Consider the following 57,671-nt stretch of genomic DNA (forward strand, 5'->3'; position numbering starts at 1 on the left):
ACTGATGCGCCCCGACCGCGGCACCGTCGAGATCCTCGGCCACGACATCGTGGCCCACCCCGAGCGGGCCGCCCGCCTCCTGGCCTACCTCGGACAGGAGTCCAGCGCGCTGGACGAGCTGACCGTCTCGCTCGCCGCCGAGACCACCGGCCGGCTGCGCGGCCTGGACGTGCGCTCGGCCCGGGCCGAGCGCGACGCCGTCCTGGACGAACTCGGCCTCGCGCCGATCGCCGGCCGCCCGCTGAAGAAGCTCTCCGGCGGCCAGCGCCGGCTGGCCTGCTTCGCCGCCGCGCTGGTCGGCGAGCGCCCGCTGCTCGTGCTCGACGAGCCCACCACCGGCATGGACCCCGTGGCGCGGCGCGCGGTGTGGTCCGCCGTGGACCGGCGGCGTGCCGAGCACGGCACCACCGTCCTGCTGGTCACCCACAACGTCATCGAGGCCGAGACCGTCCTCGACCGGGTCGCCGTCCTCGACCGGGGGCGGGTCATCGCCTGCGACACCCCGGCCGGGCTCAAGGAGCGGGTCTCCGGCGAGGTGCGGGTCGAGCTGGTGTGGCGCGAGCGCGCGCCCCTGGACGTGCCGGAGGTCGCCGCGCTCCAGGAGCGGGCCGCCCGGTCCGGGCGGCGCTGGACGCTGCGGCTCGCGCCGGAGGAGGCCCGCGCCGTCGTCGCCACGGTCACGGGCGGAGCCGCCTTCGCCGCCCTGGACGACTTCACCCTCACCACGCCCAGCCTGGAGGACGTGTACCTGGCGCTGGGCGGCGCCGCCCGGCAGGGGCTGGTGAAGGCGTGAGCGGCGCCCGGACCACGTCGTGGACAGGGCCTGGGGCAGACAGTGGAGCGAAGGAGCAGTTCGACGTGAGTGTCGTACCCGCCGACGTGCTGGCCTGCGCGACGGCCGCGCAGGACACCGGCCCTACGCGGCCGGCGGCCGCCGCACTCGGGCCGCGGGCACGGCTGTGGCCGTCCCTGGCGGCCGTGTACCGGGCCCAGCTGTCCCGGGCGCGGGTGGCGCGCATTCCGCTGCTGTTCGTGGCGACCTTCCAGTCCGTCGGCATCATGATCATGATGCGGGGCGTGGTCAGCGGCGGCGGCGAGGCCGAGTCCGTGGTGGCCGGCGCGTCGATCGTCGTCGTCGCCTACGTCGCCCTCAACCTGCTCGCGCAGTACTTCGGCCAGCTGCGGTCCAGCGGCGGGCTCGACCACTACGCGACGCTGCCCGTGCCGCCCGCGGCCGTGGTGCTGGGCGCGGCGGCGGCGTACGCCTCCTTCACGGTGCCCGGCACCCTCGTGACCGCGGTCTTCGGCTGTGTGCTGTTCGGGCTGCCGCTGGGCAACCTGTGGGTGCTCGTGGCGGTGATCCCGCTCGCGGGCGCGGCCCTCTCCGGCCTGGGCGCCGCCTGCGGGCTGCTCGCCCCCCGGCCGGAACTCGCCACGCTGCTGGGTCAGCTGGGCATGTCGGCCGCGCTGCTCCTCGGCGTGCTGCCGCCCGAGCGGATGCCGGAGATCATCCGTCTCGCGCGCGATCTGCTGCCCTCGACCTACGGCGTGGAGGCCTACGCCCGCAGCTTCGCGGGCCGTCCCGACTGGGCGTGGGTGGGGATCGACATGGCGGTCTGCGCCGGGGTCGGGGTGGTCTCGCTGGCCGTGGCCACCTGGGCCTACCGCCGGGCGGCCGTCCGGTGACGCGGCCGGTTCAGTCACCTGGCACGATGACAGGGTGACCGCTCCGTTGACTCCCCCTACGCCGCCGAACCGGCGGCCCTCCCAGCCGTCCGAGCCCTCCCAGGCGTCCGGGGCCGCCCGGCCCGCCGGGTCCACGCAGCCCCCGGCGCAGCCGCCCGCCGGGAGCGCGCCGGGACAGCCCTGGCAGGCATCCGCCGGCGGCGGGACGGAGGGTTCGGTGTACGGACAGGACGGCCCCGGGATGAGGAGAGAACTCCGGGAGGCCGCCGTGGTCACGGTGGCGGTGGCGCTCGGCGGGGTCCTGCTGGGGCTGCTGTGGCTGTGGCTGGCGCCGCGGGTGCCCCTGGTCGGGAACGTCACCGGGAACAGCTGGGTCGTCTACCTCAAGGACACCGAGGGCGAGCAGGCGATCGGCGTCGACGGAACGTTCACGCTGCTGGCCGTCGGCTTCGGGGTGCTGAGCGCGGCGGTCGTCTTCCTGCTGCGCCGGCGCGGGGGAGTGCCCCTGGTGGTGGCCCTGTGCGTGGGCGCGCTCCTCGGCTCGCTGCTGGCCTGGCGGCTCGGCGTGTGGCTCGGCCCCCAGCAGGACGTCGTCGCGCACGCCAGGTCCGTGGGCGAGGGCAGGACCTTCTCCGCCCCGCTCCGGCTGGGCGCCAAGGGTGCGCTGCTGGCGTGGCCGCTGGCCGCCCTGGTGGTCCACCTGGCCGTGACGGCCCTCTTCGGGCCCCGCGACCCGGACCCTTACACCCAGGAGTCCCACGAGGGCCCCTCACCGGCGTAACCGGAAGCCGGGGCTCACGGGCCCGGGCCGGCCCCGGAGCGCCGAAGCGCGCCGGGTGCTCGGCGGCCCTGTGCCGGGTGCTCGGCGGCCCCGTGCCGAGCGGCCGGGCTCGCGTCGGGGCCCGCCGCCCGCCGGGGCACCGCCCCGGGAGCGCACCGCTCGTCAGGGCACCGGCCCGGCGAGAGCGGGAGGCGGGGAAGCGGCCCCGGAGCGTCAGGGCCGGCCGATGGGGGCCAGTACCGCGCTGGTCAGGCGGGCCAGGTCGGCGGGGGAGAGTTCGACCTCCAGGCCTCTGCGGCCCGCCGAGACGCAGATCGTGGCGTGGGCCGTCGCCGAGGCGTCCAGGACGGTGGGGAGCTTCTTGCGCTGGCCCAGCGGGCTGATGCCGCCGCGGACGTAGCCCGTGGTGCGTTCGGCCAGGGCGGGATCCGCCATCGCCGCGCGCTTGCCGCCGACCGCCGACGCCAGGGCCTTCAGGTCGAGGGAGCCCGCCACCGGCACCACGGCCACCGTCAGGGCGCCGTCGACGTCCGCGACCAGCGTCTTGAACACCCGTTCCGGCGGGACGCCCATCGCCTCGGCCGCCTCCTCGCCGTAGGAGGGGTGGGCCGGGTCGTGCTCGTAGGAGTGGACGGCGTGGCGCACGCCCGCCGCGGTCAGGGCCACCGTGGCGGGGGTCCCCCCGGACTGCTGCTTCTTCGTCTTCTTCGCCATGCGGCCCCGGTCTCTCCCTGCCCTCGTCGTTCGCCTGCTCGCCCGTCCGCCCCGCGCCGCCTCAGTTGGAGCTCGTGGGCCCCCGGGTCAGGTCCGGGGACGGCAACGAGGGCAGGCTGCGGATGATCGCCGTCTCCGAGCGCAGCAGCCGCAGCTCGTCGCGCAGCCGCGAGGAGGTGTCCGGCGCCTGGAGCAGCCGCTGCTTCGTCGGGGTGTCCAGCACCATCGCGGCGGCCACCAGGTACGACACCACGCTCGGCTCGTCCGGCAGTTCCGCGCCGGTCAGCGACCGCTCCCGCGCGCCGGCCAGCCGTTTCTGGTACTGCCGGAAGGACCGCAGCACTCCCTGGGCCAGCGTGCCCGCCTCGTCGCCCGGTTCCTCGGGCAGCTCTTCCAGCTCCGCGGTGAGGAACGGCCCGGAGGCGTCCACGGACAGCAGCCGCACCCGGGTGGTGCCGGTCGCCAGCACCTCGAAGGTCCCGTCCGCCCGCTCCCGTATCGTCGCCGCGTCCGCCACGCAGCCCACGCCGTGGAACGCCCGGACGGGGTCGGGGCCGAAGCCGGCCGCCGGGCCGAGTTCGGGCAGCGCGGTCGGGTCGGGCAGGCCCGGAGCGGTCGGGGCCACCTCGTGGCCGTCACGGATCGCCACGACGGCGAACCGGCGCGGTTCGTCCTCGGGGGTCTTCAGCAGGGCGCGCAGCATGGCGCGGTAGCGCTCCTCGAACACGTTCAGAGGCAGCACCAGTCCCGGGAAGAGCACCGAGTTCAGGGGGAAGAGCGGGAGCCGGACGGTGGTCACGGCGCAAAAGCCTAATGGCCGCGCGTCCCGGCGCGTCGGCCGCGCCCGGTTTCGCCGGAGTCCGGGGGGTCCGGGACGGGGCCGAGCCGCACGGAGCGGACGTCGGCGCGCAGTTCCAGGAACAGCCCGAGCGGGTCGTCGGACACCCGGTCCCAGGGGTAGGAGGTGGCGTACGGGCCGATCAGCCGCAGCTGGGCCAGCGCGTCCTGGTGGCGGCCCAGCCGGACCAGGACGTACGTCAGCAGATTGCGCAGCTCCGCGTACCGGGGCGTCGCCGCCGGGCACCGGGCGGACAGCGCGATCGCCCGGTCGGCGGCGGCGTCCAGCCGGGCCCGCTCCACCCCGGCCCGCTCCACCCCGGGGCCGTCCTCGGCCAGGCAGGCGAAGGCGGCCCGCACCGGCAGGCCCTGCACGAGGGCGTCCGCGGGGGCGTCCTGGGCCGCCCGGTCGGCGAAGTCGAAGCAGGCGCGCAGCGAGTCGTGCCGGGCGCCCGGGGTGTGCGGGCCGCGCGTGCCGTGGGTGTTCCGCGCCGGGACGCGGCAGGAGCCGGCCAGGTACCGCAGGGCGGCCACGTGGCAGCCGTGGTGGTGCGGGGCGCGGCGCACCGCGGCCTCCCACAGCTCCTCGAAGTAGCGGTGTCCGGCGCGGCTGCCGCGGGCGTGGTCCAGCGCGACGCGCCAGGGCACCGGGTCCCGGTCGTCGGCGCGGGCGGCGGCCGTGATGAGGGGGCTGACCTCGCGCAGCAGTTCGGCCCTGGCCGGTGAGGGCCAGGCGCGGTCCACGGCGAGCTGGGCGGTGAGCAGCAGCACGTCCGGGTCGTCGGGGGCGGCGGCGCGCCAGGCGTCCAGCCATGCGCCGCGGGAGCGCGCGAACGCGGCCAGGCGGTGCGCGTACCGGTCGCGGTCCTCCCACTCGGCCCGTTCCCGGGTGCCGGCGAGGAGCCGTGCGGCGGGCTCCCAGTCGTCCCGGGCGGCGGCGACCAGGGCCGGGCCGAGCCGGTCGTCGGGCGCGTCGAGGAGCACCTCGTCGTCGGCGGGCAGCCCGGGCAGGGGGCGCGCGGCGGCGCCGACCGGGGTTCCGGCCATCCGGGTGGGGCGGATGAAGGGGGGCAGCAGAGCCATGGTGTCGACCATTGAAAGTCCGCAGGTCGAAGCGGCGCCAGAGGGCCGGGGCAAGCGGGAGAAAGTTGTACGGCGGCCGGTCAAGGTCGAGTAAAAAGGTGACTGTTCAACAATTGTTCGGACGCGGCACGTGTGTCCGGCGCGACCCGCCCGCCGCGCGCGACCCACCCCCCGCGCGTGATCCGTCCGCCGCGTGATCCGTCCGCCGGGCAGGCCCGGTCGTACCGCCCTGCGGGCCGGTGGTGCCGCCCTGCGGGCCCGGTGGTGCCGCCCTGCGGGTGGTCCGGTCGTACCGCCCTGCGGGCCCCGTCGCGCCGCCGCGCGGACTCCGTCGTGCCGGTTCCGCCACGCCGGTTCCGGCGTGCCGCCGGCGGGCTCAGCTGCGGCGCAGCATGCGGGTCGCGCCCGCCGCCACGGTGGTGGCCAGGGTCCAGCCCAGCAGCACCATCGCCGCCGCGACCCACTGCCAGGGACCGTCCAGCTGCCACTGGCTGGCCTGCCCGAAGTCGACGACCGGCAGCAGCAGGTCGAGGGCGTACAGGGCGGGGTTCCACTGCTGGTGGGCGCCGGGGCCGGGCTCGGGGCGGCCGGCGTGTGCGAAGGCGAGCGAACCGGCTGCCCACAGCACCGCCATCCACACCGCCGCCCGGCCCGGCCGGTACCCGTAGGCGACCGCCCCGTCCTGCACGTACCCCCACAGCTTGGCCGCGGGCGGCAGGGTCTCGCGGCGGCGGCGGTGCTTGGCGAGCAGTACCTCGCGCGCGTCCTCGTCCTCACCGGCCTCGCGCAGCACCGCGGCCAGCCGCTCGTACGGCTCCGGGTTGAACTCGGCGGTCGCCGCCGCCACCCATTCCAGCCGCTCGGCCAGCGGGAACGGGCCGCGCGGCACCAGGTTCTCGTAGACGAAGCCGCCCATGTGCAGACAGCCGGGGCCGGGCCAGCCCGCCGCCCGGTCGACGAGGGTGGCGATCCGCGCACCGGAGAGCACCACCTGGCCGCGCGGCGGACGCTCGCCGAGGAAACGCAGTTCCGGTGCCTGCACCCGGCGCAGGGTCAGCGCCTGCTCGTCGGTGAAGGCGAACCGGGCCCCTTCCAGGTCGACCGCCTCCCCGAAGCGCCCGTCGTCCAGCCGCAGCCCGCCCTGGCACTCGAAGGGCTGGATGCGCGTCCCGCGCGCGGGGGTGACCCCGCTCAGCAGCGGCGAGCCGAGGGCGGCCGGGGTCAGGTAGAGCGTGCGGCCGACGGTCAGCTGGGGCGCGTTCAGCGCGAAACGCGTGTACGGGCTGGTGACCTTCGCGCCGCGCAGGCTCAGCGAGGCGCCGATCTTGGCGCTGCGCAGGCTGATCTCGCCGTGCGCCAGCAGCAGCTCGGCCTGGAAGTCCTGGCCGACGGTCAGCCCGTCGGCGGCGATCGAGCGCCCGGTGCGGTCGTGGTGCACGTTCGCCTGGTTGAGCAGCAGGTCCGTGCCGATCCGGGCGTCGGTGAGCCGCACCCCCGCCAGGAAGCGGCACCGGGGCAGGTGCAGGTCGCCCTCGGTGTGCACCCGGGCGGCCTCCAGGCGCGGCACCGCGCAGTCCACCAGGCGCACGGTCGTGAACCGGGCCTCCGGCAGCAGCACGTCGTTCTCGAAGCGGCAGCCCTTCAGCTCCACGTACGGGACCACCGTGCCCCCGGCGAGGTCCAGGGTGCCCGTGATCCGCAGCCCGGTCAGCTTCAGGGAGGACACCCGCCCGGCGAGCGCGGGCGGCCCGTCCAGCAGCAGCCAGCAGACCACCCGCGCGCGGACGCTGCGCCCCGGCCCCCACGGGCTCGGTCCGTGCGGATCGTCCACCGCCGCGTCCCCGCTGCGCAGGTCGTACACGCTGCCGTCGCGGAAGGCCTGCCACATCCCGGCCTCGACATCGGTCAGGTCGTCCGGCAGGTCCCCGGCGCGCCTGCCGGTCCCCTCGGTCACGGTTGTCCCCTTCTTTCCCAGCTACTCGCCAGTTCTGTCGTTTTGTACAACCGGTGATGCCCGTTGTGTGACGGTCTGAACGCGGAATGTGAAGCTGATCTTCCGACTTGTGCCGGAAGGCCGGAACCGTGCGCTCCCGGGTTCTGTATCAGCCATTGATACGGGCGGACGGTGCCCGGGCGCGGTCTGAGAGAATTGGAGACGTGATCTCCCGAATCGATCTGCGCGGCGACGCCCTCCCCGAGGGCCCCGCCCTGCGTGACCTGCTGCCCCGAGCCGACTTCGACGTCACGGCCGCCCTGGAGAAGGTGCGTCCGATCTGCGAGGCCGTGCATCATCGTGGCGACGCGGCACTGATCGACTTCGCCGAGAAGTTCGACGGGGTCCGACTGGAATCGGTACGCGTTCCGGCCCGGGCGATCAAGGACGCCCTGGAGCAGCTGGACCCGGCCGTGCGCGCCGCCCTGGAGGAGTCCATCCGCCGGGCCCGTCTCGTCCACCGCGAGCAGCGCCGCACCACGCACACCACCCAGGTCGTCCCCGGCGGCTCGGTCACCGAGAAGTGGGTCCCGGTCGAGCGCGTCGGGCTCTACGCGCCCGGCGGCCGGTCGGTCTACCCGTCCTCCGTGATCATGAACGCGGTACCCGCCCAGGAGGCCGGCGTCGAGTCGATCGCGCTCGCCTCGCCCGCCCAGGCGGACTTCGGCGGTCTGCCGCACCCCACCATCCTCGCCGCCTGCGCCCTGCTCGGCGTCGACGAGGTGTACGCCGCGGGCGGCGCCACCGCCGTCGCGATGTTCGCCTACGGCACCGAGTCCTGCCCGGCCGCGAACATGGTCACCGGCCCCGGCAACATCTGGGTCGCCGCCGCCAAGCGCTACTTCACCGGCCGGATCGGCATCGACGCCGAGGCGGGCCCGACCGAGATCGCCGTCCTCGCCGACGCCACCGCCGACCCGGTGCACGTCGCCTCCGACCTGATCAGCCAGGCCGAGCACGACCCGCTGGCCGCCGCCGTCCTGGTCACCGACTCCGCCGACCTCGCGGACGCCGTGGAGAAGGAGCTGGAGCCCCAGGTCGCGGCCACCAAGCACGTCGAGGACCGCATCCGCCCGGCGCTCGCCGGCCGGCAGTCCGCGATCGTCCTGGTCGACGGCCTGGAGGAGGGCCTGAAGGTGGTCGACGCCTACGGCGCCGAGCACCTGGAGATCCAGACGGCCGACGCCGCCGCCGTCGCCGACCGCGTGCGCAACGCCGGCGCGGTCTTCATCGGCCCCTGGGCGCCCGTCTCCCTCGGCGACTACGCGGCCGGCTCCAACCACGTGCTGCCCACCGGCGGCTGCGCCTGCCACTCCTCGGGCCTGTCCGTGCAGTCCTTCCTGCGCGGCATCCACATCGTCGACTACACCCGCGACGCCCTCGCCGAGGTCGCCCACCACGTGGTGACGCTGGCGGAGGCGGAGGACCTGCCCGCGCACGGCGCGGCGGTCAAGGCCAGGTTCGGCTGGAAGGTACCCGAGAGCAAGTGAGCGACGTGCGGATCGACGATCTTCCCGTACGGGACGAGCTGCGCGGCAAGTCCCCCTACGGCGCCCCGCAGCTGGACGTCCCCGTACGGCTGAACACCAACGAGAACCCCTACCCGCTGCCGGAGCCGCTCGTCGAGCGGATCGCCGAGCGGGTGCGCGAGGCGGCCCGCGGCCTGAACCGCTACCCGGACCGGGACGCGGTCGAACTGCGCACCGAACTGGCCCGGTACCTGACCCGCACCGGCGGCCACCGGGTGGCCACCGAGAACGTCTGGGCGGCCAACGGCTCCAACGAGGTCATCCAGCAGCTGCTGCAGGCCTTCGGCGGCCCCGGCCGCACCGCGATCGGCTTCGAGCCGTCGTACTCGATGCACGCGCTCATCGCGCGCGGCACCGGGACCGGCTGGATCTCCGGTCCGCGCCGCGAGGACTTCACCATCGACCCCGCCGCCGCCCGGCGGGCGATCGCCGAGCACCGGCCCGACGTCGTCTTCGTCACCACCCCCAACAACCCCACCGGCAACGCGGTCGCGGCCGAGACGGTCGTCGCGCTGTACGAGGCGGCGCAGGCGGCGAAGCCGTCGATGGTGGTCGTCGACGAGGCGTACGTCGAGTTCAGCCACGGCAGCTCGCTGCTGCGGCTCCTGGAGGGCCGGCCGCATCTGGTCGTCTCCCGCACCATGTCCAAGGCGTTCGGCGCCGCCGGGCTGCGCCTCGGCTACCTGGCCGCGGACCCGGCCGTCGTCGACGCCCTGCAACTGGTCCGGCTGCCGTACCACCTCTCGGCGATCACCCAGGTCACCGCGCTGGCCGCGCTGGAGCACACCGACACGCTGCTGAAGTACGTCGAGCAGCTGAAGGGCGAGCGCGACCGGCTGGTCGCCGAACTGCGGGCGCTCGGCTACGAGGTCACCGAGTCGGACGCCAACTTCGTCCAGTTCGGGCGGTTCGCCGACTCGCACACCGCCTGGCGGAAGATCCTCGACCGGGGCGTCCTGGTCCGGGACAACGGCGTACCGGGACGGCTGCGGGTGACGGCCGGGACCCCGGCGGAGAACGACGCGTTCCTCGATGCGGTACGCGATCTCAAGAAGGAACAGGAGCAGAGCGGATGAACCGCGTCGGGCGCGTGGAGCGCACCACCAAGGAGACCTCCGTCCTGGTCGAGATCGACCTCGACGGCACCGGGAAGACCGACATCGCCACCGGCGTCGGCTTCTACGACCACATGCTCGACCAGCTCGGCCGGCACGGGCTGTTCGACCTGACCGTGAAGACCGACGGCGACCTGCACATCGACTCCCACCACACCATCGAGGACACCGCCCTCGCGCTCGGCGCCGCCTTCAGGCAGGCGCTCGGCGACAAGGTGGGCATCTACCGCTTCGGCAACTGCACGGTCCCGCTGGACGAGTCCCTCGCCCAGGTCACCGTCGACCTCTCCGGCCGCCCCTACCTCGTGCACACCGAGCCCGAGAACATGGCGCCGATGATCGGCGAGTACGACACCACGATGACCCGGCACATCCTGGAGTCCTTCGTCGCCCAGGCCCAGGTCGCCCTGCACGTCCACGTGCCCTACGGGCGCAACGCCCACCACATCGTGGAGTGCCAGTTCAAGGCGCTGGCCCGCGCCCTGCGCTACGCCAGTGAACGCGATCCGCGCGCGGCCGGCATCCTGCCCTCGACGAAGGGCGCTCTGTAACCGCCATGAACAGCTTCTCCACCATCCTGATCGTCCTCGGCCTCTTCCTGGGCGGCGGTGTCTACTCCTTCGTCAAGCAGAAGATGCCCACCAGCCTGATCGTGCTGCTGTCCATCGGCGCCGCGATGTGCATCTTCACCGGCGTCCTGCGGCTGGAGGTGTGGAATTGACCGGTCCCGCCGCCAAGAAGGTCGTCGTCTTCGACTACGGCTTCGGCAACGTCCGCTCCGCCGAGCGGGCGCTCGCCCGCACCGGCGCCGCCGTCGAGATCACCCGTGACTTCGACGCCGCGATGAACGCCGACGGCCTGCTCGTGCCCGGCGTCGGCGCCTTCGCCGCCTGCATGCGCGGCCTGAAGGAGGCCCGCGGCGACTGGATCATCGACCGCCGGCTGTCCGGCGGGCGCCCGGTCATGGGCATCTGCGTGGGCATGCAGATCCTCTTCGCCCGCGGCATCGAGCACGGGGTCGAGGCCGAGGGCCTGGACGAGTGGCCCGGCACGGTCGCGCCGCTGGAGGCCGACGTCGTCCCGCACATGGGCTGGAACACCGTCGAGGCACCCGCAGGCTCCGAGCTGTTCGCCGGCCTCGACGCCGGCGCCCGCTTCTACTTCGTGCACTCCTACGCCGTCCAGGACTGGCAGCTGGAGGCGCACAACCCGGCGATGCACGCCCCCAAGGTCACCTGGGCCACCCACGGCAAGCCGTTCGTGGCCGCCGTGGAGAACGGCGCCCTGTGGGCCACCCAGTTCCACCCCGAGAAGTCCGGCGACGCCGGAGCGCAGCTGCTGAACAACTGGATCGGAACCCTGTGATGGCTTCGAAGCTCGAACTCCTGCCCGCCGTCGACGTCCGCGACGGCCAGGCCGTCCGCCTCGTCCACGGCGAGTCCGGGACCGAGACCTCCTACGGCTCCCCGCTGGAGGCCGCCCTCGCCTGGCAGCGCTCCGGCGCCGAGTGGCTGCACCTGGTCGACCTCGACGCCGCCTTCGGCACCGGCGACAACCGCGAGCTGATCGCCGAGGTCGCCCGCGCCATGGACATCAAGGTCGAACTGTCCGGCGGCATCCGCGACGACGACACCCTCGCCGCCGCCCTCGCCACCGGCTGCACCCGCGTCAACCTCGGCACCGCCGCCCTGGAGGCCCCCGAGTGGGTCGCCAAGGTCATCGCCGAGCACGGGGACAAGATCGCCGTCGGCCTGGACGTGCGCGGCACCACCCTGCGCGGGCGCGGCTGGACCCGCGACGGCGGCGACCTCTACGAGACGCTGGCCCGCCTGGACAAGGAGGGCTGCGCCCGCTACGTCGTCACCGACATCGCCAAGGACGGCACCCTGCAGGGCCCCAACCTGGAGCTGCTGAAGAACGTCTGCGCGGCGACGGACCGCCCGGTGGTCGCCTCCGGCGGCGTCTCCTCGCTGGCCGACCTGCGCGCGCTCGCCTCCCTGGTGCCGCTCGGTGTCGAGGGCGCCATCGTCGGGAAGGCCCTGTACGCGAAGGCGTTCACGCTCGAAGAGGCCCTGGAGGAAGTGTCGTCATGACGTCCGATGCCGTACGGCGCGTGCAGAGCCAAGTTCCCTGGGAAGAGACGTTCGGATTCGCACGGGCCGTCGCGGCGGGGGACCGCGTCCTGGTGGCGGGCACCACCGCCTTCCGGGGCGACGTGCTCTACGGCGAGGGCGACCCGTACGAACAGGCGAAGGTGGCCTTCACCAGCGCACTGGAGGCGATCGGGGAGTTCGGGCTCGGCCCCGAGTCCGTGGTCCTCACGCGCATGTATCTCAGCCACGCCCGGGACGTGGACGACGTGGGCCGCGCCCACAAGGAGCTGTTCGGCTCGGTGCGGCCGGCGTCGACCCTGCTCGTCGTGGAGGGCTTCGTCGATCCGCGCGTCCTGGTGTCGGTGGAAGTCGAAGCATTCAGAGGAACACCGAAGGAGCCCGATTCATGACCCTGGCGGTCCGAGTGATCCCCTGCCTGGACGTGGACAACGGCCGGGTCGTCAAGGGCGTCAACTTCCAGAACCTGCGCGACGCGGGCGACCCCGTCGAGATGGCCAAGGTGTACGACGCCGAGGGCGCCGACGAGCTGACGTTCCTGGACATCACCGCGTCCTCGGGCGACCGCGAGACGACGTACGACGTGGTGCGCCGCACCGCCGAGCAGGTGTTCATCCCGCTCACGGTCGGCGGCGGCGTGCGCACCGCCGAGGACGTGGACCGGCTGCTGCGGGCGGGCGCCGACAAGGTGGGCGTCAACACGGCCGCCATCGCCCGTCCGGACCTCATCCGGGAGATCGCCGAGCGGTTCGGCCGTCAGGTGCTGGTCCTGTCGGTCGACGCGCGCCGCACCGCGGCCGGGTCCTTCGAGGTGACCACCCACGGCGGGCGCCGCGGCACCGGCATCGACGCGGTGGAGTGGGCGCACCGGGCCGCCGAACTGGGCGCGGGGGAGATCCTGCTGAACTCCATGGACGCGGACGGCACGAAGGACGGCTACGACCTGGAGATGATCGCGGCCGTCCGCAAGCACGTCACCGTCCCGGTGATCGCTTCCGGCGGTGCAGGCCGGCTCGCGGACTTCCCGCCGGCGATCGCGGCGGGCGCGGACGCGGTCCTCGCGGCCTCGGTGTTCCACTTCGGTGATCTGCGCATCGGCCAGGTCAAGGAGACGCTGCGGGAGGCCGGGCACCCGGTGCGGTGAGGACGGCCGCCCGACCGGTTCGGTCAGGGCCCCGGTCGCCTGCGGGCGGCCGGGGCTTTCTCGTGCGCGCGGACCCGGGGAAGACACCCAGACGCAACTGCGCAAGAAAAGTTGCACAAAATAAGTTGTGCAACTTTTCTTGCGCGTCTACGGTGAAGGTATGTCGGACAGGGAACGAGACCGCCGGATCAAGGACCTGGGCACGCTCAAGGCGATCGCCCACCCCCTGCGGATGAATCTGTACCGGGCGCTGACCGTCGCCCGCACCGCGACCGCCTCCCAGCTCGCCGAACAGGTCGACGAGGCCGTCTCCCTCGTCAGCTACCACCTGCGCAAGCTGGCCGAGCACGGCCTCATCGAGGAGGCCGAACCGCAGACCACCGACGGACGGGAACGCTGGTGGCAGCCCGCCAGCGACGGCGTCAGCATCCGCGACGAGGACTTCTCCGACGCGCCCGAGAAGGCCGCCGCGCACACCGCCGCCAGCCGCCTCTTCTTCGAACAGCGCGCCGACCTGTACCGGCGCTTCCTGGACGAACGCGCCCACTGGCCCGAGGTGTGGACGAAGGCGTCCGACTCCTCGGAATGGCTGCTCAAGCTCACCCCGGACGAACTGACCGAGCTGTCCCGGCGCATGTACGACCTCGTCCGCGAGTACGAGGAACGCGGGCGCGCGGCCACCGCCGCGGGCGACACGGACAACCGCGAGAACGTGGCGGTCCACACGTACGGCTTCCCGTTCCGCACCTGACGGCTCCGACCGCCTCCGGCCCGGCCCCCGGCGGCCGGTGCCCGACCTCGCGCCCGAGAGGACGTACCGCCGTGACCAGCACACTCGCGCCTGCGGCAGACCTGCGCCGCAGACCGGCCCACCGTGACCCCAACGTCCTGCGCTGGCTCGGCGGCTACGCCTCGTCCGCGGTCGGGGACAACGTCTACTACATCGCCCTGTCCTGGGCGGCCGTCCAGGCCGGCACCCCCGCGCAGGCCGGACTCGTCACCGCGGCCAGTGCGCTGCCGCGCGCCCTGCTGATGCTGGGCGGGGGAGTGGTCGCCGACCGCTACGGGCCGCGCCGGGTCGTCCTCGGCAGCACCGCCGCGCGCGGCGCCCTCGTCCTGACCGCCGCCGTCCTGCTGCTCGTGACCAGCCCCGGTCTGTGGGCGCTGGGCGCGGTCGCCGTGCTCTTCGGCGTCGTCGACGCCGTCTTCCTGCCCGCCGCGGGCGCTCTGCCCGCACGGATCGCCGCCCGCTCCCAGCTCGCCCGGGTCCAGGGCATGCGCGGCCTGGCCACCCGGCTCGCCAACGTCCTCGGCGGCCCTCTCGGCGGCCTCGGCGTCGCCGTGGGCGGCACCGCGGGGGCGTTCGGCCTGGCCGCCCTCCTGGTCGGCCTGTCCCTGCCGCTCCTGCTGACCGTCCGCGTCGGAGAGCCGGACCCCGCCGACGGGCCCGGCAGACCTGCGGTCCTGAGCGAGCTGCGGGACGGTCTGCGGCACATCCGGCAGGACCCCGTACTGCGCCCCCTCGTCCTCGCCGTCGCCCTCAGCGACCTCGGCTTCGTCGGGCCGATGAACCTCGGGCTCACCCTCCTCGCCCAGCAGCGCGACTGGGGCTCGGCGGGCATGGGCTGGGTGCTGGCCGGGTTCGGCACCGGGGCCGGAGCGGCCTCGCTCCTGCTCACCTGGCGGGGCCGGGTGCCGCACGCCGCGGCGGTGGCCGCGGCCGCCGGCCTGCTGTCCGCCGTCGCCGTCGCCGCCCTCGCCCAGGTGCCGTCCGTGCCCGCCGCGGCCGGCGTGGCGGTGCTCATCGGCGTGAGCGCAGGTCTCGCCGGAGCGCTGTGCGGGGCACTGGTCCAGGTCCGGGCCGGCGCGGCCTACATCGGCCGGGTGACCTCGGTGTCCACCCTGGTGGGCTTCGGCGTCGCGCCCCTCACCTTCCCGCTGGTCGGCGGGGCCATAGCCCTGTGGGGGACCGGGCCGGTGTTCGCGGTCTGCGGCGCGGTGAGCGCTCTGTCGGGCCTGGTCGTCCTGGGCGTCCCCGACCTGCGCCGCGCCGAACTTCCCTGACTCTCCCGGCCTCCCGCCCCGCGGAGCCCTCAGCCCGGAGCCCCGGCCCCGCGCCGCCCCCCAAGACCGGCGCCACCGCGCACCGCCCGGGGGCCGGCCAGGGGGGGAGGGACCGGGGCCGGCCCTGTTCCCGGCCGGCCCCCCGGGAGGCGGGAGGCGCCTGCCGTCCCAGTCGCGGCCGGGGGTCAGAACCCGAGCTGCTTGGTCTCCGACACCTTCGCGATGGCGTCCTGCTCGCCCTCCAGCTCCACCCGGGCCGCGCTCTGCCGGCCGAAGGCGAACAGCAGCAGCTCCGCCGGTTCACCGGTCGCCGTGACCACGGGCGTGCCGCGGTGGGCGACGGCCGTCTCGCCGTTCGGGCGGCGCAGCACCAGGCCCGTCGGGATGCCCCGGCCCAGCAGCCGGGCGGTGCGCTCCAGGCGCGACCACAGGGCCTCCTGGAAGACCGGGTCGAGTTCGCGCGGCGACCAGTCCGGCTGGGCCCGCCGCACGTCCTCCGCGTGCACGTAGAACTCGACGGTGTTGGCCGCCTCGTCGACCTGCTTGAGCTGGAAGGGTGAAAACCGCGGCGGACCGGTCCTGATCAGCTGGATCAGCTCCTCGTACGGCTTCGCCGCGTACTCCTCCAGAACCTTCTCCAGCCGGGACGCCAGCGGCTTGATCAGCGCACCCCCCGCCGCGTCCGGGCGTCGCTCGCGCACCACCACGTGCGCGGCGAGGTCGCGGGTGCGCCAGCCCTCGCAGAGGGTGGGCGCGTCCGGACCGGCGGTCTCCAAGAGGTCGGCGAGCAGGAGCCGTTCACGCTTGGCAAAGGTCGACATGGGCTCAGCCTACGACTCCGGGCCGGGTCCGCCCACTGGACGGCCGGCCCTGGCCACCGGCCGCGCGCGGCACAATGGCACCCATGACCAGCACGCCCGGCACCCCACGGCCCAGCAGCCTCGACCCGGAGATCGCCGCCCGCCTCAAGCGCGGCGCCGACGGGCTCGTCCCCGCCATCGCCCAGCAGTACGACACCGGCGAGGTGCTCATGCTCGGCTGGATGGACGAGGAGGCGCTGCACCGCACCCTGACCACCGGCCGCTGCACCTACTGGTCGCGCAGCCGCCGGGAGTACTGGGTCAAGGGCGACACCTCCGGCCACTTCCAGCGGGTCAAGTCCGTCGCGCTCGACTGCGACGCGGACACCGTGCTGGTCAAGGTCGACCAGGTCGGCGCCGCCTGCCACACCGGCGACCGCACCTGCTTCGACGCCGACGTCCTGCTGGAGGACGGCGGCACCGCCCGGACCGCCGCCGATTCCGGCACACCCGCCGCGGATCAGTAGGGTCGGCCGCCATGGACCTCGAGACCTTCCGCAAACTGGCCGGCGACCGCCGCGTCATCCCGGTCACCCGCAAGCTCCTCGCCGACGGCGACACCCCCGTCGCGCTCTACCGCAAGCTCGCCGCCGAGCGCCCCGGCACGTTCCTGCTGGAGTCCGCGGAGAACGGCCGCACCGCCTTCCAGTGGTCTCGCTACTCCTTCATCGGCGTCCGCAGCTCGGCCACCCTCACCGAGAAGGACGGCCGCGCCCACTGGCTGGGCACCCCGCCGGTCGGCGTCCCCGTCGAGGGCGACCCGCTCGCCGCGCTGCGGGCCACCGTCGAGGCCCTGCACACCCCGCGCGACCTCGCCCACGACCTGGGCCTGCCGCCCTTCACCGGCGGCATGGTCGGCTACCTCGGCTACGACGTCGTGCGCCGCCTGGAGAAGATCGGCCCCGGCGAACGGGACGACCTGAAGCTCCCCGAGCTGACCATGCTGCTCACCTCCGACCTCGCCGTCCTCGACCACTGGGACGGCACGGTGCTGCTGATCGCCAACGCGATCAACCACAACGACCTCGACACCGGTGTCGAGGAGGCCCACGCCGACGCCGTCGCCCGGCTGGACGCGATGGAGGCCGACCTGTCCCGGCCCGTCGCCCAGCCCCCCGCCGCCCTGCCGCCCTCCGAACTGCCCGAGTACACCGCGCTGTGGGGCGGTGCCGACTTCCGGGCGGCCGTCGAGGACGTCAAGGAGCGCATCCGCGCCGGCGAGGCCTTCCAGGTCGTCCCCTCCCAGCGCTTCGAGACGCCGTGCACGGCGAGCGCCCTGGACGTCTACCGGGTGCTGCGGGCCACCAACCCCTCGCCGTACATGTACCTGTTCCGCTTCGACGGCTTCGACGTCGTCGGTTCCTCGCCCGAGGCCCTGGTGAAGGTCGAGGACGGGCGGGCCATGGTCCACCCCATCGCCGGCACCCGGCCCCGCGGCGCCACCCCGCAGCAGGACCAGGCCCTCGCCGACGAACTCCTCGCCGACCCCAAGGAGCGCGCCGAGCACCTGATGCTCGTCGACCTCGGCCGCAACGACCTCGGCCGGGTCTGCGAGCCCGGCTCCGTCGAGGTCGTCGACTTCATGTCCATCGAGCGGTACTCGCACGTCATGCACATCGTCTCGACGGTGACCGGCCGGGTCGCCGCCGGCCGCACCGCCTTCGACGTGCTCACCGCCTGTTTCCCCGCGGGCACCCTCTCCGGCGCGCCCAAGCCCCGCGCGATGCAGATCATCGACGAACTCGAGCCGTCCCGGCGCGGACTGTACGGAGGCTGCGTCGGATACCTCGACTTCGCGGGCGACTCCGACACCGCCATCGCCATCCGCACCGCCCTGCTGCGCGAGGGCACGGCCTACGTCCAGGCGGGCGCCGGGATCGTCGCGGACTCCGACCCGGTGGCCGAGGACACCGAGTGCCGCAACAAGGCCGCCGCGGTGCTGCGGGCGGTGCACACCGCCAACCGGCTGACGCCGTAGGGCGGCTGCGCCGCAGCGGGGCGGACCGATGGGGCGCATCTCACGGAACCCCGGGTGACGGCCGGCCCCGGCTCCACGCGATAGTGGAGTACGTGACTGCTGTTCCTCACCCCCGTACCGAAGCCGCCGCGTCCGCCCGCTCCGGCCGCCGCAGCCTCGCCGTCGCCCTGCTGTGCGGGGCGCTCGGCGCGGCCGTGGCGCTGCTGGCCTCCCGGCAGCGCTGGGCGGAGGGCACCACGACGGTCGCCGGCGGCGTCTTCCCCCTGACCGCCAAGGGCAGCGAGGTCACGGGCGTGCCCGCGGCGCTCGCCATAGTGGGCCTGGCCGCGCTCGTCGCCGTCTTCGCCGTGCGCCGCTCCGGCCGGCTGCTGGTCGCCGCGCTCCTCGCGCTCTCCGGCGCGGGCACCGTCGCCGCCGCCCTCTCCGGAGCCTCCGACGGCGGGGTGCTCGACGAGAAGGCCGCGCAGACCTCCGGCGTCACGGCCGCCACCGCCGCCTCGCTCAGCCATACCGCCTGGCCCTACGTCGCCGCGGCGGGCGGGGCGCTGCTCCTGCTGGCCGGGCTGCTGGCCCTGCGCTACGGCCGGCTGTGGCCGGCCATGTCCGGCCGCTACGAGCGTTCCGGTGCGCCCCGCTCCCGCGCGGCCAAGCCCCTCGACCCCGACCGCCCCGAGGACCTCTGGAAGGCCCTGGACCGCGGCGAGGACCCGACCGGCGCCGGCCCGGCCTGACCGCCGCCCGGCCAGGTCCGCTTCCCGTTGTGATGAAACGGGTACGCGAGGCGCCACCCCCGCTCATGTCCCGCGCACGCGTACGGGACAATGGATCCGAGCGTCCGGCTCAGACACGTACAAGCAACGAGGAGCAAGTCATGGCGGGCAGCAGCCACGGTCACACCCCGGCCGCCTGGACCGGTGTCATCATCGCCTTCATCGGTTTCCTGGTCGCGGGCGCCTTCATGGTGATGGCCCAGCCGGTCGGCTTCTGGGTCGGCATGGGCGTCGTGCTGCTCGGCGGTGTCGTCGGCGGCATCATGCGCATCATGGGCATGGGCCAGAAGAACGAGCACCCGGTGCACCAGGTCGCGGCCAAGGGCGCACCGGCCGGCGCCAAGGGCTGACACCGCCACGGCGGACCCGTACGAGACGACGTGGAGGGGCGGCCCCGGTGCCGCCCCTCACGCGTGCCGTGCCGGCCTCTCCCCGCGCGCGGGCGGCCCCTTGCGGGCAGAATGCCTGGAGTGAACGCTGACAGGCAGCGGGTGGCGCACGGGCGGCTGCCCGTCCCCGCCCCGAGGTGCACGCCCGAGGACAGGGCGGTGCCGGCGCGGGGCGTCCGAGCCGTGTACGGGCGGCTCGCCGTCCCGGGCGCGGTCCTGGCCGCCGTCGCCGGCGCCTTCGCGTACGTCGGGGCGGTCGACCCCGGCCGGCCGGGGCACTACCCCGCCTGCCCCCTGCTGGCCTGCACCGGCCTGTACTGCCCCGGCTGCGGCGGACTGCGCAGCGCCCACGCCTTCGTCCACGGCGACCTCCTCGCGGCCCTGCGGGACAACGCGCCCGCCGTCGCCGGCTACCTGGCCTTCGCCGTGCTGTGGACGCTCTGGGCGGTCCGCTCGATCCGCGGGCGGCCCCTGCGGATCGAACCGCGCCCGGTGCACCTGTGGACCCTGGGCGTCCTGGTCGCCGCCTTCACCGTTGTCCGGAACCTGCCCTTCGGCGGCTGGCTCCACCCTTGATCCACGGGCGTCTGTCCAGGTAATGGGACCGGGGTCGGCCGGATGCGAGGCCTCGCCCCTCCTGCGGATACCATCGCAGTGACCACCGGTTCCGCCCGCTTGATCCGCCCGATCCGCCCGATCCGCCTCAAGCGGTCCGCCGGAGGCCGCTCGATCCGCTGGAACATCCCACCGTCTGGAAGGGGGCCGCTCGCGTGAGTGTGCTCGACGAGATCATCGACGGAGTCCGTGCCGACCTTTCGGAGCGGCAGGCGCGCGTCAGCCTCGACGAGCTCAAGGAGCGCGCGGCGAAGGCGCCGGCCGCCAAGGACGGCGTGGCCGCGCTGCGCGGCGACGGCGTCAAGGTGATCTGCGAGGTCAAGCGCTCCAGCCCCTCCAAGGGCGCGCTGGCCGCGATCGCCGACCCGGCCGGACTCGCCGCGGACTACGAGGCCGGCGGCGCCTCCGTCATCTCGGTCCTGACCGAGCAGCGCCGCTTCGGCGGCTCGCTCGCCGACCTGGAGGCCGTCCGCGCCCGCGTGGACATCCCGGTGCTGCGCAAGGACTTCATCGTCACGTCGTACCAGCTGTGGGAGGCCCGTGCCTACGGTGCCGACCTCGCCCTGCTGATCGTCGCCGCCCTCGACCAGCCGGCCCTGGAGTCGCTGATCGAGCGCGCCGTGTCCATCGGCCTCACCCCGCTCGTCGAGGTCCACGACGAGGAAGAGGTCGAACGCGCGGTCGACGCCGGTGCCAAGGTGATCGGTGTCAACGCCCGCAACCTGAAGACCCTCGAGGTCGACCGCGACACCTTCGAGCAGATCGCCCCGGAGATCCCCGACCACATCGTCAAGGTCGCCGAGTCCGGTGTCCGCGGCCCGCACGACCTGATCGCCTACGCCAACGCGGGCGCCGACGCGGTGCTGGTCGGCGAGTCGCTGGTCACCGGCCGCGACCCGAAGACCGCCGTCGCCGACCTGGTGGCCGCCGGGACGCACCCGGCGCTGCGGCACGGCCGGGGCTGAGAGTTGCGAGCAGAAGGGGAGTCCGATCAGCTCGCGGCGTCCGGTGCCTTGCGAGCGTGCGTGCCGGACGCCGCGAGCCGGGCTCCCCTTTTGTTCGCGGCTCTGAGGCGCCGGTAGGCTGGGCCCGATGACTCTCACCGTGACGACCGTCGACCGGCACGCCCGCCTGGCGCGCGGCTGCCGCCCCCGGGGCTGCCGTGCCCCGGCGCGGCGCGTGCACGGCCGCCGCGTCCGGTACGTCATCGGTGCCGAACCGGGGCAGGTCAACGGGCGCCGATGGCAGCGTCCCTGAAGGGGCGCGGGGACCTGCGCGAGCAACCACGTCCGGTCCGCGGCCGCGAGTAGACCGCGGCCCGGAGGAGACCCCCCGCCCCCACGGCGAACAGTGTTCTTCCACGCACTCACCGTGAGGTTCTGGCATGCCCAGCGATTTCTTCTTCCCCGACCCGGAGGGTCAGGTCCCCACCGCCGAGGGCTACTTCGGCAGCTACGGCGGCAAGTTCATCCCCGAGGCGCTCGTCGCCGCGGTGGACGAGGTCGCCGTCGAGTACGACAAGGCGAAGGCCGACCCCGCCTTCGCCCGCGAGCTGGACGACCTGCTCGTCCACTACACCGGACGGCCCAGCGCCCTGACCGAGGTGCCCCGCTTCGCCGAGCACGCCGGCGGCGCCCGGGTGTTCCTCAAGCGCGAGGACCTCAACCACACCGGCTCCCACAAGATCAACAACGTGCTCGGCCAGGCCCTGCTCACCAAGCGCATGGGCAAGACCCGCGTGATCGCGGAGACCGGCGCCGGCCAGCACGGCGTCGCCACCGCCACCGCCTGCGCCCTCTTCGGCCTCGACTGCACCATCTACATGGGCGAGATCGACACCCGGCGCCAGGCGCTCAACGTGGCCCGGATGCGCATGCTCGGCGCCGAGGTCGTGGCCGTCAAGTCCGGCAGCCGCACCCTGAAGGACGCCATCAACGAGGCGTTCCGGGACTGGGTCGCCAACGTCGACCGCACCCACTACCTGTTCGGCACCGTCGCCGGCCCCCACCCCTTCCCGGCCATGGTCCGCGACTTCCACCGGGTCATCGGCGTCGAGGCCCGCCGCCAGCTCCTCGAACGCGCCGGACGGCTGCCCGACGCCGCGGTCGCCTGCGTCGGCGGCGGCTCCAACGCCATCGGCCTCTTCCACGCCTTCATCCCCGACGAGGGCGTCCGCCTGATCGGCTGCGAACCCGCCGGACACGGCGTGGAGAGCGGCGAGCACGCGGCGACCCTGACCGCGGGCGAGCCCGGCATCCTGCACGGCTCCCGCTCCTACGTCCTCCAGGACGACGAGGGTCAGATCACCGAGCCGTACTCCATCTCCGCCGGTCTGGACTACCCGGGCATCGGCCCCGAGCACTCCTACCTCAAGGACTCGGGCCGCGGCGAGTACCGCGCCGTCACCGACGACGCCGCCATGCAGGCGCTGCGCCTGCTGTCGCGCACCGAGGGCATCATCCCGGCCATCGAGAGCGCCCACGCGCTGGCCGGCGCCCTGGAGGTCGGCCGCGAACTGGGCCCGGACGGGCTGCTCGTGGTCAACCTCTCCGGCCGCGGCGACAAGGACATGGACACCGCGGCCCGCTACTTCGGCCTGTACGACACCGACGCCGAGGTCGCCGCCGACGCCGCCGACACCGCCGAGATCGAGGGGGACGCCAAGTGAGCGGCACCATCCAGCTTCTGTCGGACACCCTCGCCGCCGCGCGCGCGGAGGGCCGCTCGGCACTCATCGCCTACCTCCCGGCGGGCTTCCCCACCGTGGACGGCGGCATCGAGGCGGTCAAGGCCGTCTTCGACGGCGGCGCCGACATCGTCGAGGTGGGTCTGCCGCACAGCGACCCGGTGCTCGACGGACCGGTCATCCAGACCGCCGACGACATCGCCCTGCGCGGCGGGGTCCGGATCGCCGACGTGATGCGCACCGTCCGCGAGGCGCACGCGGCCACCGGCAAGCCGGTCCTGGTCATGACGTACTGGAACCCCATCGACCGCTACGGCGTCGAGCGGTTCACCGCCGAACTGGCCGAGGCGGGCGGCGCCGGGTGCATCCTGCCCGACCTGCCCGTCCAGGAGTCCGGCCTGTGGCGCGAGCACGCCGAGAAGCACGGCCTGGCCACCGTCTTCGTCGTGGCGCCCAGCAGCAAGGACGCACGGCTGGCCGAGATCACCGCGGCCGGTTCCGGCTTCGTCTACGCCGCCTCGCTGATGGGCGTCACCGGCACCCGCGAGTCGGTGGGCGCGCAGGCGCAGACCCTGGTGGAGCGCACCCGCGCCACCGGCACCGGCCTGCCCGTCTGCGTCGGCCTGGGCGTCTCCACCCCGGCCCAGGCCGCGGAGGTCGCCGGCTTCGCGGACGGGGTGATCGTCGGCTCGGCGTTCGTCAAGCGGATGCTGGACGCCCCGGACGCCGCGGCCGGTGTCGAGGCGGTCCGGACGCTCGCCGGGGAGCTGGCCCGCGGAGTGCGCGGACAGGCGTAGCCGGACCGGCACCCGGACAGGCATAGCTGGACAACACAGGACATTCGGTCACTCGAACGGGTGGACCTGGGACCGGGGAGGCGCAATGCGCCTCCCCGGTTCGTTCTGGTGGTGTGAGCGAGAAGAACCATGACGGAAAGCGCACCGCCCGCCGGCGGCTGGCGGCCGAGCGCGAGAAGCAGAAGGCCTCGGAGCGGCGCCGCCGCACGCTGATCGTGGCCGCCAGCGTGGTCTGCGTGCTGGCCCTGGCGACGGTGATCGGCGTGCTCGCCGCGAACTCCGGCAAGAAGAAGAGCACCGGTACGGGCCCCGTCGCGGCGCCCTCGGGCGCGCAGGGCAAGGACAGTCTCGCGATCCCGGTCGGCAAGGACAGCGCCAGGTCGACGCTCACCGTGTGGGAGGACTTCCGCTGCCCGGCCTGCCAGGCCTTCGAGGCGGCGTACCGGCCGACCGTCCACGAGCTGACCGCCGCCGGCAAGCTCAGGGTCGAGTACCACCTGGTCCGGCTGATCGACGGCAACCTCGGCGGCAGCGGCTCGCTGCGCGCCGCCAACGCCGCGGCCTGCGCCCAGGACGCGGGCAGGTTCCCCGCCTTCCACGACGTGCTGTACGACAACCAGCCCAAGGAGACGGACGACGCCTACGCGGACAACGCCAAGCTGATCCAGCTGGCCCGCAAGGTGCCGGGCCTGGACACGCCGGCCTTCCAGAGCTGCGTGAAGAACGGCACGCACGACAGCTGGGTCGACAAGTCCCACCAGGCCTTCCAGGCCGGCGGCTTCTCGGGCACCCCGACGGTCCTGCTGAACGGCAAGAACATCATCGAGGACCGCTCGATGACCCCGGCCAAGCTCAAGCAGCAGGTGGAGGCGGCCGCCAAGGGATGAGCCCACAGGAGAGCGGCGGGGAGAAGGTGACCCGGGATGAGTAAGGAGCCGGTAAGGGGTGCGCGCGCCTGCGGGCCGCGACGCTCCCGGGCGGGTGCCCGTTATGGACCCGTAGCCGGGATGCCCGTCCTGGGCCCGCTCCGGCTGCGGTAGCGTCGACCCTGCCATGGAACTTGCCTACATTCCCAGCCCGTCGCACGGAGTGGTGTACCTCGGTCCCATTCCGCTGCGCGGCTACGCGTTCTGCATCATCATCGGCGTCTTCGTCGCCGTCTGGCTCGGCAACAAGCGCTGGGTCGCCCGCGGCGGACGGGCCGGCACGGTGGCCGACATCGCGGTCTGGGCCGTGCCGTTCGGCCTGGTGGGCGGCCGGCTCTACCACGTGATCACGGACTACGAGCTGTACTTCAGCGAGGGCCGTGACTGGGTGGACGCCTTCAAGGTGTGGCAGGGCGGACTCGGCATCTGGGGCGCGATCGCGCTCGGCGCGCTGGGCGCGTGGATCGGTGCCCGCCGCCGGGGCGTCCCGATGCCCGCCTACGCGGACGCGGTCGCCCCGGGCATCGCCTTCGCGCAGGCCCTCGGCCGCTGGGGCAACTGGTTCAACCAGGAGCTGTACGGGCGGGAGACGCACGTCCCCTGGGCGCTGCACATCACCTCGTCGGCGGACGGCCGGGTGCCGGGGTACTACCACCCGACCTTCCTCTACGAGTCCCTGTGGTGCATCGGCGTCGGCGTCCTGGTCATCTGGGCCGACCGCCGCTTCAAGCTGGGCCACGGCCGGGCGTTCGCCCTGTACGTGGCGGCGTACTGCGTGGGCCGCGGCTGGATCGAGTACATGCGCGTCGACGACGCCCACCACATCCTCGGCCTGCGGCTGAACGACTGGACGGCCCTCGTGGTCTTCCTCCTCGCGGTGGCCTACATGTGGATCTCGGCGAAGAAGCGGCCGGGCCGGGAGGCCCAGGTCGAGCGGGGCGTGCCCGCCGACGCGGAGGGCACCGGACCGGACGGAGCGGAGGCGGCACAGGCCCCGGAGGGCAAGGACACCGCTGCCGCGGCCCCGGTCCCGCAGCCCGCCGCCGGCGCGGCGGACACCCCGAAGGTGAGCGTCACCAAGACGAGCGCCACCAAGACCGCCGGCACCAAGACCGCCGGCACCAAGACCGCCGGCACCAAGACCGCCGGCACCAAGACCGCCGGCAGCGAGGCCGCCGGTGCGGCTCCCGGTGACGGGGACGCCGCCGGCACCGGTGGCGGCGCCCCGGAGTCGGCCGGTGTGAAGGACGAGGCGGGCTCGGCCAAGAAGGGCTGACGGCCGGCCGTCGTACGTGCGTGGAGGGCGCCCCCCGTTCCGGGAGGCGCCCTCCACGCGTGCGCGGTCAGTACCTGCGGGCCAGCGCCAGGGTCCGCCGGGCCGCCGCGACCACCGCCGCGTCGATGAAACGGCCGTCGGGCAGGGCGTGGGCGCCCCGGTCCACGGTGGCCGCCTTGACGACCGTCTCGGCCTCCTCCAGCTCGCGGTCGGTCGGCAGGTAGGCGCGTTCGATGATCGGCAACTGCCGGGGGTGGATGGCCGCCCGGCCGAGGAACCCCAGGGCGCGGCCGTGCGCGCAGGAGGACGCCAGCCCTTCCAGGTCGCGGATGTCGGGGTGGACGGACTGGGCGGGCGGGGCGAGCCCCGCCGCGCGGGCCGCGACGACGACCCGCGCACGGCACCAGTCGAGACCGGCGTCCTGGCGCACCCCGAGGTCGGCGCGGAGATCGGCCTCGCCGATCGAGACACCCCGCAGGGACGGGTGCGCGGAGGCGATGGCATAGGCCTGCTCGACGGCCAGGGCGTTCTCCAGCAGGGCGTACAGCGGCGGTCCCGAGCCGTGGGCCGCCGCCCCCGGCAGGGCGTACCCGGTCCCGGAGGCCGCCGCCGGCTCCCCGTCCGCGGCACACCCGCAGGTTCCGCCCGCCGGGTCCCGGCGGGTCTCCGGCCCGCGGGCCGCGCACCGGCTCGCCCCGGCCCCGTCGCGCCCGCGCGTCCCGGCCGGCTCCCCGGCCTCCTCGCCCCCGTGCCCGGCCCCGCCGCACTCCCGGTGCGCGCCGCGCCCGCCGTGCGCCGCGCACCCCGCGAGCCGCGCCCGGGGGCCGCCGGGCTCCGTGCGCTCCGCGATCCGGATCACCTGTCCGGCCGACGTCACCTTCGGCAGCCGCAGTCCGGCGAGGCCCACGCGCGGGACCACGGCCGCGAGGTCCGCCGCCACCAGCGGTCCGTCCAGCGCGTTGACGCGCACGTGGACCGGGACCGGCGGCGGCTCCGTCAGGAGTTCGGCGGTGGCGGCGCGGGCGTACTCCTTGCGGTCCGGCGCGACCGCGTCCTCCAGGTCGATCACGACCACGTCCGCGCCGGAGGCGAGGGCCTTGGTCACGACGTGCGGGCGGTCGCCGGGGACGTAGAGCCAGGTGAGGGGGAAGGGGGCGGTGGCCGTCACAGGGCGCCCTCCGCGCGCAGCGCCGCCAGTTCCTCGGGGGTCAGGCCCAGTTCGGCCAGCACCGCGTCGGTGTCCGCGCCGTGCGGGCGGCCCGCCCAGCGGATCGCACCCGGAGTGGCGGACAGCCGGAAGAGGACGTTCTGCATCCGCATCCTCCCCAGCTCCGGGTCGTGGAGCGTGGTCAGACTGCCCAGGGCCTGGTACTGCGGGTCCGCGACCACGTCCCGGACGTCCTGGATCGGGGCGATCGCCGCCTGGGCCTTCTCGAAGGCGGCCATGACCTCGGTGCGGGTGTGCCGGGCGATCCAGCCGCCGACCGCCTCGTCGAGGACGTCGGCGTGGGCCGCCCGCCCGGCGCCGGTCGCGAACCACGGTTCGCCGGTCAGCTCCGGGCGTCCCACCAGCCGCAGCACGCGCTCCGCCACCGACTGCGCCGAGGCGGACACGGCGACCCAGGTGCCGTCCGCGGTGCGGTAGGTGTTGCGGGGGGCGTTGTTCTGGGTGCGGTTGCCGGTGCGGGGCTGGACGTAGCCGAGCTGGTCGTACCACAGGGGCTGCGGCCCGAGGACGGTGAGGATGGGTTCGATGATCGCCATGTCGACGATCTGTCCCGCTCCGGTGCGTTCCCGGGCGGCGAGGGCGGTCATCACGGCGTACGCCGTGGCCAGGCCCGCGATCGAGTCGGCGAGCCCGAAGGGCGGCAGGGTCGGCGGTGCGTCGGGCTCGCCGGTGATCGCGGCGAAGCCGCTCATCGCCTCCGCGAGGGTGCCGAACCCGGGCCGGGACGCGTACGGGCCGAACTGGCCGAAGCCGGTGACCCGGGCGAGGACCAGGCGCGGGTTGGCCGCGGACAGCTCCGGCCAGCCCAGTTCCCACCGCTCCAGGGTGCCGGGGCGGAAGTTCTCCACGATCACGTCGGCGGTCGCGGCCAGCCTGAGCAGGGTGGCGCGGCCGCCGGGCCGGGACAGGTCCAGGGTGATGGCGCGTTTGTTGCGGCCGAGGAGCTTCCACCACAGGCCGACGCCGTTCTTCGACGGGCCGTGGCCCCGGGCGGGGTCGGGCCTGGCCGGGTGCTCGACCTTGATGACCTCGGCACCGAAGTCACCGAGCATCATGGCGGCGATCGGCCCGGCGAACAGGGTGGCCAGGTCCAGGACCCGCAGCCCGGCGAGCGGCGGCGCGGCCCGCGGCTCGTCCGGGGCCGGGACGGGCGCGTCCGGGCCGGGTGTGGGGATGTGCGGGTCGGGGGAGGGGCCGTGGGCGGACGGGCCGGGGACGGGGTCGTGCGGGCCAGGTGTGGGGCCGTGCGTGTGCGGGGTCATGGGCGGGACGCCTCCTGGTGGGTGAGGCGGGCCAGGGCGTCGAAGCCGGTGCCGTCGAAGTCGCCGACGGTCGTGGCGAGCCGGTTCTTGAGCGGCGCGGTCCACCGGTCGGGGAGCGCGGCGGGCGAGCCGGCGAGGAGACCGGCGACGGATCCGGCGGTGGCGCCGTTGGAGTCGGTGTCCCAGCCGCCCGACACCACCCGGCAGATGGAGGCCGTGAAGTCGCCGTCGGCGTGGGTGAGGGCGGCGGCGATCAGAGCGGTGTTCGGCACGGCGTGCACCCAGTGGTACCCGGCGTGCGCGGCGTGCAGTTCGTCCACGACCGTGTCGAAGTCCTCGTGCGTGGCGGCCAGCCGGACCGCGTGGCGGACCGCCCGGGCGAGCCGGGAGCCGGGCGGCACGACCTTCAGCCCGGTGGCCAGGCAGGCGTGCACGTCATGGGTACCGGTCGCCGCGGCGGCGATCACGGCGGCGGCGAACATGGCGGCGTAGACGCCGTTCGCGGTGTGGCTGAGGACGGCGTCGCGGTACGCCTGTCCGGCCGCGGCGGCCGGATCGCCCGGGTTGGTCCAGCCGTGCGCGTCGGCGCGGATGAGGGCGCCGATCCACTCGCGGAACGGGTTGCGGTGGCGGGCGGTGCGCGGTGGTTCGATGCCGAGCAGGAGGTTGCGGTAGGCGACGCGTTCGGCGGTGAAGGTGCGGCCCGCGGGCAGCTCCTCCAGCCAGAGCCGGGCCAGGTCGGCGGTGGTGAAGCCGCGGCCGTGACGGCGCAGGAGGAGCAGCGCCAGCAGCGGGTGGTCGAGGTCGTCGTCCTCGGGCATGCCGTCGATGTTCTCGGCCAGGCAGGTGCCCGCCGAGCGGCGGTTCCAGGGGTGCGCGGCCGCCAGGTCCTCGGGTACGCCCCGGGCGGTGAACCAGGTGCCGAGCGGCCAGTTGCCGGTGGCGCGGGCCAGTTGGCGGATGCCGTCGAGGGGGAGTTTCTCCACGGGTTTGCCCAGCAGGCAGCCCGCGGCCCGGCCCAGCCAGGCGGCTTCGAAGCGGTCCGGGGCGGGCACGGCCGGCCGGTCCCCGGCTCCGTTCTCCCCGCGGGCGGCCTCGTCGACGCTCAGGAAGGCTCCCCCCTCCGGGGTGCCGCCCTCCCCGGGTCCTCCCTCCGGGGTCCTGCCCTCCCCGGCCACGTTCTCCCGGGCAGGCCAGTCGGGGCACAGGGCCCTGATCGCGGCGAGGCCGGTGGGTTCCGCCTCCGCGAACCGGCTCGGCAGCTCGGCCAGTTCGTCCAGGAGGTCCTCGGCCAGCAGGCGGAGGTAGCGGGAGGCCGGCTGCGGCGAGGCGCCGGACCGGGCCGGGGCGTCGAAGCCGCCCGCGGCCCGCCACCGGGCGGCGACCGCCGAGGGCTCGCGGCCGTCCTGCGCCGCCTGGCGCAGCTCGTGGCCCAGCAGGTCCTCCGGCTGGACCCAGGTCAGGCGGAGCATCCCGGACCTCCCATCCCGGCGAACGCCCGTTCGTGCGCCCGCCGCCGTCGTACGTCCTTCCCGAAGACCTCCCGGGCCACCGCGGCCAGCGTGCGCGCGGGCTCCCACAGGTCCAGCCGGCTGGCCTCCGCCACCGCCTTCGCCCAGTCCTGCGGCACCGGCGAGCCGAGCGCTCCCGCCAGCGCCCCGGCCATCGTCGCGATGGAGTCGCAGTCACGGCCGTAGTTCACCGCGCCGAGGACGGCCCGCCGGTAGTCGCCCCGTGCCACCAGCAGCATCCCCAGCGCGACGGGCAGTTCCTCGATCGCGTGCAGCCGGGAGGGGCGGCGCGCGCCGAGCGAGGGGCTGCGGTAGTCCGGGCCGACCGTGTCGTACGGGGCGACCGCCGCCCGCAGCGGGCCCAGCGCCGACTCGAAGTCGGTGTGGTCGCGGGCCGCTTCGCACACGTCCTCGATCGCCGCCCGGGTGCCGTCCTTGGCCAGGGACAGACAGGCCGTCACGACCGAGTCCGGCGTGGCCCCGGGCGAGCAGGCCGCCGCGACCCCGGCCGCGAGCACGCCCGCCGCCTCCCGTCCGTACGACGACTGGTGGGCGCCCGCGACGTCCAGGGCCTCCGCGTACGCGGCCCGGGGGTCGGCCGCGTTGACCAGGCCGACCGGGGCCATGTACATCGCGGCACCGCAGTTGACGATGTTGCCGGTGCCCGCCTCCCGAGGGTCGACGTGACCGTAGTGCAACCGCGCCACGAGCCACTTCTCGGCCAGGAAGACGCGGTGCAGCGGCAGGGCCTCCGCCTCCAGCTCCGGGATCCAGCGCGGCTCGGTCATCAGGTCGGGGACGAGACGGTCCGCGACGGCGTAGGCGTCGAGGTGGTCGCGGACCTGCGCGTACACCCGTACCAGCGCGTGCGTCATCAGGGTGTCGTCGGTGACGTGGCCGTCCCCCTTGTGGTACGGCGCGATCGGGCGGGCGGTGCGCCACTCGTCGCCGTTCCAGGGGCCGACGATGCCGTGGACCCGGCCGCCGTGGCGCTCCACGATCTGGTCGGGGGAGTAGCCCTCGACGGGACCGCCGAGCGCGTCGCCGACCGCCGCGCCGACGAGGGCGCCGGTGATCCGTTCGTCCAGACTCGCACCCGGTCCGGTGGTTTCTTCTCCTCTGGGCGTCATGGCCCGAATCATCCTCCTGGCGGGGCCGGTTGCGCGGCTTCCAGGAGTCCGGCGAGTTCCACCAGGTCGGTGCCGGTGAGGCGGGGCAGTACGCAGCCGGCCAGGGTGCGGCAGGCGTCGCGCCAGGACCGGGGGACCGCCGCGCCGCCGCCCAGCGCGCCGGTGAGCGCGCCCGTCAGGGCCGGGGCGGAGTCCGCGACCCGGGACAGGCAGGCGGCGGCGGGCAGCGCCCGCGCGAGACGGCCGTCCGCCGCGGTGGCCAGGGCGAGCGCGACCGGTACGGTCTCGGCGGCGGCGACGCCGTAGCTGTAGACGTGGTCGACGATCTGGTGCTCCAGCAGCGGCACCAGCTCGAACGCGTCCTCGCAGTCGGCCGTCAGCGCCAGCGCGTGCCGCGCGTTGCGGCCGATCTCGGTGCCCTCGGGCAGCTCGGCGAGGGCGGCCGAGACGCAGGTGCCGACCCCGGATCCGGCCAGGGCCAGGGCGAGCGCCGCCGCCATCGCGCGGGCGCCGTGCACGCCGTCGCCGTCCTGCGTGTAGCGGGCGTCGAACTCGGCGAGGTCGGCGGCGGCCCGGGGGTCTCCCGGGTGGGCGACGGCCAGGGCGCAGGCCCGTACGCAGGCCGCGTCGTCGAAGTAGTGCGGGTTGTCGTGGCCGGTGGCGGGCGGGCGCAGGCCGGTGGCGAGGTTGCCGAGGCCCGCCCGGACGGAGATGCGGGCCCGCAGCGGCAGCACCGCGGACTCGATCTCGGCGGCGCGTTCGGCCGCCGCCGCGACCTCGCCCGCCACGGCGTTCCAGGTGAGGTCGATCGCGGCCCGCATCCGGCGCTCCCGGCTCAGGTCGCCGAGCGCGCCGTCGTCCCCGGCCCGCAGCACCGCCTCCGCCGCGAACGCCGCCCACTCGGCGTCGTCGGAGGGGCCCAGGCGCAGCGGCTCGGGGGACTGGTTCAGGGCGACGGGGACGGGCAGCGTGGTGGTCGCGTTCTCCTCGGCGAAGGTGTCCAGCTCGCGGGTGAGCCGCCGGGTCCACTGCGGCATCCGGGCGGCCCGGTGCCGCGCGGCCGGCCACCCGGCGGCGTCGCCCGCCGCCAGCCCCAGCAGCAGTCCCTCGACCCGCCGCTGCCCGCTCACCGGCCGGCCTCGCCGTCGTCGCAGGTGAGGACGTAGGCGGCGGGGTCGGGGCGGCGCTCAGGAGGGGGCTCGACGGGGTCGTCCTGGGGTGTGCCGGCCGCCCGTGGGTCACCGCGGGGATGCGCGGGGGCGCCGACGCCGACAGGGGAGGAGGCGTCGGGGCACACGGGGGTGGACGGGACCGCGGCCGCTGCCGCGCCGGCGGGTGCCGGTGCGGGAAGGACCGGGTCCGGGCGGCGCTCGCCGGCGGGTTCGGGCTGACCGGTCTCCCGGGGGCCGGGGCGCCCGGCGGCGCCGGGGCGGGCGGGAGCGGCCGGGGCGCCCGGTGTGGCGGGGGCGGGGCAGGGGGCGCTCGTTGCCGGCGGGACGGAGGCGGTGGCGGAGGCGCTCGCCGCCACGGGTACGGGGGCGGCGGTGGTCGTCGGGGGTGCGGGCGGGGTGACGGTCGTGGTCAGGGGTGCGGGGGTGCCGGGAGGCGGAGGAGCGGGCGTGTCGTCCCCTGCGCCCGCGCCCGCGGCCGGGCGGGCGGGGGAGGCCGTGTGCCCGGCCGCGGCGGCCCGGGCCAGCAGCAGGTCGGCCACCTCCAGCACGTGCCGCCCGGCCACCGACGGCAGACAGCTGCCCCGGGCCGGGCCGATGGGGGACGCCCATTCCTCCGGGATGGCGGCCGCCCCCTGGGTCGCGCCGGCCAGGGCGCCCGCGACCGCGGCCGTGGTGTCGGCGTCGCGGCCCATGTTGACGGCGGTCAGCACGGCGTCGCGGAAGTCCCCGTCGGCGGCGGCGTACGCGCCGAAGGCGAGGGCGACCGCCTCGGGGGCGAGGTCGGACCACGGGTAGCCGGCGATGACGACGGCGGAGCGGACCGCGCGTTCGCCGCGGTGGGCGGCGGCCGTGGCGCGGCGCAGCGAGCGGGCCGTCCAGGAGTCTTCGGGGACGACGGCGAGCGCGGCGGCCACGACCGCGACCGGCGGCGCCCCCGCCATGGCCGCGGCGACGCCGGCCGCCACGGCCCGGCCGCCGTGGATGCCCTCGCCCTCGTGGCTGACGGAGCCGTCGACGGCCACCAGGCGGGCCGCCTCGGCGGGGCGTCCGGCGGCGAACACGCCGAAGGGTGCCGCCCGCATGGCCAGCCCGTCGCTCCAGGCGTGCCGGTGCTGTGCGGAGACCGGGGCGGCCAGGCCCCGGCGCAGGTTCTCCAGGGTGCCCCGCTCGCTGAAGCCCGCGCCGCGGAAGGGCGCCTCGGCGCGGACGGTGATGTGCTCGTGCCAGGCCGCTTCCACGTCGGCGGGGGTGAGGGCGGCGCCGTGCCGGGCGAGCAGCAGGCCGGAGAAGAGGGCGTACTCGGTGTCGTCGGTGCCGGCCGGGTGGTCGGTGACGTAGCCGGTGACGCGACCCCAGCGGGCGCGGATCTCGGAGGGCCTCAGGTTCTCGGCGGGCGCGCCGAGCGCATCCCCGACGGCCAGGCCGAGCAGCGCGCCGCGCGCGCGGTCCCGCAGGCGGGCCGGTGCGGCGCAGGCGGTCGATGCCATCGCGGACTCTCCTCTCCAGAGCTCCGCCGGTGACCGCGCGGAACGCGGCCCGGTCCCGCGCGGACCCCAGCGGCACGCCAGCGCCCCGCGCGGACGCCGGGCGGTCCGGCGGGCCCCGGCGGTCCTCACGGATCGCGGCACGCCACGCGAACGCCGGCGCACGCGCGCCCTCGCGGGCCCGCCCGGTCGCGCGGACTCCCGCGGCGACGCGGACGCCGGTACGTCCGCGTCGGCCCCGGGAACCGGCGGCCCCGGCGGGCAGGTGGACCGGCGGTCCCGGCGGGCTCCTCTGCGGAACTGTCCCCGGTCGCGGCCCCGACGCACCCTGAACCGCCTCAGCGTCACCCGTACGACATTTGTGCGTAGTCCTGCACGGATGAGCAAAGAACGGTAAAGCCCCAGGTTAGCCCAGCCTTTCCTTGCTGGCGTCGGTGAAATTTCCGGCGTAGGTTCGGTGTTGTCGAAAAGTAGAACCAGTCCAAAAGCAAGCCTTGCCTAAGCCCTGGGGGGACTCTCATGGCCATCCTCGACACCGAAGCGACCCTGCACGAGGCGCACCGCGACAACCACACGCACCGTGACGTGAACGGCGGCTGGCTGCGCCCGGCGGTCTTCGGCGCGATGGACGGCCTGGTCTCCAACCTCGCCCTGATGACCGGTGTCGCGGGCGGCGCCGTCAGCCGGCAGACCATCGTCCTCACCGGCCTCGCCGGCCTGGCCGCGGGCGCCTTCTCCATGGCGGCCGGCGAGTACACCTCCGTCGCCTCCCAGCGGGAGCTGGTCGAGGCCGAGCTGGACGTCGAGCGGCGCGAGCTGCGCAAGCACCCGCAGGACGAGGAGGACGAACTGGCCGCCCTGTACGCGGCGCGGGGCGTCGAGCCGGAACTGGCGCGGGAGGTGGCCCGCCAGCTGTCCCGGGACCCGGAGCAGGCCCTGGAGATCCACGCCCGCGAGGAGCTGGGCATCGACCCCGGCGACCTGCCCTCCCCGCTGGTCGCGGCCGTCTCCTCGTTCGGCTCCTTCGCGCTGGGCGCACTGCTGCCGCTGCTGCCCTACCTGCTGGGTGCCAGTGCGCTGTGGCCCGCCGTGCTGCTGGCCCTGATCGGCCTGTTCGCCTGCGGCGCGGTGGTGGCCAGGGTGACCGCGCGCACCTGGTGGTACAGCGGTTTGCGGCAGCTTGTCCTGGGTGGTGCCGCCGCCGGTGTGACGTACGTCCTGGGCACCCTGTTCGGAACGGCCGTAGGATGACGTGACTGGAACTTATGCAAGGGACCGCATAAGTAAGCCGTTACCCGCTGGTTTCGACCGTATGACCACCGGGCATGAGCCGTAAGCGCTGTGGGCAATGAGGCCCGCCGTGCACCCCTGGGACGGGTGGCGACGCCGCCCACCCCCGCCTACCGGCCCGGCCGAGGGCCAGGGATCCGAACGATTCCCGCCCCCGCCGGCCCCCGCACAGACCTCCACCGCCGGGCGCGGAAACCCCCCGCCGCCGACCCCGCGGTGTCCGCATGCTGGAACGGAGTATCCGGTTCCCGAGAACCGCTCCATCATGTAACCTGCACGAAATTTCGCACTTCACGCAGAGGGCCAACGTCGTCCCTCGGCACCAGCACATGCCAGATGACGACGACGGGAGAGCCGATGCGTACGCCGCGCCAGCCGTCCCAGCACTCCGCGAATGGCCAGAACTGGTCGTTCATGGATGCTCGCCCTGCTGCGCAGGGTATGTACGACCCCCGCGACGAACACGACGCCTGCGGCGTCGGATTCGTGGCCACCCTCACCGGCGAGGCGAGCCATGCGCTGGTCGAGCAGGCGCTCACGGTTCTGCGCAACCTGGAGCACCGCGGCGCCACCGGCTCCGAGCCCGACTCGGGCGACGGCGCCGGCATCCTCTCCCAGGTGCCCGACGCGTTCCTGCGCGAGGTGGCCGGATTCGAACTGCCCGCCGCCGGTGCCTACGCCGTCGGCATCGCCTTCCTGCCCGAGGACGGCACCGAGGACGCCGTCTCGCGCATCGAGACGATCGCCGCCGAGGAGGGCCTGACCGTCCTCGGCTGGCGCGAGGTCCCCGTGGCCCCCGCGCTGCTCGGCGCCACCGCCCGCTCCACCATGCCCGCCTTCCGCCAGCTGTTCGTCGGCGACGGCGTGAGCGAGGGCATCGCCCTGGACCGCAAGGCGTTCGTGCTGCGCAAGCGCGCCGAGCGCGAGGCGGGCGTCTACTTCCCCTCGCTGTCCGCGCGGACCATCGTCTACAAGGGCATGCTGACCACCGGCCAGCTCGAGCCCTTCTTCCCGGACCTGTCCGACCGCCGCTTCGCCTCCGCGATCGCGCTCGTGCACTCCCGGTTCTCCACGAACACCTTCCCGAGCTGGCCGCTCGCCCACCCCTACCGGTTCGTCGCCCACAACGGCGAGATCAACACCGTCAAGGGCAACCGCAACTGGATGCGCGCCCGCGAGTCCCAGCTCTCCTCGCAACTGTTCGGCGGCGACGGGAACCTGGAGCGGATCTTCCCGGTCTGCACCCCGGACGCCTCCGACTCCGCCTCCTTCGACGAGGTCCTCGAACTCCTGCACCTCGGCGGACGCTCGCTGCCGCACTCCGTGCTGATGATGATCCCGGAGGCGTGGGAGAACCACGAGTCCATGAACATCAAGGACTCGGCCCGCCGCGCGTTCTACGAGTACCACTCCACGATGATGGAGCCCTGGGACGGCCCGGCCTGCGTCACCTTCACCGACGGCACCCAGGTCGGCGCCGTCCTCGACCGCAACGGCCTGCGCCCCGGCCGCTACTGGGTCACCGACGACGGCCTCGTCGTCCTCGGCTCCGAGGTCGGCGTCCTCGACATCGACCCCGCCAAGGTCGTCCGCAAGGGCCGCCTGCAGCCCGGCCGCATGTTCCTCGTCGACACCGCCCAGCACCGCATCATCGAGGACGACGAGATCAAGGCGTCCCTCGCCGCCGAGCAGCCGTACGCCGAATGGCTCCAGGCCGGCGAGATCGAGCTGGGCGACCTGCCCGAGCGCGAGCACATCGTCCACACCCACGCCTCGGTCACCCGCCGCCAGCAGACCTTCGGCTACACCGAGGAAGAGCTGCGCGTCATCCTCGCCCCCATGGCCAAGACCGGCGCCGAGCCGATCGGCTCCATGGGCACCGACAGCCCCATCGCGGCCCTCTCCGAGCGGCCCCGCCTGCTCTTCGACTACTTCACCCAGCTGTTCGCGCAGGTCACCAACCCGCCGCTGGACGCCATCCGGGAAGAACTCGTCACCTCCCTGCGCTCCTCGCTCGGCCCGCAGGGCAACCTCCTGGACCCCACCGCGGCCTCCTGCCGCAGCGTCGTCCTGCCCTTCCCGGTGATCGACAACGACGAGCTGGCCAAGCTCATCCACATCAACGCCGACGGCGACATGCCCGGCTTCAAGGCCGCCACCCTCTCCGGCCTGTACCGGGTCTCCGGCGGCGGCCAGGCGCTGGCCGCCCGGATCGAGGAGATCTGCGCCGAGGCCGACGCCGCCATCGACAACGGCGCCCGCCTGATCGTCCTCTCCGACCGGCACTCCGACGCCGAGCACGCGCCGATCCCCTCGCTGCTGCTCACCGCCGCCGTCCACCACCACCTCATCCGCACCAAGCAGCGCACCCACGTGGGCCTGCTCGTCGAGGCCGGCGACGTCCGCGAGGTCCACCACGTCGCCCTGCTCATCGGCTACGGCGCCGCCGCCGTCAACCCCTACCTGGCGATGGAGTCCGTCGAGGACCTCGTCCGCGCCGGCACGTTCCTGCCGGGCATCGAACCCGAGAAGGCCATCCGCAACCTGATCTACGCCCTCGGCAAGGGCGTCCTGAAGGTCATGTCCAAGATGGGCATCTCCACGGTCGCCTCCTACCGCGGCGCCCAGGTCTTCGAGGCCGTCGGCCTGGACGACGCCTTTGTCGAGAAGTACTTCGACGGCACCACCACCAAGATCGGCGGCGTCGGCATCGACGTCATCGCCCAGGAGGTCGCCGCCCGCCACGCCAAGGCCTACCCCGTCTCCGGCATCGCCCCGGCGCACCGCGCCCTGGACATCGGCGGCGAGTACCAGTGGCGCCGCGAGGGCGAACCGCACCTGTTCGACCCGGAGACCGTCTTCCGCCTCCAGCACTCCACGCGCTCGGGCCGCTACGACATCTTCAAGAAGTACACCGACCGCGTGAACGAGCAGTCCGAGCGCCTCATGACGCTGCGCGGCCTGTTCGGCTTCACCTCCGACCGCGCCCCGATCCCCGTCGACGAGGTCGAGCCGGTCTCCGAGATCGTCAAGCGCTTCTCCACCGGCGCCATGTCGTACGGCTCCATCTCCAAGGAGGCGCACGAGACCCTCGCCATCGCCATGAACCAGCTGGGCGGCAAGTCCAACACCGGTGAGGGCGGCGAGGACCCCGACCGCCTGTACGACCCGGCGCGCCGCTCCGCGATCAAGCAGGTCGCCTCCGGCCGCTTCGGCGTCACCAGCGAGTACCTGGTCAACTCCGACGACATCCAGATCAAGATGGCCCAGGGCGCCAAGCCCGGCGAGGGCGGCCAGCTGCCCGGCCACAAGGTCTACCCCTGGGTGGCGAAGACCCGGCACTCCACGCCGGGCGTCGGCCTGATCTCCCCGCCGCCGCACCACGACATCTACTCCATCGAGGACCTCGCCCAGCTCATCCACGACCTGAAGAACGCCAACCCGGCCGCCCGCATCCACGTGAAGCTGGTCTCCGAGGTCGGCGTCGGCACGGTCGCGGCCGGCGTGTCCAAGGCCCACGCGGACGTCGTACTCATCTCCGGTCACGACGGCGGCACCGGTGCCTCGCCCCTGACGAGCCTCAAGCACGCGGGCGGCCCCTGGGAACTGGGCCTGGCCGAGACCCAGCAGACCCTCCTCCTCAACGGGCTGCGCGACCGGATCGTCGTCCAGACCGACGGCCAGCTCAAGACCGGCCGCGACGTCGTCATCGCCGCCCTGCTCGGCGCCGAGGAGTTCGGCTTCGCCACCGCCCCGCTCGTCGTCTCCGGCTGCGTCATGATGCGCGTCTGCCACCTCGACACCTGCCCCGTCGGCATCGCCACCCAGAACCCGGTGCTGCGCGACCGCTTCGCCGGCAAGGCCGAGCACGTGGTGAACTTCTTCAAGTTCATCGCCGAGGAGGTCCGCGAACTCCTCGCCGAACTCGGCTTCCGCTCCATCGAGGAGGCCGTCGGCCACGCCGAGATCCTCGACGTCACCCGCGCCGTCGACCACTGGAAGGCACAGGGCCTCGACCTGGCACCGCTCTTCCACGTGCCCGAGCTGCCCGAAGGCGCCGCCCGCCACCAGGTGATCACCCAGGACCACGGCCTGGAGAAGGCACTCGACAACGAGCTGATCAAGCTCGCCGCCGACGCCCTCGCCGCACCCGGGGCCACCGAGGCCCAGCCGGTGCGCGCCCAGGTCGCCATCCGCAACATCAACCGCACCGTCGGCACCATGCTCGGCCACGAGGTGACGAAGAAGTTCGGCGGCGCCGGTCTGCCCGACGACACCATCGACATCACCTTCACCGGCTCCGCCGGCCAGTCCTTCGGCGCCTTCCTCCCGCGCGGCATCACCCTGCGCCTGGAGGGCGACGCCAACGACTACGTCGGCAAGGGCCTGTCCGGCGGCCGCATCGTCGTCCGCCCCGACCGCGCCGCCGACCACCTCGCCGAGTACAGCGTCATCGCCGGCAACACCCTCGCCTACGGCGCCACCGGCGGCGAGATGTTCCTGCGCGGCCGCACCGGCGAACGGTTCTGCGTCCGCAACTCCGGCGCCCTCGTCGTCTCCGAGGGCGTGGGCGACCACGGCTGCGAGTACATGACCGGCGGCCACGCCGTCGTCCTCGGCGAGACCGGGCGCAACTTCGCGGCCGGCATGTCCGGCGGCATCGCCTACGTGATCGACCTGGACCGCGACCACGTCAACGCCGGCAACCTCGACGCCGTCGAGGCCCTGGACGAGACGGACCGGCAGTGGCTGCACGACGTCGTGCGCCGCCACGCCGAGGAGACCGGCTCCACCGTCGCCGAGAAGCTGCTCGCCGACTGGTCCGCCTCCGCCGACCGCTTCAGCAAGATCATCCCCCGTACGTACAAGGCAGTGCTCGCCGCCAAGGACGCCGCCGAGCGAGCCGGTCTGTCCGAGACCGAGATCACCGAGAAGATGATGGAGGCGGCGATCAATGGCTGACCCGAAGGGCTTTTTGAACCACGGCCGCGAGGTCGCCACGTCCCGCCCGGTCGAGGAGCGCAAGAAGGACTGGAACGAGGTCTACGTCCCCGGCTCCCTGCTGCCGATCATCTCCAAGCAGGCCAGCCGGTGCATGGACTGCGGCATCCCGTTCTGCCACAACGGCTGTCCGCTCGGAAACCTCATCCCCGAGTGGAACGACTACGCCTACCGCGAGGACTGGGCCGCCGCCCAGGAACGCCTGCACGCGACCAACAACTTCCCCGAGTTCACCGGTCGCCTCTGCCCGGCGCCCTGCGAGTCGGCGTGCGTGCTCGGCATCAACCAGCAGCCGGTCACCATCAAGAACGTCGAGGTCTCCATCATCGACAAGGCGTGGGAGACCGGGGACGTCGCCCCGCAGATCCCCGAGCGCCTGTCCGGCAAGACCGTCGCCGTCATCGGCTCCGGCCCGGCCGGCCTCGCCGCCGCCCAGCAGCTCACCCGGGCCGGCCACACCGTCGCCGTCTACGAACGCGCGGACCGCATCGGAGGCCTCCTGCGGTACGGCATCCCCGAGTTCAAGATGGAGAAGCGGCACATCAACCGCCGTATCGAGCAGATGCGCGCGGAAGGCACCCGCTTCCGCACCGGCGTCGAGGTCGGCCGCGACATCCTGGCCACGGACCTGAAGAAGCGCTACGACGCCGTCGTCATCGCCGCCGGCGCCACCACCGCCCGTGACCTGCCCGTGCCCGGCCGCGAACTGGCCGGCATCCACCAGGCCATGGAGTACCTGCCGCTGTCCAACAAGGTCCAGGAAGGCGACTACGTCACCGCGCCGATCTCGGCCGAGGGCAAGCACGTCGTCGTCATCGGCGGCGGCGACACCGGCGCCGACTGCGTGGGCACCGCCCACCGCCAGGGCGCCGCCTCCGTCACCCAGCTGGAGATCATGCCCCGCCCGAACGACGAGCGGCACCCGACCCACCAGCCCTGGCCGACCTTCCCGATCCTCTACAAGGTCACCTCGGCCCACGAAGAGGGCGGCGAGCGGATCTACTCCGCCTCCACCACCCACTTCGAGGGCGACGAGGACGGCAACGTACAGTGGCTGCACCTGGCCGAGGTCGAGTTCGCCGACGGCAAGCTCCACCAGAAGCCGGGCACCGAGCGGAAGATCCCCGCGCAGCTGGTCACCCTCGCCATGGGCTTCACCGGCACCGACCGCGCCAACGGCATGGTCGACCAGTTCGGCCTGGAACTCGACGAACGCGGTAACATCGCCCGCGACGCCGACTTCCAGACCAACGTGCCCGGAGTGTTCGTCGCCGGTGACGCGGGCCGCGGCCAGTCGCTCATCGTGTGGGCGATCGCCGAGGGCCGCTCGGCAGCCCGCGGTGCCGACCGGTACCTGACCGGTGCCAGCGACCTGCCGGCCCCGATCCGCCCGACGGACCGCGCGCTGACGGTCTGACCTGCGGCCACCACACAAAGACGTCCCGTACAACGGCGTACGGGCGGGTCATCTGGGGGGACCTCCCCCCAGACCCCCCGTGCCGGCGCCTGCCCGCCCGTCCCCGACCGGACAACAGGGCAGGCGCCGTCGCATGTCCCGAAACCATCCGCCGCGCCCCGGCGTCCTGCTTGCTGAACGACAGGGGAGGAGCAGGCGACATGGCCGCGATCAGTCTGAGCAAGGTGGAGGAGACCGCCCCCGCGCTGGTCAGCCTCTACAAGAGCGCCGAGACCTCACTCATCGAGCACGGGCTCGACGAACAGCGGGCCGCCGTGTACCTCGTCCTCGACCACTCCGGCTCCATGCGCCCCTACTACCGCGACGGCAGCGTGCAGGCCCTCGCCGACCGCGTGCTGTCCCTGTCCGCCCACCTGGACGACGACGGACGCGTCCCCGTGATCTTCTTCTCCACCGACGTCGACGCCGTCAGCGAGATCTCCCTCGACGACCACCGGGGCAGCATCCGGCGCATCGCCGCCGGCCTCGCCCACATGGGCCGCACCCACTACGAAGCCGCCATGGACGCCGTCATCGACCACTACCTCGACTGCGGCGCCACCGACCCGGCCCTGGTGATCTTCCAGACCGACGGCGCCCCCACCAGCAGGGCGGCCGCCGAACGCCACCTGTGCAAGGCCGCGAAACTCCCCCTCTTCTGGCAGTTCATCGGCTTCGGCGACGCCCGCAGCCACCAGTTCGACTTCCTGCGCCGGCTCGACGACCTGGCCGTACCCGGCAGGAGGATCGTCGACAACGCAGGCTTCTTCCCCGCCGGCCGCGCCCCGCGGCGCCTCACCGACGCCCGGCTCTACGACAGCCTCCTCGCCGAATTCCCCCTCTGGCTGACCGCGGCCCGCGCCCAGGGCATCGTCACCTGAGCACCTGAGCACCTGAGCACCTGAGCGTCACCACCGGCCCACCGGAACACCACGCCAGGACCTCGAAAGCTTCCGCCCGCGCCCCGCCCGGTCCCGGACGGCCGGCCCTAGGTGTCGCACTCCAGTACCGTCCGGCACAACCCGCACCGCGCCCGCACCCTGCCCCGTACCGGCACCCTGATCCGCTGATGACACGTCGGACACGGGAACGACACCCGCAGCGGACCGGAACCACCCGCCGTGAACGAGTACGGCACACCCGCCGCCGCCCCCGACCCCCGGCCGTGCTCCTGGGCGTACCGCCGCTCCCGCGCATAACGGCGGCGCCCCGCCCACCCCGCCGCCGTCAGCGGCGGCTGCCGCCCGTCCTCCCGCGCCCGCGCCAGACCCCTCACGTACGCCTCATAACCCTGCGCACTGGTGAACCACGTCGAAGGATCCTCCCCGAACACCAGCGCCCGCTTGCCCAGCACGTAACCGAACTCCTCCGGCGTGAGATAGCCCAGCTTCTGCGAGGACGCCCCGTCCTCCCGGAACGCGTCCAGCAGCAGCCAGCCCGCCCCCAGATACGTCGCCGCCGTGTCCGTCAGGATCTCGTTGTCCCGCGTCCCCGGGAACGACAGGTCCAGCCGGTGCAGATACACGTGCATCACCTCGTGCGCCAGCGCCGCCCCGATGTCCCTGCGATGCGTACGGAACCGGTCGTTCAGCTCGACGAAATACTCCGGGCCCGCCGTCAGCTCCACGTTCGCCGCATGCGTCATCTCCCGGAAACTCACGATCAGCCGCGCATCCGGCAACCCGTAGTGCCGCACCAGCTCACGGGCCACCCGCTGCGCCCCCAGATGCAGATCGTCACCGTCGCAGAACGCCACGTCCACCGGCGCCACACTCGTCGCGAACGTCAGCACCGTCTCATGCGACAACCGCCGGTACAGCGCCGTGATCGCGGCACGCACCGTCTCCAGATGCGGGAAGCCGTGCTCGACCGGTCCGCCGTCCGCCACGTCCGCACCCCCAAAGACGCCCCTGAACCCCTTCCCACTCTACGGCCCGCCCCCCTGAACGGCCCGCCCACCGGACACCCCCGGTCACGGGCCCGCCCACCCCGTAGGGTTGACCCCCATGACCACCAGCAGCACCGGAAACGGCGACGTCGACCCCGCCGTCCGCAAGGAACTCGCACGGCTGCGCGACAGCATCGACAACATCGACGCGGCCGTCGTCCACATGCTCGCCGAACGCTTCAAGGCCACCCAGCAGGTCGGCCACCTCAAGGCCGCCCACCAGCTCCCGCCCGCCGACCCGGCCCGCGAGGCCCGCCAGATCGCCCGCCTGCGCGGCCTGGCCGAGGACGCCAGACTCGACCCCGCCTTCGCCGAGAAGTTCCTCAACTTCATCATCGCCGAAGTCATCCGCCACCACGAACGCATCGCCGAGGACTCCGGCGACCGCCCCGCCACCACCAGCTGACCGACCCCCCGCGCGCGCCGGCCCCCCCGGCGCGCACACCCCCGCCCACGCCCCCGGCGCACCCCCGCACAGCCCGGCGACACCCCTCCCCGAGCCCGTCCCCCGAACCCCCTCGTGCCCCGCCCCCGCCATCAGGCAGCATGGCGTCCATGTCCGTACTCACGCGCGACGAAGCGCAGACCCGTGCCCAGCTCCTCGACGTCCACCACTACACCGTCGACCTCGACCTGACCGGCGGCGAGGACACCTTCGACTCCCGCACCGAGATCGGGTTCACCGTACGCACCGGCCCGGACGGCACAGGCAGCACGGACACCTTCGTCGAGCTGAAGCCCGCCGAACTGCGCTCCGCCACCCTCGACGGACACCCCCTCGACCCCACCGCCCTCACCGGCAACCGCCTCCCCCTGACCGGCCTCACCCCCGGCGCACACACCCTGCGCATCGACGCCCTCATGCGCTACTCCCGCACCGGCGAAGGCATGCACCGCTTCACCGACCCCTCCGACGGCGAGACCTACGTCTACACCCAGCTCTTCATGGAAGACGTCCAGCGCGTCTTCGCCGCCTTCGACCAGCCCGACCTCAAAGCCGTCTTCGACCTCACCGTCACCGCCCCCGACGGCTGGACCGTCCTCGCCAACGGCATCACCGAACACACCGGCGACGGCACCTGGAAAGCCGCCACCACCCCGCCCGTCTCCACCTACCTCGTCGCCGTCGCCGCCGGCCCCTGGCACTCCGTGCGCACCGAACACCGCGGCCTGCCCTTCGGCCTCCACTGCCGCCGCTCCCTCGCCCCCCACCTCGACGCCGACGCCGACGAGATCCTCGCCATCACCCGCGCCTGCTTCGACCGCTACCACGAGAAGTTCGACGAGCCCTACCCCTTCGACTCCTACGACCAGGCCTTCGTCCCCGAATTCAACGCCGGCGCCATGGAGAACCCCGGACTCGTCACCTTCCGCGACGAGTTCGTCTACCGCTCCGCCGTCACCGACACCGAACGCCAGACCCGCGCCATGGTCATCGCCCACGAAATGGCCCACATGTGGTTCGGCGACCTCGTCACCCTCAAGTGGTGGGACGACATCTGGCTCAACGAGTCCTTCGCCGAGTACATGGGCTACCAGACCACCGCCGAAGCCACCCGCTTCACCGGCACCTGGACCGACTTCGGCCTCTCCCGCAAATCCTGGGGCTACGACGCCGACCAGCGCCCCTCCACCCACCCCGTCGCCCCCGAGAACGTCGAGGACACCGCCTCCGCCCTCCTCAACTTCGACGGCATCTCCTACGCCAAGGGCGCCTCCGCACTGCGCCAGCTCGTCGCCTGGCTCGGCGAGAAGGACTTCCTCGCCGGCATCAACACCCACTTCGCCCGGCACAAGTTCGCCAACGCCACCCTCGCCGACTTCATCGACTCCCTCGCCTCCGCCACCGACCGCGACGTCCACGCCTGGGCCCAGGCCTGGCTGCGCACCACCGGCGTCGACACCCTCACCCCCCGCGTCGCCCCAGCCGCCGACGGCACCTGCACCCTCACCGTCGACCACCACGGCAGCCGCCCCCACCACATCACCGCGGGCCTCTACGACCAGGACCTCACCGACGAGGGACGCCTCACCCTGCGCACCCGCCTCCCCCTCGACATCCCGCACACCGCCCCCCACCCCATCGGCAAACGCCCCGCCCTGCTCGTCCTCAACGACGGCGACCTCACCTACGCCAAGATCCGCTTCGAACCCGAATCCTTCCGCGCCGTCCGCGAAAACCTGTCCGCACTGCCCGACCCGCTCACCCGCGCCGTCGTCTGGAACGCCCTGCGCGACGCCGTCCGCGACGGCGAACTCCCCGCCGGCACCTACCTCGACACCGCGCGCACCCACCTGCCCCACGAGAGCGACCTCGCCCTCGCCGAAGCCGTCCTCGCCTTCGCCCGCACCCACATCGCCGACCGCTACCTCACCCCCGGCCGGCGGCCCGCCGCGCTCGCCACCCTCACCGGCCTGTGCCGCGACCTCATCCGCCGCACCGAGGACGGCGACAACCCCGGCCTGCGCCTGATCGCCGTACGCCACTTCATCGACGTCGCCGCCCACCCCGACACCATCGCCGCCTGGCTCGCCGACGGCACCGTCCCCGGCGGACCCGAACTCGACCCCGAACTGCGCTGGCGCATCCTCGCCCGGCTCGCCGTCCTCGGCGCTACCGACGAGACCGCCATCGCCGCCGAACTGGACCGCGACCCCTCCGCCACCGGCCAGGAAGGCGCCGCCCACTGCCGCGCCGCCCTGCCCGACCCGGACGCCAAACGCGCCGCCTGGGACGCCATGTTCACCTCCGACGACCTGTCCAACTACCTGTTCACGGCCACCGCCAGGGGCTTCTGGCAGCCCGAACAGGCCGACCTCGTACGGGACTACGTACCGCGCTACTACGAGGACGCCGTCGCCGTCGCCGCCCGCCGCGGCCCCGCCATCGCCGACGCCGCCGCCCGCTGGGCCTTCCCCGCGCACGCCGTCGACGCCGAGACCCTCCGCCTGGGCGAGGCCTGCCTGGCCGGCGGCGACCCGGTCCCCTCCCTGCGCCGCAGGCTCGCCGACCAGCTCGACGACCTGGCCCGCGCACTGCGCGTCCGCCAGGCCCAGGAGACGGAACAGCCGCAGACCCCGGCGCAGGTGCCGCAGCCGTAGGAGGCACGAAGGCGGGCGTGAGCGCGGAGACGGGCGTGGGCGCGGTGGCCGGAGCCGGCGAAGGCGCCGACGCCGTCGCCCGCCGTCGCCGTCTCCGGGGGCGTACGACCGGGGCCTACGACCCGGGACGTACGACACACCTGGTCCCTGACGACGATGCGGAAGCTGATCGTCCTTCCTAGGCTCACAGACCTGAAGGGCGATCAGCCCGACACCAGCCCGAGCCACGGAGGAAACCGTGATCGTAGTCACCGGCGCCACCGGAAACGTCGGCCGTGCCCTCGTCGAGCGCCTCGCCGCCGCCGACCGGCCCGTGCGGGCGCTGACCCGCGACCCGCAGCGGGCCGACCTGCCCGGACACGCCGAGGTGGTCCGGTTCCAGCCGGACGACCCGGCCGCCCTGTTCACCGGGGCGAGCGGACTCTTCCTCTACGTCCAGGCCGCCGGCGACCGCACCGCCGAGTTCCTCGCGGCGGCGCGCGAGGCGGGCGTCCGGCACGTGGTGTTCCTGTCCTCCGCCATCATCCACGAGGGCGCGGACGAGACCCACCCCATCCACGTCATGCACGCCGGCGTGGAACGGGCCGTCCGCGACAGCGGCCTGGAATGGACGTTCCTGCGCCCGGGCGCCTTCGCCACCAACGCCTTCCAGTGGGCCGCGCAGATCCGCGCCGGGGACACCGTCCGCGGAGTCTTCGGGAACGGCAGGAGCGCGCCCATCCACGAGGACGACATCGCCGCCGTCGCCGAACGCGCCCTCCTGGACGGCGGCCACGAGGGCGCTGTCCACCGCCTCACCGGACCCGAGGCCATCAGCAACGCCGACCAGGTCGCGGCGATCGGCCACGCCCTCGGCCGGGAGCTGACCTTCACCGAGGTGCCGCCCGAGGAGGCCGGACCCGAACTCTTCCCGCACGTCCCGCCGCACGCGCTGCAGGGCCTGCTGAACACCCTGCGCGACTCCGTCGGCGCGACCCCCGAGATCACCGACACCGTGGAGAAGATCACCGGCACCCCGGCCCGCACCTTCGCCCGGTGGGCGAAGGACCACACGGCGGACTTCCGCGCCTGACCCCAGCCGGGGGCTGAGCGCAATCGGGGGAGTGCGGGGGCGAGGGCGCCGGGGCTGAGCGCAACCGGGGGAGTGCGGGGGCGAGGGCGCCGGGGGCTGAGCGCAATCGGGGGAGTGCGGGGGCGAGGGCGCCGGGGGCTGAGCGCAACCGGGAGTGGGGGACGAGGGGCGCCGGGGCCCGGCCGGCTGGGGGCGAGGGGGCGCAAGGAGCTAAGGGTCCTGGGACCCGCGTTCGTCCAGGGACGAACGGGAGTCCCCGCACGCCCGGCGCTCGGTCGCTGCGGCCGAGCGCCTGCCGCCCGGGCCCCGCGCGCTCCTTGCGTGGCAATACCACTTCCGGGTTCCGGTCGTTGGACTTTCCGGGCACCACGGACTCCAGGCGGACAAGCCGGGCGCCCCGCCCCGCGCACCCCGGAGGACGACCCAGGAGGACGCCCCATGGGTACTCCGCACCCGCCCGCACCCCCAGTAGCGCCAGTACCGCCGACAGCTCCAGCACCGTCTGCACCGCCAGTACCGCCTGAGCCGCCGGCCCCTCAAGACCCGGTAGGCCAGCAGGCCTCGCCCGAGGCTCAGCCCTCGGCACGTTCGCAGGTCTCGCCGGACCCACAAGTCTCGTCACGCGACTCAGCCTCACGACCGGACCCGCAAGCCTCACCGGAAGCTCAGGCTTCCCCGGCCCCGCAAGACACGGCAGACCCGCAGGCCTCGCCCGAGGCAAAGGCACCGCCACACCCGCACGCCTCACGCCGCCCGCACAGCCCGCCACCGCCCGCCCCGCTCGCCTCCGGCCCCGGCGGCACCCACGCCCTGCGGCCCCTGCTCGACACCGTGCTCGGCGCACTCGACAGCGGACGGCGCGCCCGCGGCGGCCCCCTCCCCGCCGGCGGCCCCGACGCCGTCGCCGCCCGGGTCCGTGCCGCGGCCGGCGACCTCCTCCCCGACCACGGCGACCCCGACGCCCTGCGCGTCCTCGTGCACGCCCTCGCAGAAGGCGCCGCCGACCCCGCCGACCCACTCTGCGCCGCCCACCTGCACTGCCCGCCCCTCGCCGTCGCCACCGCCGCCGACCTCGCCGCCAGCGCCCTCAACCCCTCCCTCGACTCCTGGGACCAGGCCCCCGCCGCCTCCGTACTCGAAACCCTCGTCACCCACACCCTGGCCCGGCAGGCAGGACTCGCCGACGCCCTCGTCACCACCGGCGGCACCGAGTCCAACCACCTCGCCCTCCTCCTCGCCCGCGAGACCCACCCCGGCGGCATCCGGCTCCTGTACGGCGCCAACGCCCACCACTCCCTGCCCCGCGCCGCCTGGCTCCTCGGCCTGCCCGAACCCCTGATCGTCCCCGCACCCGCCGGCACCCTCGACCCCGCCGCCCTCCACGCGGCCCTCACCGGCCTCGGCGGCCCCCGCACCCCCCTCCTCGTCGCCGCCACCGCCGGAACCACCGACGCCGGCCTCATCGACCCGCTCCCCGAGATCGCCGCCCTCTGCGCCGCCCACGGCGCCCGCCTGCACATCGACGCCGCACACGGCGGCGGCCTCCTCTTCAGCGACCGCCACCGCCACCGCCTCACCGGCCTCGACGCCGCCCACACCGTCACCCTCGACCTGCACAAACTCGGCTGGCAGCCCGTCGCCGCCGGACTCCTCGCCGTTCGCGACCCCGCCGACCTCACCGCCCTGCACCAGCACGCCGACTACCTCAACGCCGACGACGACACCGAAGCCGGCCTCCCCGACCTCCTCGGCCGCTCCCTGCGCACCACCCGCCGCCCCGACATCCTCAAGATCGCCGTCACCCTCAAGACCCTCGGCCGCAGCGGCCTCGGCGCCCTCGTCGACCAGGTCTGCGCCCTCGCCCGCACCTTCGCCGACCTGATCGAGGACCACCCCCGCTTCGAACTCCACGACCGCCCCACCATCAGCACCGTCCTCTTCCGGCCCGCCCACGCCACCGACGACACCGTCGCCGCACTGCGCCGCGGACTGCTCACCGACGGCCGCGCCGTCCTCGGCCGCGCCCGCCTCGGCGGCCGGCTCTGGCTCAAAGCCACCCTCCTCAACCCCCGCACCCGCCCCGCCGACCTGGCCACCCTCCTCGAACTGGTGGAAGGAACCACCCCCCGATGAACCACCCGGACACCCCCGCACCGCCCCTGCGCCACACCCCCGCCACCCCCCGCGACCTGGTCGGCATCGGCATCGGACCGTTCAACCTCTCCCTCGCCGCCCTCGCCCACCCCCTCACCGGACTGTCCACCGCCTTCTACGAACAACGCCCCGGCTTCAACTGGCACCCCGGACTCCTCCTCGACGGCGCCCGCATCCAGGTCCCCTTCCTCGCCGACCTCGTCACCCTCGCCGACCCCACCAGCCACTGGACCTTCCTCAACTACCTCAGATCCCGCGAACGGCTCTTCCCCTTCTACTTCGCCGAACACCTCCACATCCAGCGCGCCGAATACGACGCCTACTGCCGCTGGGTCTCCGACAACCTCCCCGCCCTCCACTACGGCCACCAGGTCGACGCCGTCCGCTGGAACGCCGAACACGCCCTGTTCGAAGTCGACTTCACCCAACTCGACACCGACGGCGAAGCAGAAGCCCTCGGCCGCACCTACACCCGCAACATCGCCATCGGCATCGGCACCGAACCCCACGTCCCCGAACCCCTGCGGCCCCTCGCGAGCGCCCCCGGCACCCCCGTCGTCCACGCCGCCGACTACCTCGACCACCGCGACACACTCCTCGCCGCCGGCCACGTCACCGTCGTCGGCTCAGGCCAGTCCGGCGCCGAAGTCTTCCTCGACCTGCTCCGCGCCCGCCCCGCGGGCCGCGAACGCCTCCACTGGATCGGCCGCACCCAGGCCTTCGCCCCCATGGAGTACTCCAAGCTCGGCCTGGAACACTTCACCCCCGACTACACCCGCTACTTCCACGCCCTGCCCGAACCCGTCCGCGACCGCCTCGTCCCCGCCCAATGGCAGCTCCACAAGGCCGTCGACGCCGACACCCTCGCCGCCATCCACGACGAGCTCTACCGCCGCACCCTCCACGGCGGCTGGCCCGACACCACCCTCACCCCCGGCGTCCGCGTCCGCACCGCCGGCCGCGTCGCCGGCACCAAAATCGAACTCCACCTCGAACACGCCGAGCAGGGTGCCCGCAGCAGCCTCACCACCGACGCCGTCGTCCTCGCCACCGGCTACCGGCCCCGCCCCCTCAGCCCCCTCCTCACCGCCCTCGACCCCTACATCCACCGCGACACCGGCGAACGCCCCAGCATCGACGAGCACTACCGCCTCGTCCTCGACCCCGCCATCACCACCGCCGGCTGCCACATCTACGTCCAGAACGCCGAACACCACACCCACGGCGTCGGCACACCCGACCTCGGCCTCGCCGCCTGGCGCAGCGCCACCATCCTCAACACCGTCACCGCGAAAACCACCTACCCGCTGCCCGCCCGCACCGCCTTCACCACCTTCGGACTGCAACGGCAACGGCCCCAGATCCCACCCGCACACCAGCTCAGGGCACTCACCCCCCTGGCAGACGGAATCTGAGGCCGCTCCGCACCACCGGACCACCGGACCGACGGACCACCGGACCATCCGCGCACCGGTCAGCACACCGGCGTACGGTCCAGAACACCCGCGTACGGCCCAGGACCCGGCGTACCGATCACAACCGGCCTACCCGTCAGAACACCGGCGCACCGTCCCGCGTCAGCCGCCAGTCCACCGACGCGAAGTCCTTCGGATCCAGCACACCCTTCGCCGTCACCCACTCGGCGATCCGCGTCCGGATCTCCGTCGACTCCGACCACAACTCCTTCGCCGACGCCACATGCGGGAACGCCCCACCACCATTGGCCCGGTAGTTGTTCACCGCCAGCACGAACTGCTGCGCGTCATCCAGCGCCGCACCCCGGTACGTCAGGTTCCTGATCCGCGAACCGGCAGGCTGCGCGATGTCGATGTCGTACGCCAGCCCCGACACGTAGTCGTAGTTGTAGTCCGGACGGCCCCCCGCGTTCGTCAGCTTCTCCACGTCCACCGCCGCACCCGCCGCCGTCTGCACGAAGTACCCCGCCGAGTACTCCAGGTACGCCCGCACCTGCGCACCCGTCATCAGCTTCGCCACCAGCGTGTTGTCATACACGTACAGGCTCGACAGGTCCCGGATCGTCACGTCCCCCGCGTGGATCTCCGACGTCCGCGAGAACGGCGACGCCTGCGCGATCACCGGCAGCGCCGCATACGCGGTACCCGCCAGCGCCGACCGCACCACGTCCTCCTGCACCTTCGTGATCAGGTCGATGATCGGCGCGTCCTTGTACCGCGCCTCCACCGTCGTCAGCGTCTGCGTCGCCCGGCCCACCACCTGATTGACGTACCCCACGACCTTCTCGTGCTCGTCCGCCAGCAGCCTGCTGATCCGCGGATCGTCCGCCACCGTGTTCGAGTTGCGCAGCGACGCCGAGACCGACTCCACCTCCCACCGGCCCCGCGCGAACACCAGCTCGATGTCGAACAGCGTCAACCGCTCCGCGAAACACAACGGCTCCGACAGCACCACCGTCCGCCCCGACTTCTCGTTGACGACCTTCAGCTCCGGAATCTCCAGATGCGCGTGCCCCACCAGAATCGCGTCGATACCCGGCACCTGCCGCGCCACGTTCGCCGCCGCGTCCTCCACGTACGGCAACTGGTCACCGTACGACGACTGACCCGACGTACCCGAATGCGCCGACACGATCACCACGTCCGCACCCATCGAACGCAGCTTCGGCACCCACTTCGCCGCCTGCTCCTCCAGACCCGGGAACGTCAACTTGCCCTGCACATAGGCCTTGTCCCAGATGGCGATCCCCGGGTTCGTCAGCCCCAGCACGGCCACCTTCACCGGCCGGGCCCCGTGCACCCGGAACTCCTTCATCACGTACGGCGCGAAAGCCGGCCGCTGCGTCCTCGCGTCCAGCGCGTTCGCACCCAGCAACGGGAAGTCGCACTGCTGCTCGAACTTCCGCAGCGTCTCGATACCGTAGTTGAACTCGTGGTTGCCCAGCGCCGCCGCGTCGTACCCGATCGCGTTCATCGCCTGCGCCATCGGGTGCAGCGGACCACCCTGCGCGGTGATCGGGTCCACCTTCGCGTAGTAGTACGTCAGCGGAGTGCCCTGGATCGTGTCACCCGCGTCGATGAGCAGCGTGTTCTGCCGCCCCTTCTCCGCACGCACCTGGTCCACCAGCGTCGAGATACGCGCCAGACCCTGCGCGTTGCCCGCCGCGTCCTTGTACTCCCCGTCCTTGAAATAATCCCAGTTGAAGACGTGCCCGTGCAGGTCCGTCGTACCCATCACGGTCAGCGAGTACCGCTTGGGGTGCGGGCCCCGCCCGTGCCCGGGACCGTGCGCCGGAGCCGCGGCCTGCGCCGCCGGAGCCGCCGCCGCACCCGTCAGCGCCACCCCCGCCCCGGTCACGGCGGACTTCTTCAGGAACTTCCGGCGGTTCAACGCCATGTCAGGCACTCCTCGCGAAGGATCGGCTTGCGTACGGCCGGCCACGCGGCCGGCCCCGCCCACGGACAGCCCGGCTCGCGGACGGCCCGCGGACGACGACGCGCGTAGATGGACGCGCGTAGATTCTGGCCGGGACACGCCGAACCGCAACAGCCCCCGCAGGTTGCGATCTGATGACCGCCACCCCCCACACGCCCCCGCCGACGGGTGACACAGTGGAACCCATGACCCCACCCACCCCCGACGGCCCCCACCCCGACGACCCCCACCCCGCCACCCCCTACGGCACCCCCGACGCACCCCGCATCGCCGTCCGCGGCGAAGCCCACCTCGAAGTCGACCCCGAGATCGCCCGCATCGGCATCACCGTCACCGCCCGCGGCAAGGACCGCCGCACCGCCCTCGACGACCTCACCCGCCGCAACACCACCGTCCTCGACCTCGTCAGGTCCTACGGCCCCGCCGTCGCACACCTGGAAACCGGCGCCTTCTCCCTCGCCCCCGAACCCACCCGCCACGGCCGCACCGAACGCGTCCGCACCTACCACGGCACCGTCCACCACACCGCCGAACTCACCGACTTCACCGCCCTCGGCGAACTCGCCACCCGACTGGCCGACTTGGACCTCACCCGAGTGGACGGCCCCTGGTGGACACTCCGCCCCGACTCACCCGCCCACCGGCAAGCCCGCCGGCAGGCCGTCCACGCCGCCGTCCAGCGCGCCAAGGAGTACGCCGAAGCCCTCGGCACCAGCCTCGCCGCCCTCATCGAGATCGCCGACATCGGCGCCGAGGGCCCCGCCTCCTTCCCCCCGCACTTCGGAGCCGCCCGCGGGACAGCCGCCTACGGCAAGGCCCCCGGAGCCGCCCCCGACGAGGCGGCCCCCCTCGACCTCGAACCCCAGCGCCAGCACATCCATGCGCAACTCAACGCGCGATTCACCATGAAACCGCCCAAACTGTAAACACGTCAGCCCACCGACCCGACCACCGGCCGACCCCGCCGACCAACCGTCGACCCACCCGCCGACCGACCCCCGAACGCTCGCAGGAGCACCACCCCGCACACTTCGGAACTTGTCAACACCCATTCACCCAAAGGCCGTTGAACAGACACCTCACGCCACATCGCTACCGACAGGTAAGGCCTAGGCTCACACCATGCGCCGAGCGAAGATCGTCTGCACCCTGGGGCCCGCCACCGACACCTACGACCAGATCAAAGCCCTGGTCGACGCCGGAATGGACGTAGCCCGCTTCAACCTCAGCCACGGCGAACACGCCGAACACGAAGCGCGCTACCAGCACGTACGCGAAGCCGCCGACGAAACCGGCCGCAGCGTCGGCCTCCTCGCCGACCTCCAAGGCCCGAAGATCCGCCTCGGCCGCTTCCGCGAAGGCCCCGTACTCCTCGAACGCGGCGACACCTTCACCATCACCGTCGAAGAAGGCGTCGAAGGCGACCGCCACCACTGCGGAACCACCCACGCCGGCCTCGCCGACGACCTCACCCCCGGCGAACGCATCCTCGTCGACGACGGCAGAGTCGCCCTCCGCGTCACCGCCGTCGACGGCCCCCGCGTCCACACCCAGGTCACCGAAGGCGGCATCGTCTCCGACCACAAAGGCCTCAACCTCCCCGGAGTCGCCGTCTCCGTCCCCGCCCTCTCCAAGAAGGACGAGGACGACCTCCGCTGGGCCCTGCGCACCGGCTTCGACGTCATCGCACTCTCGTTCGTACGCAGCGGACCCGACATCCTCGACGTCCACCGCATCATGGACGACGAGGGCCGCCGCCTCCCCGTCATCGCCAAAATCGAAAAACCCCAGGCCGTCGAAGCCCTCGGCGAGATCATCGACGCCTTCGACGGCATCATGGTCGCCCGCGGCGACCTCGGCGTCGAAATGCCCCTCGAACAGGTCCCCATCGTCCAGAAACGCGCCGTCAAACTCGCCAAGCGCAACGCCAAACCGGTGATCGTCGCCACCCAGATGCTCGACTCCATGATCGACAACTCCCGCCCCACCCGCGCGGAAGCCAGCGACGTCGCCAACGCCGTCATCGACGGCACCGACGCGGTCATGCTCTCCGGCGAGACCAGCGTCGGCAAACACCCCGTCGCCACCGTCCGCACCATGGCCAAGATCGTCACCGCCGCCGAGGAAGACATCCTCGCGAAAGGGCTGCCGCCCCTCACCGACCACAACAAACCCCGCACCCAGGGCGGCGCCGTCGCCCGCGCGGCAGCGGAGATCGGCGACTTCCTCGGCGCCAAGTTCCTCGTCGCCTTCACCCAGTCCGGCGACACCGCCCGCCGCCTCTCCCGCTACCGCTCACCCATCCCCCTCCTCGCCTTCACCCCCGAACCCGCCACCCGCTCCCAGCTCAGCGCCACCTGGGGCGTCGAAACGTTCCTGGGCCCCCACGTCGACTCCACCGACGCGATGGTCGACCAGGTCGACGAGCTGCTCCTCAGGTACGGCCGCTGCAAGAAGGGCGACGTCGTCGTCATCACGGCAGGCTCCCCGCCTGGGGTACCGGGCTCCACGAACCTGGTCCGGGTCCACCACATCGGCGAGGACGACCTGCCCCGGTAGGGGAGCGGTCAGTACTTGGGACCTACGTGGACGTCCATGAGGGCTACGGAGGCTTTGCGGGCGACAGAGATGTTGTACGGGTTGCCGTGACGGGTGCAGTGCGTCCACGCGATGCCGAGCTTGTCGAGGGTGTCCGTGTAGAGCTGACGGATGTCGTCGGACACATTGGTGAAGAAGTACCGGGGGTACTCGTAACGCTTGCGCTCACCGCCGACGAGGCGAGTCGTCCAGTTGGTGATCCGGCAACCGTCCGAGTGGATCAGGCCCCGGATGAACTCCCAGGGGTGCGCGTCGACGATCTCCTGCTGCCAGGCTTCGAGCGCGATGCGGCGCTCGTGCTTCTTGCCGGGGCCGTGCTGAGGGAAGAGGCATGTCCAATGCTTGGTGAACGACTTCACCTCGATGCACCCCGGCTTGTAACGCTGGCGCACGCTGGGGGAGGGCATCACCCTGCGCATGGCGTCTTCGGCCGCAGCGATTAGGCCGGACTGCGTCGCGTTGCAGAAGATGGACAGGTGGTGCTGCTTGCGCTTCGAGATGATGTGCCCATCCCCGAGGTAGAGGCCCAAGAGATAGGCGTAGGCGCTCCTGTCGAATGCACGCCCCGTGCACCTGGGACAGTCGGTGGGTTGTTCGTATTTCTCGCCGCGCGCTCGACGGTCCTCGCTGCGCCACCAGCCGACGGTGCCGCGGGGGATGTTCAGTTGCTCGGCAACGACACGGTTGGGGACTCCCTGGCGCATGAGTGCGATAGCTTGCGCGCGAATCGAAGGGCTGTGCTGTTCCATGCCGCCACCCTGGGGCACTGATCGCAGCGGCGTGCAGCAAAAAGCGGATGTTCACGAGAACGTGGACATCCGCTTCAAGACGTGACCTTGGGAACAAAGGAAAAGTACCCCGGGTCGGATTCGAACCGACGCTGGATGGTGTTTGAGACCATTGCCTCTACCGCTGGGCTACCGGGGCGCCCTTCGAAACGAAGATCGACGGTCACCCGCCGTGCCACCACCTTACCGCAGCTAGGTAGGCTCTTGGGAGCAGTATCTGCCTCCCCCGGAACAAGGAGCGCCCCCGTGACCGCCGCCGAGTCGCCCCAGCCCGTTGACGCCGCCGATGACGACAAGTCGCACGTCCCGCCGCTGACGACCCGTGTCGTCATTGCCGAGGACGAGGCGCTGATCCGTCTCGATCTCAAGGAGATGCTGGAGGAGGAGGGCTACAGCGTCGTAGGTGAGGCCGGTGACGGTGAGCGGGCGGTGGAGCTGGCGCGTGAGCACCGGCCGGATCTGGTGATCCTTGATGTGAAGATGCCGAAGCTGGACGGTATCTCGGCGGCGGAGAAGATCGCCGAGGAGAGTATCGCGCCGGTGTTGATGCTGACGGCGTTCTCGCAGCGGGATCTGGTGGAGCGGGCGCGGGACGCGGGTGCGATGGCGTATCTGGTGAAGCCGTTCAGCAAGAGTGATGTGGTGCCGGCGATCGAGATGGCGGTGTCGCGGTTCACGGAGCTGAAGGAGCTGGAGAAGGAGGTCGCGGACCTCTCGCAGCGGCTGGAGACGCGGAAGCTGGTGGACCGGGCGAAGTCGGTGTTGCAGACGGAGTACGGGCTGTCGGAGCCGGCGGCGTTCCGTTGGATTCAGAAGACGTCGATGGATCGTCGTATGTCGATGCAGCAGGTGGCGGAGGCTGTGATTCAGGACAGCGAGGAGAAGAAGGCGGCGAAGGGCGGGAAGGCGGGGAAGTCCGGTCAGGACTGACCGCGGGTCCGCAGCCCGGGTTCGCAGGATGAGGCCCGCATCCCTGACGGGGGGTGCGGGCCTTTTCGTGTGGTGGGTGGTTCTGTCTTCGGGTTCAGTCTTCGCCGAGGTAGGCCTTGCGGACGGATTCGTCGTGGAGGAGGTCTTGTCCGGTGCCGGAGAGGACGATGTTGCCGACTTCCATGACGTGTCCTTGGTCGGCGAGGGAGAGCGCGGCCTGGGCGTTCTGTTCGACGAGCAGGATGGTGGTGCCCTGGGATTTCAGTTCGACGATGGTGGACATGATCTTCTGCATCATGATGGGTGAGAGGCCCATGGAGGGTTCGTCGAGCATGAGGAGTTTGGGCTGGGACATGAGGGCGCGGCCCATGGCGAGCATTTGCTGTTCGCCGCCGGAGAGGGTGCCGGCGGCTTGTTTGCGGCGTTCGCCGAGGATGGGGAAGAGGTCGTAGGCGCGCTGGATGTCTTTTTCGATGCCTTCTTTGTCTTTGCGGAGGAAGGCGCCGAGCTGGAGGTTTTCGGCGATGCTGAGGCGGGGGAAGATGTGGCGGCCTTCGGGGGAGTGGGCGAGTCCGAGGGCGACGATTTTGTGGGCGGGGATGCCGGTGAGGGGTTTGCCGTCGAAGGTGATTTTTCCGGCGGTGGGTGTGAGGAGGCCGGAGAGGGTGCGCAGGGTGGTGGTCTTGCCGGCGCCGTTGGTGCCGATGAGGGTGACGACCTGGCCTGCTTCGACGCTGAAGGAGATGCCTTTGACGGCTTCGATCTTGCCGTAGGCGACCC

The 57,671-nt window shown here is 73.2% G+C and carries 50 protein-coding genes, 1 tRNA gene and 2 pseudogenes (2 of these 53 running past the window's edge); 36 read left to right on the forward strand and 17 right to left on the reverse strand.

Features of this window, described 5'->3' with window-relative positions; genetic code table 11:
- The 3 genes from ABZ719_RS02750 to ABZ719_RS02760 form a co-directional block, all read left to right on the forward strand.
- On the forward strand, positions 1-793 hold the 3' portion of the coding sequence (locus ABZ719_RS02750) for an ABC transporter ATP-binding protein (protein ID WP_037863682.1). 182 nt of this gene lie to the left of the window's left edge; 793 of the gene's 975 nt are visible here — the last part of the coding sequence; its start codon lies off the left edge, out of view; it ends in the stop codon at positions 791-793.
- A 65-nt stretch (positions 794-858) separates the two neighbouring features.
- Positions 859-1,686 carry an ABC transporter permease gene (locus tag ABZ719_RS02755; protein ID WP_366723438.1) on the forward strand — a complete coding sequence of 276 codons (828 nt, stop codon included), beginning with the start codon at positions 859-861 and terminating at the stop codon, positions 1,684-1,686.
- A 34-nt stretch (positions 1,687-1,720) separates the two neighbouring features.
- On the forward strand, positions 1,721-2,467 hold the full coding sequence (locus tag ABZ719_RS02760; protein WP_366723439.1) for a hypothetical protein: 747 nt from the start codon (positions 1,721-1,723) through the stop codon (positions 2,465-2,467).
- Between the two features lie 213 nt (positions 2,468-2,680).
- Here ABZ719_RS02760 and ybaK read toward each other — a convergent pair whose 3' ends face one another.
- The 4 genes from ybaK to ABZ719_RS02780 form a co-directional block, all read right to left on the reverse strand.
- Positions 2,681-3,181: a Cys-tRNA(Pro) deacylase gene (gene ybaK, locus ABZ719_RS02765; RefSeq protein ID WP_366723440.1), complete on the reverse strand. Its 501-nt coding sequence runs from the start codon at positions 3,179-3,181 to the stop codon at positions 2,681-2,683.
- A 61-nt stretch (positions 3,182-3,242) separates the two neighbouring features.
- Positions 3,243-3,980 (reverse strand): LON peptidase substrate-binding domain-containing protein, encoded by a 738-nt coding sequence (locus tag ABZ719_RS02770; protein ID WP_366723441.1) that lies wholly within the window; start codon positions 3,978-3,980, stop codon positions 3,243-3,245.
- An 11-nt stretch (positions 3,981-3,991) separates the two neighbouring features.
- Positions 3,992-5,113, reverse strand: coding sequence for a hypothetical protein (locus ABZ719_RS02775; RefSeq protein ID WP_366723442.1), 1,122 nt, complete (start codon positions 5,111-5,113; stop codon positions 3,992-3,994).
- 364 nt (positions 5,114-5,477) lie between these two features.
- Complete coding sequence (locus tag ABZ719_RS02780; RefSeq protein ID WP_366723443.1) at positions 5,478-7,055, reverse strand: oxidoreductase; 1,578 nt, start codon at positions 7,053-7,055, stop codon at positions 5,478-5,480.
- Between the two features lie 203 nt (positions 7,056-7,258).
- Here ABZ719_RS02780 and hisD point away from each other — a divergent pair, with 203 nt between their 5' ends.
- From hisD to ABZ719_RS02830, 10 genes are all read left to right on the forward strand, one after another.
- Complete coding sequence (hisD, locus tag ABZ719_RS02785; RefSeq protein WP_366723444.1) at positions 7,259-8,584, forward strand: histidinol dehydrogenase; 1,326 nt, start codon at positions 7,259-7,261, stop codon at positions 8,582-8,584.
- Positions 8,581-9,699 carry a histidinol-phosphate transaminase gene (locus tag ABZ719_RS02790; protein ID WP_366723445.1) on the forward strand — a complete coding sequence of 373 codons (1,119 nt, stop codon included), beginning with the start codon at positions 8,581-8,583 and terminating at the stop codon, positions 9,697-9,699. The genes hisD and ABZ719_RS02790 overlap by 4 nt, the downstream gene beginning before the upstream one ends.
- Entirely contained in the window at positions 9,696-10,289 is a 594-nt protein-coding gene (gene hisB, locus ABZ719_RS02795; protein WP_037863635.1) for an imidazoleglycerol-phosphate dehydratase HisB, read from the forward strand. The genes ABZ719_RS02790 and hisB overlap by 4 nt, the downstream gene beginning before the upstream one ends.
- Before the next feature lie 5 nt (positions 10,290-10,294).
- Complete coding sequence (locus ABZ719_RS02800) at positions 10,295-10,459, forward strand: hypothetical protein (RefSeq protein WP_037863634.1); 165 nt, start codon at positions 10,295-10,297, stop codon at positions 10,457-10,459.
- The gene (gene hisH / locus ABZ719_RS02805) at positions 10,450-11,103 is read left to right on the forward strand and encodes an imidazole glycerol phosphate synthase subunit HisH (protein ID WP_366723446.1); all 654 of its coding nucleotides are present in this window, start codon (positions 10,450-10,452) and stop codon (positions 11,101-11,103) included. The genes ABZ719_RS02800 and hisH overlap by 10 nt, the downstream gene beginning before the upstream one ends.
- Positions 11,103-11,831, forward strand: a complete 729-nt coding sequence (gene priA, locus ABZ719_RS02810) for a bifunctional 1-(5-phosphoribosyl)-5-((5-phosphoribosylamino)methylideneamino)imidazole-4-carboxamide isomerase/phosphoribosylanthranilate isomerase PriA (RefSeq protein WP_366723447.1) — start codon at positions 11,103-11,105, stop codon at positions 11,829-11,831. Before hisH ends, priA begins: the two co-directional genes overlap by 1 nt.
- Complete coding sequence (locus ABZ719_RS02815; protein ID WP_366723448.1) at positions 11,828-12,241, forward strand: RidA family protein; 414 nt, start codon at positions 11,828-11,830, stop codon at positions 12,239-12,241. The genes priA and ABZ719_RS02815 overlap by 4 nt, the downstream gene beginning before the upstream one ends.
- Entirely contained in the window at positions 12,238-12,993 is a 756-nt protein-coding gene (gene hisF / locus ABZ719_RS02820) for an imidazole glycerol phosphate synthase subunit HisF (protein WP_037863618.1), read from the forward strand. The genes ABZ719_RS02815 and hisF overlap by 4 nt, the downstream gene beginning before the upstream one ends.
- A 160-nt stretch (positions 12,994-13,153) precedes the next feature.
- Positions 13,154-13,744, forward strand: a complete 591-nt coding sequence (locus ABZ719_RS02825; protein WP_366723449.1) for a helix-turn-helix domain-containing protein — start codon at positions 13,154-13,156, stop codon at positions 13,742-13,744.
- Between the two features lie 71 nt (positions 13,745-13,815).
- Positions 13,816-15,057: an MFS transporter gene (locus ABZ719_RS02830; protein WP_366723450.1), complete on the forward strand. Its 1,242-nt coding sequence runs from the start codon at positions 13,816-13,818 to the stop codon at positions 15,055-15,057.
- 185 nt (positions 15,058-15,242) lie between these two features.
- On the opposite strand, the gene ABZ719_RS02835 is transcribed toward ABZ719_RS02830, so the two are convergent.
- Positions 15,243-15,878 (reverse strand): TIGR03085 family metal-binding protein, encoded by a 636-nt coding sequence (locus tag ABZ719_RS02835; RefSeq protein WP_366723451.1) that lies wholly within the window; start codon positions 15,876-15,878, stop codon positions 15,243-15,245.
- An 83-nt stretch (positions 15,879-15,961) separates the two neighbouring features.
- On the opposite strand from ABZ719_RS02835, the gene hisI reads away from it, so the two are divergent.
- The 11 genes and pseudogenes from hisI to lgt all read left to right on the forward strand — a co-directional run.
- A complete protein-coding gene (gene hisI / locus ABZ719_RS02840; RefSeq protein WP_366723452.1) occupies positions 15,962-16,384 on the forward strand; it encodes a phosphoribosyl-AMP cyclohydrolase in 423 nt (140 codons plus the stop codon).
- Between the two features lie 11 nt (positions 16,385-16,395).
- Entirely contained in the window at positions 16,396-17,895 is a 1,500-nt protein-coding gene (locus ABZ719_RS02845) for an anthranilate synthase component I (protein WP_366723453.1), read from the forward strand.
- 83 nt (positions 17,896-17,978) lie between these two features.
- Positions 17,979-18,626, forward strand: coding sequence for a TIGR02234 family membrane protein (locus tag ABZ719_RS02850; RefSeq protein ID WP_366723454.1), 648 nt, complete (start codon positions 17,979-17,981; stop codon positions 18,624-18,626).
- Positions 18,627-18,766: 140 nt separating this feature from the next.
- Entirely contained in the window at positions 18,767-19,015 is a 249-nt protein-coding gene (locus tag ABZ719_RS02855; protein ID WP_037863604.1) for an HGxxPAAW family protein, read from the forward strand.
- A 111-nt stretch (positions 19,016-19,126) separates the two neighbouring features.
- The gene (locus ABZ719_RS02860) at positions 19,127-19,630 is read left to right on the forward strand and encodes a DUF2752 domain-containing protein (protein WP_366723455.1); all 504 of its coding nucleotides are present in this window, start codon (positions 19,127-19,129) and stop codon (positions 19,628-19,630) included.
- A gap of 194 nt (positions 19,631-19,824) precedes the next feature.
- On the forward strand, positions 19,825-20,634 hold the full coding sequence (gene trpC, locus ABZ719_RS02865; protein WP_366723456.1) for an indole-3-glycerol phosphate synthase TrpC: 810 nt from the start codon (positions 19,825-19,827) through the stop codon (positions 20,632-20,634).
- 127 nt (positions 20,635-20,761) lie between these two features.
- Positions 20,762-20,926 carry a hypothetical protein gene (locus ABZ719_RS02870; RefSeq protein WP_366723457.1) on the forward strand — a complete coding sequence of 55 codons (165 nt, stop codon included), beginning with the start codon at positions 20,762-20,764 and terminating at the stop codon, positions 20,924-20,926.
- 127 nt (positions 20,927-21,053) lie between these two features.
- On the forward strand, positions 21,054-22,337 hold the full coding sequence (gene trpB, locus ABZ719_RS02875; RefSeq protein WP_366723458.1) for a tryptophan synthase subunit beta: 1,284 nt from the start codon (positions 21,054-21,056) through the stop codon (positions 22,335-22,337).
- On the forward strand, positions 22,334-23,152 hold the full coding sequence (trpA, locus tag ABZ719_RS02880; RefSeq protein ID WP_366723459.1) for a tryptophan synthase subunit alpha: 819 nt from the start codon (positions 22,334-22,336) through the stop codon (positions 23,150-23,152). The genes trpB and trpA overlap by 4 nt, the downstream gene beginning before the upstream one ends.
- A gap of 113 nt (positions 23,153-23,265) precedes the next feature.
- A complete protein-coding gene (locus ABZ719_RS02885) occupies positions 23,266-24,039 on the forward strand; it encodes a thioredoxin domain-containing protein (RefSeq protein WP_366723460.1) in 774 nt (257 codons plus the stop codon).
- Positions 24,040-24,205: 166 nt separating this feature from the next.
- Positions 24,206-25,012: pseudogene (gene lgt / locus ABZ719_RS02890) on the forward strand (prolipoprotein diacylglyceryl transferase); the annotation flags it as partial.
- Positions 25,013-25,421: 409 nt separating this feature from the next.
- On the opposite strand, the gene ABZ719_RS02895 reads toward lgt, so the two are convergent.
- The 6 genes and pseudogenes from ABZ719_RS02895 to ABZ719_RS02920 all read right to left on the reverse strand — a co-directional run.
- Positions 25,422-26,522 carry an aldolase/citrate lyase family protein gene (locus ABZ719_RS02895; protein WP_366723461.1) on the reverse strand — a complete coding sequence of 367 codons (1,101 nt, stop codon included), beginning with the start codon at positions 26,520-26,522 and terminating at the stop codon, positions 25,422-25,424.
- The gene (locus ABZ719_RS02900) at positions 26,519-27,844 is read right to left on the reverse strand and encodes a CoA transferase (RefSeq protein ID WP_366723462.1); all 1,326 of its coding nucleotides are present in this window, start codon (positions 27,842-27,844) and stop codon (positions 26,519-26,521) included. The genes ABZ719_RS02895 and ABZ719_RS02900 overlap by 4 nt, the downstream gene beginning before the upstream one ends.
- Positions 27,841-29,316 carry an ADP-ribosylglycohydrolase family protein gene (locus ABZ719_RS02905; RefSeq protein ID WP_366723463.1) on the reverse strand — a complete coding sequence of 492 codons (1,476 nt, stop codon included), beginning with the start codon at positions 29,314-29,316 and terminating at the stop codon, positions 27,841-27,843. Before ABZ719_RS02905 ends, ABZ719_RS02900 begins: the two co-directional genes overlap by 4 nt.
- A complete protein-coding gene (locus ABZ719_RS02910; RefSeq protein ID WP_366723464.1) occupies positions 29,304-30,485 on the reverse strand; it encodes an ADP-ribosylglycohydrolase family protein in 1,182 nt (393 codons plus the stop codon). The genes ABZ719_RS02905 and ABZ719_RS02910 overlap by 13 nt, the downstream gene beginning before the upstream one ends.
- An 8-nt stretch (positions 30,486-30,493) precedes the next feature.
- On the reverse strand, positions 30,494-31,615 hold the full coding sequence (locus tag ABZ719_RS02915) for an ADP-ribosylglycohydrolase family protein (RefSeq protein WP_366723465.1): 1,122 nt from the start codon (positions 31,613-31,615) through the stop codon (positions 30,494-30,496).
- Between the two features lie 563 nt (positions 31,616-32,178).
- Positions 32,179-33,144 (reverse strand): annotated as a pseudogene (locus ABZ719_RS02920) (ADP-ribosylglycohydrolase family protein); the annotation flags it as partial.
- 516 nt (positions 33,145-33,660) lie between these two features.
- Here ABZ719_RS02920 and ABZ719_RS02925 point away from each other — a divergent pair.
- The gene (locus ABZ719_RS02925; protein ID WP_366723466.1) at positions 33,661-34,392 is read left to right on the forward strand and encodes a VIT1/CCC1 transporter family protein; all 732 of its coding nucleotides are present in this window, start codon (positions 33,661-33,663) and stop codon (positions 34,390-34,392) included.
- Between the two features lie 302 nt (positions 34,393-34,694).
- Here the strand turns inward: ABZ719_RS02925 and ABZ719_RS02930 are convergent, their stop codons facing one another.
- On the reverse strand, positions 34,695-34,847 hold the full coding sequence (locus tag ABZ719_RS02930) for a hypothetical protein (RefSeq protein ID WP_158771722.1): 153 nt from the start codon (positions 34,845-34,847) through the stop codon (positions 34,695-34,697).
- 25 nt (positions 34,848-34,872) lie between these two features.
- Here ABZ719_RS02930 and gltB point away from each other — a divergent pair, with 25 nt between their 5' ends.
- The 3 genes from gltB to ABZ719_RS02945 all read left to right on the forward strand — a co-directional run bounded on the left by gltB (position 34,873) and on the right by ABZ719_RS02945 (position 41,769).
- A complete protein-coding gene (gltB, locus tag ABZ719_RS02935) occupies positions 34,873-39,393 on the forward strand; it encodes a glutamate synthase large subunit (RefSeq protein WP_366723467.1) in 4,521 nt (1,506 codons plus the stop codon).
- The gene (locus ABZ719_RS02940; RefSeq protein ID WP_366723468.1) at positions 39,386-40,849 is read left to right on the forward strand and encodes a glutamate synthase subunit beta; all 1,464 of its coding nucleotides are present in this window, start codon (positions 39,386-39,388) and stop codon (positions 40,847-40,849) included. Before gltB ends, ABZ719_RS02940 begins: the two co-directional genes overlap by 8 nt.
- A 200-nt stretch (positions 40,850-41,049) precedes the next feature.
- Entirely contained in the window at positions 41,050-41,769 is a 720-nt protein-coding gene (locus ABZ719_RS02945) for a VWA domain-containing protein (RefSeq protein ID WP_366723469.1), read from the forward strand.
- A 107-nt stretch (positions 41,770-41,876) separates the two neighbouring features.
- Here the strand turns inward: ABZ719_RS02945 and ABZ719_RS02950 are convergent, their stop codons facing one another.
- Entirely contained in the window at positions 41,877-42,776 is a 900-nt protein-coding gene (locus ABZ719_RS02950; protein WP_366723470.1) for a hypothetical protein, read from the reverse strand.
- Between the two features lie 118 nt (positions 42,777-42,894).
- Between ABZ719_RS02950 and ABZ719_RS02955 the strand changes: the two genes are divergently transcribed.
- From ABZ719_RS02955 to ABZ719_RS02975, 5 genes are all read left to right on the forward strand, one after another.
- Entirely contained in the window at positions 42,895-43,242 is a 348-nt protein-coding gene (locus ABZ719_RS02955) for a chorismate mutase (protein ID WP_366723471.1), read from the forward strand.
- Between the two features lie 149 nt (positions 43,243-43,391).
- Positions 43,392-45,938: an aminopeptidase N gene (gene pepN, locus ABZ719_RS02960; protein WP_366723472.1), complete on the forward strand. Its 2,547-nt coding sequence runs from the start codon at positions 43,392-43,394 to the stop codon at positions 45,936-45,938.
- A 238-nt stretch (positions 45,939-46,176) separates the two neighbouring features.
- Positions 46,177-47,010, forward strand: a complete 834-nt coding sequence (locus tag ABZ719_RS02965) for an NAD(P)H-binding protein (protein WP_366723473.1) — start codon at positions 46,177-46,179, stop codon at positions 47,008-47,010.
- An 831-nt stretch (positions 47,011-47,841) separates the two neighbouring features.
- Positions 47,842-49,143: an aminotransferase class V-fold PLP-dependent enzyme gene (locus ABZ719_RS02970; protein WP_366723474.1), complete on the forward strand. Its 1,302-nt coding sequence runs from the start codon at positions 47,842-47,844 to the stop codon at positions 49,141-49,143.
- A complete protein-coding gene (locus tag ABZ719_RS02975) occupies positions 49,140-50,579 on the forward strand; it encodes a SidA/IucD/PvdA family monooxygenase (RefSeq protein ID WP_366723475.1) in 1,440 nt (479 codons plus the stop codon). Before ABZ719_RS02970 ends, ABZ719_RS02975 begins: the two co-directional genes overlap by 4 nt.
- A 136-nt stretch (positions 50,580-50,715) precedes the next feature.
- Here ABZ719_RS02975 and ABZ719_RS02980 read toward each other — a convergent pair whose 3' ends face one another.
- Positions 50,716-52,536: a 5'-nucleotidase C-terminal domain-containing protein gene (locus ABZ719_RS02980; RefSeq protein ID WP_366723476.1), complete on the reverse strand. Its 1,821-nt coding sequence runs from the start codon at positions 52,534-52,536 to the stop codon at positions 50,716-50,718.
- Between the two features lie 224 nt (positions 52,537-52,760).
- Here ABZ719_RS02980 and ABZ719_RS02985 point away from each other — a divergent pair, with 224 nt between their 5' ends.
- Positions 52,761-53,501: an SIMPL domain-containing protein gene (locus ABZ719_RS02985; RefSeq protein ID WP_366723477.1), complete on the forward strand. Its 741-nt coding sequence runs from the start codon at positions 52,761-52,763 to the stop codon at positions 53,499-53,501.
- A 196-nt stretch (positions 53,502-53,697) separates the two neighbouring features.
- On the forward strand, positions 53,698-55,134 hold the full coding sequence (pyk, locus tag ABZ719_RS02990) for a pyruvate kinase (protein WP_366723478.1): 1,437 nt from the start codon (positions 53,698-53,700) through the stop codon (positions 55,132-55,134).
- Positions 55,135-55,142: 8 nt separating this feature from the next.
- On the opposite strand, the gene ABZ719_RS02995 is transcribed toward pyk, so the two are convergent.
- Complete coding sequence (locus ABZ719_RS02995; RefSeq protein ID WP_366723479.1) at positions 55,143-55,922, reverse strand: helix-turn-helix domain-containing protein; 780 nt, start codon at positions 55,920-55,922, stop codon at positions 55,143-55,145.
- A 105-nt stretch (positions 55,923-56,027) separates the two neighbouring features.
- Positions 56,028-56,100 (reverse strand) — tRNA-Leu (locus ABZ719_RS03000).
- Positions 56,101-56,207: 107 nt separating this feature from the next.
- Here ABZ719_RS03000 and ABZ719_RS03005 point away from each other — a divergent pair.
- Positions 56,208-56,891, forward strand: coding sequence for a response regulator (locus ABZ719_RS03005; RefSeq protein WP_366723480.1), 684 nt, complete (start codon positions 56,208-56,210; stop codon positions 56,889-56,891).
- 94 nt (positions 56,892-56,985) lie between these two features.
- On the opposite strand, the gene ABZ719_RS03010 is transcribed toward ABZ719_RS03005, so the two are convergent.
- Positions 56,986-57,671, reverse strand: the 3' portion of a protein-coding gene (locus ABZ719_RS03010; protein ID WP_366723481.1) for an ABC transporter ATP-binding protein. 31 nt of this gene lie beyond the right edge of the window; the window shows 686 of its 717 coding nt (coding positions 32-717); its start codon lies beyond the right edge, outside the window — the gene reads right to left on this strand; the stop codon is at positions 56,986-56,988.

Source organism: Streptomyces sp. NPDC006743 (assembly GCF_040703815.1).
GTDB lineage: Bacteria > Actinomycetota > Actinomycetes > Streptomycetales > Streptomycetaceae > Streptomyces.

Bases quoted from the DNA above. Each gene is read 5' to 3' on its own strand.
- ybaK (WP_366723440.1), bottom strand. From the start codon at position 3,181: ATGGCGAAGAAGACGAAGAAGCAGCAGTCCGGGGGGACCCCCGCCACG.
- ABZ719_RS02775 (WP_366723442.1), bottom strand. From the start codon at position 5,113: ATGGTCGACACCATGGCTCTGCTGCCCCCCTTCATCCGCCCCACCCGG.
- hisB (WP_037863635.1), top strand. From the start codon at position 9,696: ATGAACCGCGTCGGGCGCGTGGAGCGCACCACCAAGGAGACCTCCGTC.
- ABZ719_RS02800 (WP_037863634.1), top strand. From the start codon at position 10,295: ATGAACAGCTTCTCCACCATCCTGATCGTCCTCGGCCTCTTCCTGGGC.
- priA (WP_366723447.1), top strand. From the start codon at position 11,103: ATGGCTTCGAAGCTCGAACTCCTGCCCGCCGTCGACGTCCGCGACGGC.
- ABZ719_RS02815 (WP_366723448.1), top strand. From the start codon at position 11,828: ATGACGTCCGATGCCGTACGGCGCGTGCAGAGCCAAGTTCCCTGGGAA.
- hisF (WP_037863618.1), top strand. From the start codon at position 12,238: ATGACCCTGGCGGTCCGAGTGATCCCCTGCCTGGACGTGGACAACGGC.
- ABZ719_RS02825 (WP_366723449.1), top strand. From the start codon at position 13,154: ATGTCGGACAGGGAACGAGACCGCCGGATCAAGGACCTGGGCACGCTC.
- ABZ719_RS02835 (WP_366723451.1), bottom strand. From the start codon at position 15,878: ATGTCGACCTTTGCCAAGCGTGAACGGCTCCTGCTCGCCGACCTCTTG.
- hisI (WP_366723452.1), top strand. From the start codon at position 15,962: ATGACCAGCACGCCCGGCACCCCACGGCCCAGCAGCCTCGACCCGGAG.
- ABZ719_RS02845 (WP_366723453.1), top strand. From the start codon at position 16,396: ATGGACCTCGAGACCTTCCGCAAACTGGCCGGCGACCGCCGCGTCATC.
- ABZ719_RS02855 (WP_037863604.1), top strand. From the start codon at position 18,767: ATGGCGGGCAGCAGCCACGGTCACACCCCGGCCGCCTGGACCGGTGTC.
- ABZ719_RS02860 (WP_366723455.1), top strand. From the start codon at position 19,127: ATGCCTGGAGTGAACGCTGACAGGCAGCGGGTGGCGCACGGGCGGCTG.
- ABZ719_RS02870 (WP_366723457.1), top strand. From the start codon at position 20,762: ATGACTCTCACCGTGACGACCGTCGACCGGCACGCCCGCCTGGCGCGC.
- trpB (WP_366723458.1), top strand. From the start codon at position 21,054: ATGCCCAGCGATTTCTTCTTCCCCGACCCGGAGGGTCAGGTCCCCACC.
- ABZ719_RS02900 (WP_366723462.1), bottom strand. From the start codon at position 27,844: ATGACCCCGCACACGCACGGCCCCACACCTGGCCCGCACGACCCCGTC.
- ABZ719_RS02905 (WP_366723463.1), bottom strand. From the start codon at position 29,316: ATGCTCCGCCTGACCTGGGTCCAGCCGGAGGACCTGCTGGGCCACGAG.
- ABZ719_RS02910 (WP_366723464.1), bottom strand. From the start codon at position 30,485: ATGACGCCCAGAGGAGAAGAAACCACCGGACCGGGTGCGAGTCTGGAC.
- ABZ719_RS02925 (WP_366723466.1), top strand. From the start codon at position 33,661: ATGGCCATCCTCGACACCGAAGCGACCCTGCACGAGGCGCACCGCGAC.
- ABZ719_RS02930 (WP_158771722.1), bottom strand. From the start codon at position 34,847: ATGAACGACCAGTTCTGGCCATTCGCGGAGTGCTGGGACGGCTGGCGC.
- gltB (WP_366723467.1), top strand. From the start codon at position 34,873: ATGTACGACCCCCGCGACGAACACGACGCCTGCGGCGTCGGATTCGTG.
- ABZ719_RS02940 (WP_366723468.1), top strand. From the start codon at position 39,386: ATGGCTGACCCGAAGGGCTTTTTGAACCACGGCCGCGAGGTCGCCACG.
- ABZ719_RS02945 (WP_366723469.1), top strand. From the start codon at position 41,050: ATGGCCGCGATCAGTCTGAGCAAGGTGGAGGAGACCGCCCCCGCGCTG.
- ABZ719_RS02955 (WP_366723471.1), top strand. From the start codon at position 42,895: ATGACCACCAGCAGCACCGGAAACGGCGACGTCGACCCCGCCGTCCGC.
- pepN (WP_366723472.1), top strand. From the start codon at position 43,392: ATGTCCGTACTCACGCGCGACGAAGCGCAGACCCGTGCCCAGCTCCTC.
- ABZ719_RS02975 (WP_366723475.1), top strand. From the start codon at position 49,140: ATGAACCACCCGGACACCCCCGCACCGCCCCTGCGCCACACCCCCGCC.
- ABZ719_RS02980 (WP_366723476.1), bottom strand. From the start codon at position 52,536: ATGGCGTTGAACCGCCGGAAGTTCCTGAAGAAGTCCGCCGTGACCGGG.
- ABZ719_RS02985 (WP_366723477.1), top strand. From the start codon at position 52,761: ATGACCCCACCCACCCCCGACGGCCCCCACCCCGACGACCCCCACCCC.
- pyk (WP_366723478.1), top strand. From the start codon at position 53,698: ATGCGCCGAGCGAAGATCGTCTGCACCCTGGGGCCCGCCACCGACACC.
- ABZ719_RS02995 (WP_366723479.1), bottom strand. From the start codon at position 55,922: ATGGAACAGCACAGCCCTTCGATTCGCGCGCAAGCTATCGCACTCATG.